This is a genomic window from Ferruginibacter paludis, from assembly GCF_030409685.1.
Classification (GTDB): Bacteria; Bacteroidota; Bacteroidia; order Chitinophagales; family Chitinophagaceae; genus Ferruginibacter; species Ferruginibacter paludis.
Genome location: NZ_JAUFQJ010000007.1, coordinates 1 through 57,057, shown reverse-complemented (window position 1 = coordinate 57,057; position 57,057 = coordinate 1). Strand labels below are relative to the sequence as shown.

Genomic DNA, 57,057 nt, shown 5'->3' with positions numbered 1-57,057 from the left:
CTACCGGCAGTTTTTTGAGCCCTTTTTGCGGGTTAAGATATCATTATCATTTAGACATTTATCTATTGAACTTGTTTTACAAAGCTACCTGCAGATTCTTAATCATAATTTAATACCGATTATTTGGCATCGTGTAATTTTTTTGCTCAATTACTTAATTCAACAACAAAGAAAAATGAGGTGTTTATTTTGGTTAAATCTGCTGATGCTGGTATCCTGCTCAGCAGACAATACTACCATCAAAATAAAGGGATCAGACACAGAAGTGAATCTGGCTGTTCAGCTGGCGGAATCTTTTCATTCTACAAACCCCGGACTATTTGTTTCCATATCAGGCGGCGGCTCGGGGCTTGGCATTGCATCTTTAATGAATGGAACGGCGGATCTCGCCAATTCTTCCAGGAGTATTAATGACCTTGAGCTAAAGTTATTTCATCAAAGAGGCATCAATCTTGACTCTTTCATTTTTGCGCAGGACGCTATTGCATTTGTTGTTTCTTCATCCCTGACAATAGATTCCATAACCCCGGCAGAACTGGCCGCCATTCTAAAAGGCAGTTTAAAAAACTGGTCGTCCCTTACAGGAAAAGACTTACCGGTAAATATTTATGGCAGGCAAAGCAATTCCGGCACACATGATTTTGTAAAAAAGAAACTGGGCATTGATTTCAGCCCGCATGCCAAAGAAATGAACGGCAATGCTCAAATCCTGGAAGCGCTTAAATCGGATAATTCAGGCATTGGGTATGTGGGTGCCGGTTATGTAATTCATGGTGGCAGCAAAGGAATAAAAGTGCTTACCGTGTACGAAACCAAAAACAGCAAAGCCGTTTCGCCTTTGGATGCGGCAATGATTGCAGCCGGCAAATATTATTTTCAGCGTCCCTTGTTTCAGTATTATAAAACGGGGTCTTTTGAAAAAGTAAAGCCGATACTGGATTTTGAAAAAAGCACAAGCGGACAAAAGATCATACGGGATGCAGGATATTACCCGGTAAATTAAATTGCATGGATATTAAGAAAAGGGAAAGCCTGGACTGGTTTTTTAAGCAGGCTTTTAAGGCTACCGGTTTGCTGACCATCTGCATGCTGGGCGGCATTTTCCTGATGTTATTATACAACAGCATCGCCTTTGCCATGGATATAAAGCCGGTTGATTTTTTTACCGGCTATCAATGGAACCCGGGCAATGCCAACGGCAAATACAGCATCCTGCCCTTGCTGGTAAGTACAGGTTTGGTAGCGGCAGGTTCTATGATCATTGCCGTTCCGCTGGGCATTTTTACGGCAGCATTTCTTTCTGAATTTGCACCCCCGAAATTGCAGGCTGTATTAAAACCTGTTATTGAAATGCTTGCTGCTATACCATCCGTTGCCATCGGATTCTTAGGTATTGTACTGGTTGGCCCGGGCATTGCAAAACTGTTTGGTATTCAAAACGGATTAAATGCACTGAATGGTTCTATTTTGCTGGCGGTAATGGCGTTGCCTACTATTATCACCATTAGCGAAGATGCTATCAACGCAGTTCCAAAAAGCTACCGGGAAGCATCGCTGGCACTAGGTGCTGACAAATGGACCACGCTCTTTAAGGTAACTATTCCTGCTGCCTACCCTGGTTTGATTGCAGCCGTTATGCTTGGCCTTGGCCGGGCACTGGGAGAAACAATGACAGTGCTGATGGCAACCGGCAATGCGGCTGCAATGCCCCGCGGATTTTTGGATTCTATCCGCACCATCACCGCTACGGTAGCCATTGAAATGGGAGAAGTTCCTTACCGGACCACGCATTATTTTGCCTTGTTTGCCATCGCAGCTGTATTATTTTTAATTACCTTATCCATCAATTTGCTGGGTGAATATTTTGCCAACCGCTTAAGAAAATTTCAGGCATGAAAAGAAGATAGGTGGATTTTTTTACTGGATATTTTTGGCGGGCAGCACCATTATTGTGTGCCTTTTTTTAGGCATTATTTTATTTGATATTTTCTCAAAAGGGATGCCCTCTGTTTCATGGAATTTTATCAGCAAATTGCCAACAGAGGGTATGACAAAGGGAGGCATTCTGCCTGCTATTACGGGTACCGTTCTGCTGACATTCATCACCACTATTTTTGCCGTACCGTTTGGAATTGCCTGTGCCATTTACCTGAATGAATACGCCCGGCCATCTGTACTTACCAATATTATCCGGGCCTCCATCCGGAACCTTTCCGGTATCCCCTCAATTATTTACGGTCTCTTCGGGCTGGCCTTGTTTGTACAAGCACTAAGGCTGGGCACGTCGGTGTTGTCTGCCGGTTTAACGCTTGGACTACTATCACTACCATATATTATCACCACTACGGAGGAAGCTTTGAAGCGCATCCCCACTGTTATGCGGGAAGCAACGCTTGCCCTTGGCGCTACCCAGTTTGAAACAATCAGGGATGTAGTTCTTCCAAAGGCTTTACCCGGGATCCTTACGGGTGTAATATTAACACTTTCGAGAGCAGCCGGCGAAACAGCACCTATCCTGTTTACCGGCGTGGCATTTTACATCAATGGCTTAGCAACTTCTTTTAACCAGGAATTTATGGCCCTGCCCTATCACCTTTACATGCTCTCAACACAACACCAGTCCATCGGGCAGGTAAGGCCATTGGCTTATGGCACGGCAGTGGTATTGATCATACTGGTTTTTATCATGAATTGTATTGCTTTTTATATCCGGTTTAAACAAAGAACACAAGATTAACATGGCAGACATCAAACTTTCGGCTCATAATTTAAATCTTTATTTCGGCACCAAGCACATTTTGAAAAACATCGATATCGATTTTTCAAAAAATAAAGTCACTTCATTAATTGGCCCTTCAGGTTGCGGCAAATCTACCCTGCTGCGTTGTTTTAACCGTATGCATGATTTAACACCCGATGCCAAAATTGAGGGAATTCTAAAACTGGATGACCTGGATATTTACAAAAAAAAGTATAGTGTAACGGAGCTCCGCAAACGGATCGGAATGGTGTTTCAAAAACCAAATCCTTTGCCCAAAAGCATTTATGAGAACATGTCTTATGCATTAAAGCTACACGACTTTCCAAAAAATGAATTACCGCACTTGATTGAGTCTGCATTAAAGGAAAGCTATTTGTGGGAAGAAGTAAAAGAAGAATTAAAAAAGCCAGCGGTAAAATTATCCGGTGGACAACAACAACGCTTATGTATTGCAAGAACTGTTGTGCTGCGGCCCGAAGTGATTTTAATGGATGAACCCTGCTCTGCCCTGGACCCTATCAGTACGAGAAAAATAGAAGATTTAATACTCAGCCTTAAAAGGAATTATACCATTGTAATCGTAACGCACAATATGCAGCAGGCACAACGCATATCTGATGATGTCGCGTTTATGTACCTGGGCGAACTGATTGAATTTGATACCTACGAAAATATTTTTAAAAACGCAAAAAAAGAACTTACAAAAAATTATGTCAGTGGGCATTTCGGTTAACTGAACAATACCCGCTAAAAATACAGCCCCCTGTTGATGAATATATTGAATTGGTTCTGCCATAAATGATTGTTCGCGGACTACTTTCCCATTGAAAATTAATTTGTTAATAGTTGCATAACCTATATGTAACAATACGGTAAAGTATGTGAGGTAGCTTGCAGCATCATTCATTCAAATAATCTCAGATGAAGCGCCGCCCGGACGTATGCAGTTGCAGTTGGTATTTTTGCAGCGTATTATTAATGACATTCATCAGTGGTTTAATGCTGATGGCCCATGGAAAATCTGCCTGCTTTATTTCGCTGAACAATTATCATCCTTTTTGGCTGAATGTGTTTTTTATCAACTATACATTTGTTGGCGATGGCATTTTTGCATTCTGCCTGATTGCAATTGCCTGGCTGTTTTTTAAAAGAAAAGAAGAAGGCAAGGCGTTGCTTATATCCTTTATACTTTCTGGCCTGGCAACGCAGATCATAAAAAACCTGGTGAATGCGCCCCGTCCTAAATTATATTTTGAAGCAGGTCAGTACCTGCATTTTATTGATGGCGTAAGTCTTGCCAACAATTCCAGTTTTCCCTCTGGTCATACTGCCACCGCCTTTGCATTAGCAACTGTGCTGGTGTTAATGGCAAGGAATAAAAACGCCCAGCTTGTCGTATTGCTGGCTGCCGCAACGGTAGGTTATTCCAGGATCTACCTTGCCCAACACTTTTTACTGGACGTTATGATTGGTGCTGTCATAGGCACCGCTTCCGGAATACTGGCTGTTTATTTTGCCCTTAACCTCAATGCTTTAAAATTGCCAGCTATTAAATGGCATCCTGCAAAAAATAATAACAGGCAGTCAGGTTCACCTTCTTCTATACAAACAGCATGAGCTCTCTGATTGGAACCCGTCTGCTGCAATATGGCCTGGTGGGCGTTGCCGGAATGGCCGTTGATTTTTCCGCAACCTGGATAGGCAAAGAAAAAATAAGGCTGAATAAATACCTGGCTAACTCCATCGGCTTTTCCCTGGCTGTTATCAATAATTTTTTACTTAACCGCTACTGGACTTTCCATGACACGGCGCACCCCTTTGCTCCGCAATTGATCCGCTTTTTGCTGGTTTCCCTTTCTGCCCTGGGCATTAATCATTTACTTTTGTACCTGCTGGTGAATAAAGCGCACAAGAATTTTTATTTACTAAAGCTGGTTGTAATAGGCCTTGTTTTCTTCTATAACTATTTGCTCAATTTTCTATTTACTTTTAATTAATGCCGGTTGAATTATCAAAAGAAAACAATTCAGCTAATTGCCATTGCTACATTGCTACGATGCCTGGTCGCTGGAGCAACGGAGCTGGGTAATGATGAAGTCTATTACCGTATGTATGCGCAATACATGCAATGGAATTATTTTGATCATCCGCCTATGGTCGGCTGGCTTATCCGCCTGACAACAGCCAATCTTTTACTGGATAGTGAATTCTTCATCCGGCTGGGTGCCATTGCATCTGCGGCCGCAACCACCTGGTTGTTTTTCCTCTGCGGTAAAAAACTGCTGGATGCACGTACCGGCTTTACAGCTGCACTCATTTATACCGCAACTCTTTATGGCAGTATCATCGCAGGCACATTTATCCTCCCTGATTCACCGCAAATGGTTTGCTGGTCGTCCGCTTTATACCTGCTGATAATCATTGCCGATGCAAAAGCCATTAACAAAAGAAAAAAAGGTCAACTGATGTGCTTTGGCATTCTCTCCGGCATTGGTATGCTGTGTAAAATTCACACTTCTTTTCTTTGGCTGGGCTTTCTATTATACATTATTTTATACAACCCTCAATGGCTGCGACAACCCGCATTGTATCTTTCGGGATTCATTACCCTTGCCTTTTTTTACCCGGTAATTCAATGGAATATCGACAATCATTTTGTTACCTGGCTCTATCACAGCAAACGCGTCAATATAAGCTCCGGCGGGCTGGACCCAGCCTCATTTCTGACTTTCGCCGGCGGGCAGTTGCTGTACACCAACCCGGTGCTCTTTCCGTTCTTCGTACTGGCCGTAATTGCGGCAATTAAAAATAAAGTACCAGTTGTGTTAAGTCAACGAAGAATACTGCTTTTTTGCAGCCTTCCCCTGATACTTGTTGCCGCGGTCGTATCATTATTAAAAACTGTGCTGCCGCACTGGACCGGCCCGGCTTACAGCGGGCTGATCCTTTTAACCGCATGTTACTTTAGTGGTTTATCGACTGCAAAAAATGCAGACAAACTTTTGGTGCCAAAATCTTTAAAACTATCCTTATCCTTACTGGCTTTTATTTGCCTGGCAGGCATACTGGTCATACATTTTTATCCGGGGACACTGGGATCACAAAAAAAAAGAAAATCTGGGTGAAGGTGATATTACATTGGATATGTATGGCTGGAAAAAGCTGACAACACCGTTTCAACATGTTGTTGAACTAAAAGAAAAAGCTGGTCTGGTGCAGCCTGGTGCTGTTCTAATTAGTAATAGATGGTTTACCGCAGCACACCTTGACTTATATGTAGCCATGCCATTAAAAAAAAATCTTGTTGCATTGGGCGACACCAGTGATATTCACCAATACGCCTGGATTAACAATCAGCGAAAGAAATTAAAGCCTGGCGATGATGCCTGGTGCATTGTACCCTCCGAAAATTATTTTGACGCCATTAAAACTTATGCTCCGCTTTTCAACAAATCATTTTTGATAGATACCATTATTCAGGAAAGAAACGGCGGGCCTTGCCGTCTGTATTACATCTACGGATTCAGAAATTATACTCCTTAGTAAGCCCTCTTTTAAGACTACGCCTTCTGCCGGCTGTAATTAAAAGCATACATGTTTGTGATAATTAAAATAAGGCCAAAATCATACTCATATAAAAACTTAATATTGAAAGCAATGTTCTTATATTAATTTTGCGTTATCATTTTACAAAAAAATTAATAATGCCAACAAAAGAAAACATCAAAAAAATTACTATGAACAGAAATGCTGCTTTGCAAGCCATTACAGGTCAGTTGCAAACAGCCCTAACCGGATTGAAGGAACAGATTGGAGAAAAGAAATTTGAAAAAAGAATTAAAAAAGCAGCCAAACTGCTGGTTGCAGGATTTAAAGACACGCCTGAAAAAAAGACAATGCCCGCAGTGAAAAAAGTTCATTTGTCCGTAAAGAAGCCGACAAAGGCTGTTGAGAAGGCAGCACCAAAGGCAAAAAAAGGAACCGGGAAGGCGGCAAAGAATAAGTCTTAGCATTCACTGATACTATGCAAATAGTGTTGCCCGAAGAAAGATGGAAGCTGTGGTTTTGGGTCAGTTTTTCTGCCGGTGTCCCGCATCTGCAGCCCTACTCATCTGCCTTCATAATAATACCAGAAAAGGCAGTATTATATTCCCCTGACACTAATCAGCGATGTTAATGGGTAGCGAAGGTTTTTATATCCGAACATATCAACTTTAATTGTGCCGACCGTTATCGGACTTTCAACTCTCAGTAACAGGTGATTTGGATCGTCACTTACCCAGGCAGTCATTTTTTCTCCGCCTTCAAACAATGTTCCCTTTATCAGCAAAGGTTTTAGCTTAATAGCCCGGAATTTTCCGTACTGGGTTTTGATTGTTTCCTTTCCCATGAAACGCAGGAACAAATGGTAGACTTCATCATCCAGGAACATGTCAAAGGGTATTTTATCGCCTGCCTTGTACTTGTCATAATTGATATTGCGTGCATAATACATGGAGCTAACAACATCCTGCATACAACTGGTAGTTGTAAATACACCATTGGTGCTGATCACGGTATTGCTGCTTTGGTTAAATGTTACATTGTTATAAATTTTATGCCCCCCTTCATCTACATTGCGTACAAATTTTACCGGCAACATGGTTGCCGTATCTATATATGATTCATATTTATCCCTTACCTTAAAAAAATTATCAAAGAGAGAATAATTACTTCCTTCCCCCACGCAATGGTATACGGGCTTGCCATTAAACCTTTCAAGCGCTGCGGAAAACGAAGCTTCGCCGGCACCGACATACATACCCAGGGCGTTGTAAAACACCTTCATGGTAACCACTTCCCCGTGCTGAAAAGAGGTGTTTTTTATTCCGCAGAATTCTCCCGCTGGGGTCGTATCGATACTGCCTGACTGGCTTGGCTGCGAAAGCGGCTTCGTATAGAAAGTAAAGCCAATGATGAGTGCAAACAATTTTATAAACGGTTCCATTTTATTCATTTTTAACTTCGGTTAAAAAAATACAGTTAACAAATAATATTGTTAAACGATAACATTGTACAAGCCCCTATTTGCAAAAGCTTCAAACTGACTTCAGGATTTAAAGCTACCATTACAATTTTTGACGGCAATTATTCAGCCATTATTTTATTGTTAAACCGGTACTATCAGCAAGGTGTTTATATGTTGAGCGATACTATAAAGTCAATGACAGGCTTATATTAATTCATTGATTTTGTTATGGCTTTTGTATATGTATAGTAGAAGAAGGCTATTTTTCGTCAATAGAAATTGATGTGCGGATAAAGTTTTCTGCAATGCTCAGCGGCCGAAATGTAAACCGTTTCTTTATGTGGTGACCTCCGGTACGGCGCAGGATATTGCTAAGTGTTTCTATTACTTCGATGGTATGATCTCCCTTATTGATCATCACACACTCGGCCATTGCGGCATGCCCGGCATCGGTGATTTCCGATCTGGTAGCAATGCCGGTTTTATTAAGCGTTTCCAGTACTTGGGTTGCCCATATTACAGGTGCATGTGCCGCTTCGCAAATCCACAATATTTCTTCCTGTATTTCCCCTGTGCGTTCAAAACCAATTTCCACAGCCAGGTCACCGCGGGCTATCATTACTCCAAAGGCTTTTTCCCGCATGCCCCTTAACAACAATTCAGGCAAATTTTTAACTGCTTCCGGTGTTTCAATCTTTATTATCACATAAGGCGGATGGCCGGAAAAAGTTTTTAAATCCAGATGCAATCCCTGCACATCTGACGCTGAGCGTACAAAAGAATAACCAACCATATCTGCATGTTCGCAGATAAATGGCAGGCAATCCCTGTCGAAATCCGTCAGTGGCGGGATGACAAGGGCAGAGTCAGGAAAGTTGATTCCCTTGCCGGATTTAATCTGCTGTTTGCCGGATGAGATACGGATAATACGCATGGCCGCCACCTTCCTTTTGACAGATTCAATGACACCTTTTATCATGCCGTCATCAATGTAGACCCGCTCTCCTTTTTTTAGCCTGGCAACGATCCCTGTCTCATTCGGGCTGATCACTACCTGGCTTTCGGTGAACCCTTTTACGCTATCTGCCAGCCAGATTATTTCCCCCTCCTTTACTTTTACTTTTCCTTTTTCTTTTCCCTTGCCTATTAACTTTGTCCTTATTTTGGGCCCTGCCAGGTCCATATAAAGCTTGCATGCAAGGCCGGTATACCGGCAGGCTCGTTTTAAATGCTGGATCATCTTAGACCAGACGGCTTCGTCATCATGCGCACAATTAATGCGTGCCACATTCATCCCATTCTGCAGCAGGTTTTTAATGAGGGCGTAGTTATCAGCAAAAGATGCATCAAATGTAACCATGATAAACGGTGACAGGGTATCTGCCTTTTCGCCAAACAGGATACGACTTTTTCGGGCCATTTCCCGCTGATTAAATTCAAACGTGCAGGCATCCATTTCATTTTTATCATATTGCTTATTCAATCTTTGTAAAATTGACTGCAATTGCCGGTGAATATGACTTTCTGAACTGGCCAAAGAAGACAGGCCGTTTGTATGCAGGGCGTCCTGGAGATCCCTGATATCTTCACTTCGAAGCGATAAATATTTAACGAGATTTTTTGCAGCAGCTAATTGCATGGGATGAATATCGCTGAACAACATTTGTCGCTTTTCTGTTTCCGCCAGCATTTTGTTTTCCAGTGCTGTCAATTGCTGTCCTATTGATTTCAGGGAATAATGCGCCATTATACAAGATGGAATTAAAAAAATAAAAATAAAGGTTCAGCAGATTTGTAAAAATGAGCAAAATCATTGCCGTATATGATTCTTGGGGCAACACTTCTGCATTGCGTTTTTTGAACGGTATCTTGTTAGGAAAACAACGCTGCGGAGTTGATAAAAGAGGTAAAAAAATTGCATTCAAATTTCCAACGGCTTGTCAACCACGTGCACTGCTCATTCCAATGTTAAGTTTTTCCAACTACAAGAAAGCGACAGGGATTTGATGTATTTTGCCCGCTCAAATATTTAATCATGTCAAACAAGCAACCAAGTGTTTTTATCTCCGATATCAATACCCACAATAGAATCCGCGAACACTTTTCCAATGCGACAGATATCATATCTGAAGAAGACATTAAAAATGCAGTTACAAATTTTAACGCTGTCACCAGCGAGGCTGAGAAAACGGATGTGCAATTGCAGGAAGCCTAAATAATTATCCCATACCTTTAAAGGATCTGCCAATTACTGCATTCCAAAAATAGAAAGGGCCAGGATAAATATCCAGCCCCGATTTCAAGTCTAATGTCCTATGAAAAACCGCAGCAATGTTAGCACTTGCTTTTCTATGGAACATTAAATCGCGGTTATTAAATTGTTGTCTCTTTGGTTTTAAGTCTATAGCTAAAAGGACAGTACCCAGGCTACTTTTTTTAGCGGCAATTTTTGCTGTCTTCACAACTCATTCATAGATACCCCATACTTGCGAACCGACACTTTTAAGCCTTCAACCGGCTTGCCTAAAAGATATACCTTAATACAAGCTGCATTTGCCATCCTGGATGGCAGGTCAGGACTGGCAATGAATGTTTCCATTAAAGAAGGATCAAACTGGTATTTGCCATTTGCTGTAGGAAATCGGTTGGAAGTAGCCCGAAGCGCTTGCATATTTTCGTACGCCCCACTTGCTGCATAGCATATTACCAATATTGATAAAGTCCAGGTTTAGTTGCAACGTATCCACCTTGCTGTTTATTTTAAAATTAAAATCCTGCAGAAGCCGCAATTCAACCTGGCTGAACCAGGGAGACTCTGCTCCATATTTTTCTGTGTAATAACCGCGGCGGCTCTTGAGATATTTATCCTGTTCAATAAAACTTTTAAAAGCGGTACGTTGGGCAGTTTCACTTTGAACTGTTCCATTCACGTCGGTTAAGGTGTCAAACGGCATTACATCTATTTCGCTTTTTTTCGGAACGTAGAGCAAGTCATTCGTGAATGTATTATCATTGTTTATGTCACCACCATATACATAGGCAAAACGGTTGCCACTGTTCCAGCTACCGAAAACAGAAACGGTGGTAGTATATTTACCCTTACCATATTCGTATTTTTTTGGAAAAGCAGCACAGTGTGTTTTCTTTAAGCACCTCGATAGTTAAAATCAACCAACGTGTCTTTAAAAACAACAGAACACCTACAATTCAATCGTCATTATACTTCCCAATTACAAAAAAAGAAGTTCACCTTCAAGGTATTTCAAGGTATCTATTTATAAAGACTCGCTATACGCGAGATTTTTTGTAATTATCCGACGCGTAAAACAACCATTATACACTTTTTCAAAAGATGAAACGGTTCTGATGATATCATGATCTAAACTGAATTCGAGACTTCTTGCGACCATCCCCTGATGCAACTGTTTGTTTGTAAATATTTTTTGAATGGATTGAACAATTACCTCCTGTTCACCTGTTTCAAATAAAAAACCATTTACATTATCACGCACCAATTCCGGCAAGGCGCCAGCATTTACTGCAATCACGGGCAGGCCCGAGGCCATGGCCTGCAGGGTTACAAGACTAAGCAGTTCTGCCCTGCTGGCAATAATAAAACAGCGGCTGATGCGGTAGAAAAGCGGCAAATCTTCATTGGGTACAAAACCGGTGAAGATCACCCTGTCCTGCAGATTTAACGCTACTGACCTTACTTCCAGGGAATCTTTACAAACTCCATTTCCAACCACAACAAAGCTAAAATCAACTGTCTTTACAGCAACGGCAACGGCTTCCAGTATTTCTTCAATGCGTTTTTCGGGATCTATGCGGCCGACGTATAAAAGGATGGGTTTATCCGTCAAGCCATATTTTTTCCTGATGGTTTCCCCTTGTCCGGATGCGTTGAACTCTTCGAGGCTTATCCCACTGGAAATGGGAATCACTTTGGTCTTTAAATGCGGCCGTATCAGTCTGGCGCCGGTTTCTGTAGGCGTAGTTACGAGCAAGACCTGGTTGAAAACCTGGGAAAACCTGGACCATAAAAAACGCTCTACTACATTTTTTAATCTTTTATTTTTAAATAACGTGGTAATATTTTCCGGCATAAAATGGTTGGTGCCAATCACAGGAATATTTAGTTTCTTATTGATCTCTACTACCGCTTTGGATAAAATGAAATGATCCTGCAAGTGTATTACATCTGGCTTAAAATCATGGATGATTTTTTCTATTTTGGACTGCAGCATGAAGGGAATGGGAAAACGCAATTTGGGATAAAACAATAAAGGCAGTGACGGCATCACATATACATCAATCCCATCTATTTTCTTTTTTGCGAAATGGATATCTTCCGACGGTGCAATTACCGCAACCTCATGTCCTTTTTCTTGCAGCAAAGGCGCAATGCGGCATACAAAATAATACACGCCATTTAAATGCGGGTAATAGGTTTCTGAAACAAAAAGGATTCTCATATTTTTTTAAGTTTTGTTTTTACAATAAAGAAGAGCGCAATTGCAACAGCGCCGAGAATAGTGAGGGTTGCAAAGTAATCCAGGTAATGGCTGATTTGTTTGTAGGCCTCTCCAAACAAAAAGCCGGTGCCAATATAGACGATGTACTGAAGTGCAGAGGTGATCAGGCAAATACCAATGAATTTATTATAAGCAATTTTTGCATGTCCTGCCATATAGATACCTGCTACTCCTACCCCCAGAATTATTTTAGATAAGGAAATCGTCTTATTGGGATTACTTTCAAAAAAAATCCTGGCCCTGTCCATTTTATTATCTGTCAGACCAAGCCATCGGCTGATTTTCCGCAGCCGCGGTGATTTGCCCCGTCTGCCTAACATGTAAACAATGGAATCACCGGTTATATCTCCAAACACAATCATCGCGTAAGAATAGAAAGGATTCAGGATATGCTGTGAGCATAGCAAACCAGCTATAACGGCCAGTACAGGTCCCTCCACAATTGCCAATGGCAGCAGGATGAAATATTTGTATTGCACCAGCAGATGAATGATGTTTTCCAAATAGAAGGTTGAACTGCCAAAAAATGATAATATCCCTTACTCACCAGCATGCTAGTCTGCAGGCTGGCTCATTTATTTTTTAAAACTATTCAAGTAGTGTTGCCTAATTGTTAAGTCACGCCTACAAGAAATCCCTCTTTTAAGGAGGCCGGATAAATTATTGCTTCAATCCAGCCTTATACGAGATGCAACCTAAAAGAAATGGTTGGCCTGTGTTGAATTAAGCAATTGTTAACGCAGACAGCTGCGTATGTTATTTTTGTGTGAAGCCAGCCTTTAAGGCCGTTTAAGGAATATCATTGCACAAATTTGAGCTCAAACTACTCAAACAAAAAAACGTTGGTGCATAAAATATCATACCGGACAACATTAACTAACCCAACCATTTGCCCTAGAAAACATCTTATAACCGGAAAACAAGCAAGGCAGACTTTCCGTTATCTCATCTGCTGATATTTTGCATGCGTCATTATACCTATCATTTTTTTACCGGCTGCCTGCTTCTGCTGTTATGTGTTAGTTCAACACAAGCCCAAACGCCTTTTATCATTTCAGGTAGAGTAACGGATTCTGCCAACAAGGCTTTACCCAATGTAACGGTGCCCCTTGCCGGTGTTACCGGCGGCACAATTACCAATGCCAATGGCAGCTTTTCCATATCCGCTACCAGGTGGGCCAACGCACTTGAGCTGACGCATGCAGGTTTTGAAAAATTAACGGTTCCTTTAAACAAAACACAATTGACCGGACTTAGCTTCCAGCTGAAGCAGCATGTATCGCTGCTGGATGATGTCATTATCAGGGTAGATGCAATGGATCAAGAACCCGGTAAACGGTTTATGAAAAAAGTCATTGCCGCTAAACCCGGCAATGACCCCAACAGGTTCAGCAACTATAGCTACCGCTAGTACAAAAGGCACGAACTCCTGGTAAACAACATAGATTCAGCGCAGCGGAATAATAAAGGATTAAAAAACCTAGCCATCAATATTTACCGCAGCACGGATGCAGCCAACGCAAAAAGTACACAGCTGCCAGTATATTTTTCAGAAACCATCTCAAATAAATACCACAGTATTTTACCCGCGATTGAAAATGAAAACATACTGGCGAAAAAAACGCTTGGCCTGCATACGGATGACTTATTGCGCAAGATGGACAAATTTAATTTTAACTTCAACGTATACGACAACTGGCTGATCATATTCAGCCAGACTTATGCAAGCCCTTTAAGCAATACCGCTTTTGATTACTATAATTTTTATTTCAGCGACAGCAGTATGCTGAATGGTAAAAAGCAATACCGTATTCATTTTGCACCCAGGCAACAATTTGAAAGGGCTTTTACAGGTTCGTTGTGGATCAACGACAGCAGTTACTCCATCAGTAAAATTGATATGCACCTAAGTAAAAGCGCTAACCTCAATTTTATACATGATATTCATTACACGCAGGAATATGCAGCAAGTTTTGACTCAGCCACGAAGCAATCAGTTTACATGCCTTCTAACTACAGTGCGGTAGTTGATTTTGAAACAGGGGCTGCCTTGATCGGTATCCCGGTAAAGACGAACAAAAAAGCCGTGCGCTTAATAGCCAATAATACGGTGGTAATTGATCATATTCAGATGGGGATAAACAACGATAGTGTTATCAGTAAAATGAACCGGGAAGCAACGTTAGGGCTTGAAAAAGATGACACCTACTGGCTGCAAAATCGTTCCGATTCCTTGTCCGGGCATGAAAAAAATATTTACCGTATGGCCGACTCTTTACAAAAGAATTCAACATACAGAAATGAAACCAGGCTGATAGCCGCTTTGGGACTTGGCTACTGGGATGTGAAAAATAAATTTAGGTTTGGCCCGCTTACTTCCATTATAAGTTCAAGTGTAGCAGAAGGTATGCGTTCAAGAGTCGGTTTCTGGACTTTACCCGGCATCAGCAAAAACATCAATGTGAATGGTTACCTTGCCTACGGCACCAAGGACAAGCAACTAAAGAGTCACTTGGCAGTACAATTTCTCTGGAATCCGGTGCGTTGGAGTAAAACTTCCATAACCGGCACGATCGACTACAACTACCCGATTGAAAAGGATGATGAATCCGATGATGATAACATCTTAACTTCCCTCGTAAGAAAAAAAGTTCCCTCCACAAATATTTTTATGCGATCTGTTTCTTTAAAACATGAGCAATACATCAGCAAAAATATAACAGCTAAATTATCCCTCGAATACAAAGAATTGCTACCCGTTTTTCATTTTACCTATCATCCAATTGACAAGGTTACAGACCGGCCGATAGACAGTATCAACAGTAGCAGGTTGCCAGTGGCAGAAGGTGCCATCGGCTTTAGGTTTGCAAAAAATCAGCGGACAAAATTGTTCAATTATAACCGCGTAATGCTGGATAATTACAACCCGGTAGTTACTTTAAATTTTATTTATGGTATAGAAGCCGGCAATGCGCAGTTTGCTTATGAAAAAATAAATGCAGGGCTTGAACAGCGGTTACGCCTGCCGCCCAAAGCCATCTTTTACTATAAATTAAATGTGGGCAAAACCTTTGGCACTGCCCCGTATTTATTACTGGATGTGCCGGGTGGCAACGAATCGCATATGGACAGCCGTTACCTGTTTAACACCATGCTGCCTTACGAATATGCTTCGGATCAGTTCGCTGGCCTGCACACACGTTTGTATACAGGCGGAATGTTGTTTGATAAAATTCCTTTTTTAAATAAAATGGGTTTAAGGGAACGTTTCTCTTTCAATGCATTCTTGGGCAGTATGACCAATGCCAACAAGACTTACAACAACAATGCGCAGTTTTCCATAACGGGTAATAAGCCATTCATGGAAACCGGCGTAGGAATCGAAAATATATTTCACCTTATATCATTGGACTATTTTTGGCGGCTTACCCCCGGTCAGCTCAACGCCGGGAAAGGCGGTTTATTTGTGGGTTTAAAAGTTGCTTTCTAGAAGAATGCAATACAGATATGTAAACAAAAAATGGACTGAACAAATTCAGTTCAGAATGCATAGCACGACTTATTTTTTAATTCCCCTGAAAACATGGTCCAGCGGTGCTTCCAGCATACCATTATCGAAGGAACGGTAACTGATACAAATACTGTCACCTTTAATTGAAATGAGGCCTGAGGGAGAGTTGCATACAAATTCGCCGGTAGCTGAAAACAAAATTTGTTTGTATCCGATGTTATAACTATCAGGCAGCTCATCAAAGTAGCGCCCGCAACCCAGCTGAAAATTCTCAAGATAAAAGCCGGAGACCTGGTGTAATGGATCACTTGCACAGGTGCCAATTTTAAAACTGTCCTTGTGGCTGCCATTATCTGTTGTGCCATTAAAAATACCGTTGCACTGGCTTGCACAGGGATTAAAAAAAGTTAACTGTTTAGAAAAGTTTTTTACGGTATCAGTATTGGAAGTTGTCTTGTAACGGATAGACAGCTTTACAGCTATTTGTTTGTTACCAAGTAAATACTCCCGGGGAAAACTCAGCCTGATTTCCTTTGTTTGATAAGTGACAGATTCAATGGTCCAGGTGTAGGAAAGTGCCGAAGAATCGAGTGCAAGAAATTTGACCACATTCGATGCAACAGTATCGGTGTTATAATACAACCAGTCCGCAGGAATAGGTTCAAAATCTTCCTGGAAGGCAATGCCTTTGTTAAAACTGTTTCTGGGATTGGCTGATGGATGGGTTTCCTTATTACAAGCATACATGACCAGCATGCACGCAAAAATAATCCATAATGTTACAAAGCACCGGTGGAAAGACAACGCCATTTTCATATACTAAGTTTATACATGCCGCTTACGTTCAAAGCGCACCCACTTGGTGTTTGTTTAAAAGTGTTTCGGTTCGAAATAAATATCGTCTCAGAAAAGCCACTGAGAGCTGTTGAGAACCTTCAGCGTATGATGGCATTTTTGCCATGAAGTACGATTGAATTTAAAAACATAACAAACCAGCCAATGCATAATAGGCCGGTTTGTTATGCCAGCGGATTGAAACCCGCTTGTGAATGTTAGCGTTCTTTAAAAATTATATTTTATGCCGAACTGTCCCTGCCAGCGGCTGTTTAAAGGATCCACCGTATAATAATGATTGTTTACGCCAGTTGGTCTTACAAAATTAAATGATGGCACATAGCCTGTTGCAGGTGCACCCACTTTGTGCGTACCATCACTTACAAACTGCAGGAAGTTAACTGTATAGTTATTTAGATTGGTTACAAAAGTAACATGCCCCCAATCGCTGTTGATTAAATTCAATACATTGAAAATGTCCAGGCTCAACTGCAGTGATTTGAATTTATTTGTCTTGCTCAACCTGAATTCATGCATCAGTTTCATATCCAGGTCGTGATTCCAGGGTGTACGCAATCCATTACGCTCCGCATACTTACCACGGCGGCTGTTCAGATATTTATCACTGCTGATAAAGGCATCCAGGTCACTCCATTGCTGTGCGGCCGTATAACTTCCCTTATCCACTAAAACGATGTCCGATTGATTTCTGGGAATATAGGGTAAAGGTGCATTTGATCCGGAGCCAAAGGGCGCTGACTGATAAATTAAACTGTAGGGACTTCCCGATGTTCCAGCATAAAAGAAAGACAGGGAAGTGATGTTCGTTTTGTTCCAGGCGAGGTTACCTGACCAGGTAGCAACGATTCTGTTACGCAAATCAAAATTGGAATAAGCCATGGGAGAATTACTCGGCGTATTGGTAGGATTTACATTGTAGCTGCTCTCCCATGAGTTACGGATACCATTGGTAATATCCTTGCTCATGCCATAAGTATATGCGGCACTCCAGTTCATGTTAAACAAACGTGAGCCTATTTTAATATTATTGGTAAACTTGGAAATTTGTGCAGTCAGGTTATATCTGTACCCAAGTTTTGTGTTGGTAAGATAATAAACATTGGAAAACGCACTGTTGTATTTTCCTCCTACATAAACCGGTATCTGAGTCGGGCCAGTGGAAAAATAAGCCACGGAATCCTTCAGATTTATTTGCTCATACTTTACATCATAAATGGTTTTGGTGTACAATGCATCGACTGTAAATTTGTAACCATTGCCAAATTTAAAATCGGCTGCAATACTGCTACGCCAAACTGTTGGCAATTTAAAATTATTATCAAAAACATCAATCTCACGCGTGCTGCTTCTTGAAGCGCCTCCATATTTAGTTACTGTATCTTTTAAGCCCTGAGGATTAATTGCAAGAGGAACTACCTGGCCAGGCGTACTGCCTACCGGACCTGAAGGGCCATTCCAGTCAATGTTTCCGTATGTTCCTCCATTCAGCGTATAGGCATAACCGTACCATGCAAATGGAACCCTTCCGGTGAATATACCTGTTCCACCACGAATAATAATTGACTGGTCACCCTTTACATCATAGTTAAATCCCAAACGTGGCGACACAGCCAATCTCGACGGCAGTTTACCAGTTAAATCTTTAAAGGGAGTGTTTGTATAAGTCGGAGCAGGCGATGTGTAACCAGCGGAATTGGTAGTTTTTAACGCTGGATCCAGGTAAGGCTGTGAACCAACAAAGGAATAATCAAGTCTTACACCCGGTGACAATTTAAATTTCTTGTTTACGCTGATTTCATCCTGGGCATATACGCTGGTAAGCGCAACAGAAAACGGATTGGGCGGATTGTTATAAATGCTGTTCCTGTCATTGGAAAGCTTCGGGTCTGTAATGAAGGCGCCACGTATTCTGCTCGGGTTATCTGCCAAAAAGCTGTTCACTCCCCTGCTATATTCCCACCTGCCATTATATGAATTGATAAATCCATAGCTGAGATTATAAATCTCATTGTGTGTACCGAAAGTAAATTTATTAATGCCCTTGTTGACAGTGACGTTGTCACTGATTTCAACCGTGTGTTGCTTTAGATTGTAAATAGACGCTTCTCTCCATGTACCGAGGGTAATGCGGCCGTTGTCAATGTCTATATATGGTGCAATAGTGCCCGGAAAATCCCTGAACTCGTGTACATTGATATAGCTAACATTTAACTGGTTGCTGACATCTGCGCTCAGTCTCGTTTTCAATTCCGCTACCAGGTTTAAATTCTTGGTGTGCTGCGTAAAATCTGTTGAACCAAACTGAAAATTATTTGATGAACGTTCCAGATTGTTTCCAACACCATCAGTATAAATGGCACGCAACATCAAAGAATTTTTGGTGTTCAGATTAAAATCAAGACGTGCAAAAACCTTGTCGCTTTTTGTAAAAATTTTATAGGCTCCCAGGTAACTTCCCGGGTCATAATCATACTTGGTTTTTAACTGGTTGGCTATTGCCTGCACTTCGGCCAATGTTGCTGCTGCCCCGGGATCACCTATATTATTTGTACTGGGTTCCTGCTTGTCGGTATGCTCATAGTTAACAATAAAGAAAGCCTTATTTTTAACAAGAGGACCACTTACGGTAGCACCATATTGGTAGTCATGAAAATCGGAACCTATTTTTGATTTTAGTCCATCCACACTTTTACCAACCAGCGCCTGGTTTCTGCCATAACCATAAACAGAGCCGTGGAAATCATTGCTGCCACTCTTGGTAACAGCATTCACGCTGCCTCCTGTAAAATTACCGATTTTAACATCATAGGGCGCCAGCTGCACTTGTACTTCCTGGATCACATCGATACTGTAAGGCGTTGTACGGGTGCCGGCTCCGGCAGTGCCGCTTTGGCCACCTCCGCTTGTACCACCCGCCGAATTACTGAATCCGAAAGCGTCATTATTGATTGCTCCGTCCAGCGTGAGGTTGTTGTACCGGAAGTTTGTTCCGGCATAAGAGTTATTATTTGATTGGGGTGTTAAACGTGTAAAATCACTTAAACTTCTACCAATAGTCGGCAGCGTATTTAACTGAGCCTTGCCGATGGTAACTCCGCTGATTCTTCTGTTACCTGTTACTACAACGGCTTCCAGGCTGGAAGTATTTACCTTCATCACTACATTCAGATCAGGGTTGGTTCCCAGGCTAAGGTTTACATCCTGGGCGCGTTCATCTTTAAATCCTACAAAACTGATTGCTATTGTGTAGGGACCCCCAGGTCTTAAATTGGTCAGCCTGAATATACCGTTTTTATTTGTTTGTGTCTTACTTACCTCTCCTGTAGGCACATGGGTTATTTGCACGGATGCTCCGGAAACAATCCCTCCCTTTTCATCGGTTATCCGGCCGCTCAAAGTTGATACCGTCTCCTGGGCCCAACAATTGCTAGCGAGAAAAATTAACAAAACTGCCACTAACTTTCGCATAATTTTTTGCATTTTTTTATTTATGCAAAGCAACCAGCTGAATGTTAATTTTGTGTTACCAACATGTTACGTCTATGTTAAGTAAAACGTTGGCCTATGCGCTGTGCTTGTAACATTTTTTTCCCACCTTTCTTAAAATTGGTTATTATGCTTAAAGACACATAAAATTACTTTGTGAGCAGACTGTTTCAATGTACTGAATTTGATCAATATAAATAGGGTGGCTATAGCCAGATCATTAATACCAACCTGTACAATGTTAACGGCTTTAATGCAGAAACCAATTCTTACAAATACAGTGTAAACACCAATGCAAGTACTAAAATAAAAACGGCTACCTATTACTCAGTTCAATTGGGTGCCCGTTATTCTTTCTGATAAAAATATATAAATGAGAAATGGCTTGTTGATTGTTTTCATTTTATTGACGGCATTGACCTGCCCGGCACAACCATTTGTGCCGGGCAGGTCATTACCACCCTGGCAGGAAGGATATCTTGACCTGCGCCATATCAATACCGTCAGAGGCAAAGCTGCCTTTTATATTTTCCCTGATGGCACTACGATGCTTTTTGATACCGGAGAATTAGACCCGAGCAGGTTTTTCAGGAACCAAATCAGCTTTGATTATCAATAATTTAATTTTTTCAGTGTATTTTTTTGTCTATCACGTAATTTCTTATTCCAAAATATTACGCGGCATTACCTCATTTTACGCTATTTGACAAAGATGAAAATAATTATTGCGTAAATCGGTTGAAAAATTTGAATTGATTACTTCACCAGTGTTCTGCCATGCCTGCTATCAGTTTAACATTTCAATGTTTCTAAGAAAAAAACTCTTATAAACCCGAATAATAATCGTACCCCTGTTCCGCCCAATAATCCGGCGGTCGTTCATCACTGAACGAAATGGTGCCTATCCGTTTCAGGTTTTTGATACCATATTTTACAGGGATGATGAGTCGCAATGGCTGGCCATGCCTCATGGGTAACGGCTTGCCATTTACTTCATATGCCAGCAAGGTTTGGGGATGCATTGCACTGGGCATATCCAGGCCTACATAATAGGCTTTGTCTGGCGTAGCCATACCAACATATTGTAATGCTGCCTCTTCCTGCAAATTGTAGTGTGATATAAAATCGCTGAACTTAACACCGCCCCAATGCGAAATCTGGTCCCACCCTTCCACGCATTTAAAGTCGTACACAATTTCTGTTTTAGGCAAGGCCAGTATATCATGCAAGCTTACCTGTAATTTGCTGCCATCTTTTTTATGGATGGTCAGCGACCAGGTTTTGGCATCAAAACCCGGATCCTCCATACCTATTTCGCTATTCACCCTTACATTGGGATCGGCCATTGATACCGGGTAGGTTTTTACCAGGTGATCGTTGCTGAAAGTCTTCCTCAAAAGCAATTCATTTTGATTAAGTGCCCGTCTCAATGGCTTTCGGGCACCTGCGGTGACTCCGCTTGTTTCTTCCGGAGATTTATACAACCAACGCCAGCCGCCATATGCCAGTGCATTTAACCCGATAAAACCTGTGAAGGCAATAAAATTGCGGCGGTTGATTTGTTTTTGTGACAGTATTTTTTCTGCAGGTTGCTTGTTAAACCGGTTTTTCATCTTCACTGATTTTAATGTTGTTGATTGGCTGTTCCTTTACGATTTCAAATCCCGATATCACTGACCTGAAATTATTCCACCCGGCTATAATTACCTGGATGATGTGAATGAGAAAAAACAATACATAGCCGATGGTTAAAATAAAATGTTCAATTCTTGCAAGGTGGTAACCGCCGCAAAGCCAGGTGATCCAGTAAAACTGTACCGGCTTATAGATGGCAAGGCCGGTGAATAAAGAACCGAAGCCCATCAAGATGATACTGGTATAAGCGATGCGCTGGGCGGCATTGTATTTATTTTGTGGCGGCAGCATCTTCCTGATATGGAGGTCGTGCAGCACTACCAGCCAGGCTTCTTTAAAAGAATGCCGGTTAGGTAACAATTGTCGCCATTCGCCTGAGATGGCTGTATACAAAACATATAACACTCCATTTATGGCGAAGAACCACATAAAAAGAAAATGAAAGGCCATGCCTTCTGCCAGGCGAAAGGGTATGTCTAAAAATTTATTGAACGATTCAGGAAAAAATTTAAAATAAGTATGTCCAAACAAAGTGATGGAGTATACATCATTGGCCCAGTAAATCAGCATGCCTGACCAGATCATAATCATCAGCACAGGAAAGTTTACCCAGTGTGCCCACCTGATAGCCAGCGGATGTTTTTCTTTAATTTTCTTCATTTATAGTAATGGTTTGGTATACTGTTACGATTCAACTTCATTGCCTTTTATTGGGTGCTACTATTCATTTATATTGCTTCGGCTTACATGCAATACGCTGCCCACGCAAAGTATTAACGTTGTCTAAGTTAAGAAATTGGCCTTGCTCTTGTCACTTTATTTCGGCCATTGCTGCACCAATTATTTTAAGGCTATTGCTCTGCTGCAGGTAAGCAATCACCCGCATGTTATTGTCCGCAGGTACAGGCGCCCGTTTAAAATTAATTGTCCCTGCTGCTGTTGCAGGAGCAGTAATCAACTGCCGTACAACATTTTCATTGGTGAGCGATAGACCGCTGTTTTCGCCCCTTTTTACTGAAGTGGTTTCGCTGTCTGATACCAATGCGAAATTTATTGTACAGTCTTCATAATTTCCTTCCAGCGAAAATTTTACCTGTGGTGGCGCATCATTTTGCAAATTGACAGTAAGTGTTTTAAATGCAGCCATAGGCACAGTCTTTAAAGATTTGCCCAGCGCATCTTTTAAATCGTTTTCATCTGAGCCAACAAACTGTCTGCTGCCGTTCACCACCATCTGCGGGGTATAGACAGATTTGTCATTTAGCTTCGCTGCGTAAGTCCTTTGCCGTTGCGAAAATTCTTTTGTGCTAAAAGGGTCTGCCCATCCCAGCCGGTTCCAGTAATCGACATGAAAAGAAAGTGCAAAGATCTTACGGCCATCCTTTTTTGATGCATTGATTGTCTGCGCCAGCAATTGATCTGCCGCAGGACAACTGGAGCAACCCTGGGATGTAAATAATTCAATAACAGCAACAGGTTGAAGGGACGTTTTCGGTTGCAACTGTGGCCGGAAAGCGACAGCTGCAAGCAATATACTACCAATGGCTGATAGCAAGAATAGCTTTTTCATTTTATACAATTGTACTATTTATAATTTGCTTTAAATTTTTTCTTAAAAGACAAAAACTCAGGAATAGAAACATTTGCTACATATGGGTTGCCCGGATTGTTATGAATGTATTCCTGGTGATAGTCTTCTGCTGGATAAAACTTCTTAAATGGCACCACTTCGGTAACAATGTTGTTTTTGTAGACTTTAAGACTGGTAAGACGTTTTATCTCGCTCTCAATAACCTGCTTTTCTGTTTCATTTCTGTAAAAAGCCATCGAACGGTATTCTGTGCCGGCATCATTGCCCTGCCTGTTCAAAGTAGTAGGATCCTGGCTGGCGAAAAAGGCTTTGACCAGTGTTTCATAACTTATTCTGGAAGGATCGTAATACACCTGCACAGTTTCTGCATGACCGGTGTTTCCACCGGCAACTTTTTCGTAAGTGGGATTTATATCGGTGCCACCGGCATATCCTGAAACGGCATCCCTTACGCCATCCAGGCTTTGAAAGACAATTTCGGCATGCCAGAAGCAACCTTCGGCAAAAGTAGCCACCGCTTCGTTGGGTAAGGGTTTTGTTGAACCGGGTACGAAATTTAATTTACTGCTTTGCGCTGAAGAAATCAGGCCTATAGACAGCAGGAAAAGAATGGCGAATATGAGTTTCATTTTATTTATTTTTATTTTGAATTTACAGGTGGTTGTGCACCTTCAGGTACAAAAATGAGTGCGGCAGAATTCATACAATAACGTTTGCCGGTGGGTGCCGGCCCATCGTCAAATACATGGCCTAGATGGGAGCCGCTTTTGCTATCAACAACGGCTATGCGGGTGCTTCCAAAACTATTGTCCACTACCAACCTCACGGCATCGGGATTGATGGGTGCAAAAAAACTTGGCCATCCGGTGCCGGAGTTAAATTTCGTCTCCGAACTGAAAACTGGTTGCAGTGATGCCGCTGAATAATAGGTACCTTTTTTATAAAAATGGTCATACTTTCCGGTGCCTGGCTTTTCAGTTCCTTCCTGGCGCAGAATATAGTATTGTTCTTGTGTTAACCGGGCCTTCCATGCTGCATCTGATAATTTCAACGGATAGACAGTTTTATCAGTTGCCATGGGTGGGTCAGGATATTTTTTAGATTGTGCTTCGGTGTAACCGGCTGTAAACAGCAACAGCGCCGCCAATAATACTGATTGAATTTTTTTCATGATCTGTGTTTGATAATTTAATAGTGTAAAATTATTTTTTAAGTATCACGAAATAATCACGAAAGCATGTCATTTTCACAAAAGCTGATCTTTAACAAAAATGTTAAATTGCCCGGTATGCATAACTGCTAACTGCTATGGTAAACCGGCAGCCGGAAAATAAAAGCACTGCCGGCATTTACTTCGGTTACCAGTTCAAGAGATGAGAGGGGAAGATCTAAGAATGTTAATTCCTGTGTCTTCGGCCGGCTGGCCAGCCAGCAAAAGTTAAGGCATTTTAATTTAAAGAAACAGTTATGCTAATCTCTGAATAAACAGTATACATTTTACCGAGGTCAATAGTATCTATCTGAGCCCCAGCTAAACACTCTAAACCGGTATTTTCATTTTGTCTAAAAAAGAAGGTGTCGCCATAAAAGATTTCTATAACACCAGGTATTAAATTTAAAAACGCATAGCCCATATACAGAAGAACCAGCTTGTTGCCAACATGCAGGCAAGGCCAAACGTTGTGCAGTTGCATTGCTTCCTGTTTAACCTTTATTTCGATTGCCTTTAAAACCATTTATAGTCCTTATTCCATCCTGATCGTAGCAACCCGGCCTTGAAACAGCGTTTGGCAAAAGCAAGGTTTTTGTAAAAAGAATACTATCCGCCGCGGCGGATGGAGATTGTTTTTACAAAACCCTGGCAAGGCCCGACCTTAGTCGGGGCGCAGACCTTGCTTTTGCCAAACCTGTCAAGAAATTTGCGGCTGATAGGGATGAATGAGTTTTAGAAATTTATTGTAAAGAAATCTGCTTTTGTACAGTCTCCGGAGTTTTGTTGGTACGCCTGAAGCAATTTGAAATATCCTGAATTGTGGTTGGCGACGCAGGAGCCAATCTCAATGACCAATATTTTTTTACTGTGCAGTTCGCATGACTCATTTGCAGAAGGCGCAATTAATTAATACAGGCGTACTGCGTAGGTTATGTACACTTGCCTTATTATAGATTGTTTTGGACAGATCTTGTAATACCGGACGCAATTTTAAAATACAGCCTTGCGGATGCAATATACAATAAGTAAAGATGATATTTATATGACCATAGTCGGCGGAACAATTGGCAAATGTGGCTTGATCCCTGAAAAATTCCACGATATGAATTTCACAGAAAATGCTGCGAAAATTACACCGATATTGGTTGATAAATTTTTTTTATGGAAATGTTTAGATAGTCCTTTTTGTCAAATGCAATTCATTGATAAAACAAAACAAGTTGGAGTTCAAAAAATGGCATTGAATAGATTTTCAAGCTCACTAATTCCAATTCCTCCTTTGATGGAGCAAAATCGAATTGTAAAAAAAATCGACGAGTTAATGCAAAATTGCGATGAGTTAGAAGAAAGCATCAAACAAAGCGCAGCACAAAATGAAAAATTATTGCAGCAGGTTTTAAGAGAAGCGTTGCGTAAATAAAGCTAAGTGCATGCAAACCGCAGATTTCAGCAGTGCTTGCTGAAGCAGTTCGTGATGGTTCGTTATCCATAACCAATGAAGGCCCCGAATCAAACACAGGTTTTAATTACACAATCAACAAGGATGAATAAGCCAACAAGACAAATAAGTGCTGCCATACAGCAGTTGCAAAAAAGCCGCTCTGCCACCGCATTTGAAAAAACAAAAAAGCAGCTGATGCTGGCGGCAAAAATTCAGGATGCGATAAAAGAAAAGGGACTTAATAATTCCCGCTTTGCCCAACAAATGGATCAGCATCCATCTGTAATAAGCAAATGGCTGAGTGGTACACATAATTTTACCACCGATACCTTGTTTGATATTGAAGCAGTATTGGGCATTAAGCTGGTGATGATTACTGAACCAAAGCCCGAAGTAATTGTAAAAGAATACCTGGCAGTTGTAATGGGCGGCAGTACCGTTCGCTATGATCATCTGCACTACTCGGGCAAAACAACAATCGGCATGTCAAAAAACATCCGTATTACTGCCACACCTTTAGCGCCACATCATAAATTAACCCTGCCTATTTTTAATTGAAAAATCTTTTAGTGCCTTAGTATTGCCCGAAAAGGGCATCGCCTGAAACACAATTTAACCTGGCGATTGATGTGAGCATTGACAAGGCAAGTAAAAAATTGTAAACCGTTCCAGGTAAAAATGATGATTGCAACATTGGAAGGTACACCTGCGAGCATAACAATTGCCTGCACTTTTGACATCATCAACTTTGAAGAAGTAATTATCAGCAATGGCGATGCTGCAACCATACCCGATACAATCCTGGAAACGCTTAATATTATTACTATCGGCACCATGCGGGGCATTATGTTTACTGGATTCAGAGGCACGTGGCTGCACAATTCAATTCTTCCTGTAATTGATCCAAAATTTTTTAAACAAGGTGCTACGCCAGCGCTTTAAAAGCAGTGAACACAGGCATTCGACTGGTATTACGGTTTGGCGGTTGCAGAAAGACAGGCGCATTTGAACGGAAAAAGCTGTAAACGAACATGGATAAAGATATGCGCCGGCAGTCAGGAAAACAGCACACCATTCATTTTCCGAGGCAGGTAAAGATCAGTTGCCCGTTCAGCTTACCGGCGGACCTCATATGACCTGCGGTCAGGCACGATAGTTATCCAGGCATCATGTAATCTATAAATCTGAACCATAGCAACCCGGCATGGAGATTCAGGTTTACATCTTTACATCATCACCGGCACAGCCAATTGATTAATTTTTTTATGGAAAATCCCTGCACCAACACAGAGAAAAGTACCACCACAAATGTGATGGATACAATGGTATCTTTATAAGGATTTGCCGGCATTGATAAAGCCAGCGCAATGGAGATGCCGCCACGCAATCCTCCCCAGGTCATGATAGCAAGTGTTTTAGTACCCAATTCTTTTTTAAATCCAAAAGACCATGCAGGTATCCACAATGAAATATACCTGGCGAGTACTACCAGTATTGCAGTAATGATGCCGATAAAAATATAGCTGAACTGAAAATTAACTACTACAATCTCCAGCCCGATCAGCATAAAAAGTACTGCATTCAGTATCTCGTCCGTTACCTCCCAGAATTTCCCCAGGTAATCTCTTGTTGTATCACTCATAGCCCGCTCCTTGCCCCTGTTTCCCGTCATGATACCGGCAACAACCATTGCCAGGGGGCCCGAAACATGCAGGTAATGACAAAGGCTGTAACCACCCATTACCATTGCCAGCGATATCAAAATTTCAGTTTGAAAATTGTCAATGGACTTCATCATGTGGTAACCCAAAAATCCTATGATTAAACCGGTAACAATACCTCCGGCGGCTTCACGAAGAAAAAGCAATCCGATATCGCTTGCGCTGGTATTCTCTAATCCAACTGCTACAATGTTTGCAATGGTGGCAAATATTACCACTCCTATACCATCATTAAAAAGGGATTCCCCAACAATATTTGTTTCAATTGATTTTGACAGATTGGCCTTTGTTAAAATACTCATTACCGCAATCGGATCTGTGGGAGATATTAAAGCCCCGAACAGCAGGCAATAAATTACGGGAACAGGATGCTGAAAGATCTGCATTAAAAAATAAAAAATAACACCAATAATAAAAGTTGAAAGAACGGTACCCAGGGTTGCAAAGCTGCCGATGCTTTTAGCTGCTTTTCTCAGGTCATGCAAATGAACATGCAATGAACCTGCAAAAAGTAAAAAGCTAAGCAGTATGCCGAGCAGGAATTCAGAAAAATTTATAAGGGATAATTGTGCCTTTATTTCTGCGGCAATGGCTGAAGAAAAATAACCTGCCGCAACAACGGCCACGGCAACAAGGGTGCCCATCATCATGAGGCTGATACCGGAAGGAAGTTTAAACAGCCTTACGTTGATATAAGAAAAAAAAGCTGCCAGTGTTATTAATATCGAAAAAAGACCAAAAACTTCCATAAGTACCAGGTGCGTTTTTAATAATATTTTGTTGAAGCAATACCTCTTTAAATTTAATTATTAAGCTAGGCAGGTGCTTCAGAGTATCGCTGTACCGGCACAAAGATATTGCAGCAGGCGCTAACACCGGGTACAACACGGTTTTAGACCAAACCACGGGACTTCCTGTTATATTCTGTAAGAAGCAACGCAATAAGTGTAAAGCCCCGTTTAGTGAGGATTTGCGCTCCGAACAGGTAAAATAAATCCCCTTTCAACAACTAAACAGGTAGCACCCTCCACCAGGATTTTAATCAGATTTTAATCCTGCTTTAATCCCTTCAGTAACCAAAAACGGCACCTTTACATCTTCGGCATGGTTGAGCACCTATTTTAACGGCACCGGCTTTGCTGCATATGTTTTAAATAAAGTAACATCACTAAACAAATGATTTATGAAACCGTTTTATGACCTGACAGAAGAGGAAAATAATCAATTGCTTTTACTACCTGTTTATATATCGTTGCAGGCGCTCAATAATGGAAATAGCCATGGTGACAATGCGCTGGAAGAAGCTGTAAGATTTGCGCACATCAAAACCTTTTCCTGCGATCCGCTGCTCATCCCCTATTACCGGGAGGTCGATCACCATTTTGCAGACGCTATTGAACGGCTGAACAGGGAGTTGCCTGAAAATACTGCAGCCCGAAGCGCCGCCATCGATAAAGAACTGGAAGTAATTGACCGCATCGTGTGTAAATTAAATCAACAATACGTAGGAGTAATACACCGGAGCATGCAATCGTTTGGTGACCATGTGGCTAAAGCGCAGCATAGTGTATTGAGCAATTTTGTTTTACCGATGCCGATGCCAGGGCTGGATATTTAGCTTTACAGTGGCGACTGAATTCCTCCACCCATGGGTATAGGTATCGTCAAAATGGTTACCTTTAAAAACTGCAAATGATGGATATTGAGTAATTTCTTAAACAAGTTTAAACTTCACGCAGAAAAAGAGCACTTACCCACTGTTATTGAAAATATCAGTACAGGTTCCGTGTTTCGCGGCACCAATCTGTGGATCCTCATCTTTGCCATATTTGTGGCATCCCTTGGCTTAAATGTAAATTCAACTGCTGTTATCATTGGTGCTATGCTTATATCACCTTTGATGGGCCCCATCATGGCGCTTGGGCTGGGTATTGGCATTAACGATACGGCTTTGCTGCGCAAAGCAATTTATAATTTTCTTGTAGCTACAGGTGTTGCCTTAACAACCTCTACAATATTTTTTTTGATGTCGCCTTTAAACGAGGCACACTCTGAAATTCTCGCAAGAACCGCTCCCAACATATATGATGTACTGATTGCTTTATTTGGTGGCTTCGCCGGTATCATTGCAACATCCAGCAAGCAAAAGGGAAACGTAATTCCAGGTGTAGCCATTGCTACGGCTTTAATGCCACCACTTTGCACAGCAGGTTACGGACTGGCTACGTTGCAGTTTGCTTTTTTTTTCGGGGCGTTTTACTTATTCATCATCAATACCGTTTTTATAGCGCTGGCTACTTTTATAATGGTACGCTTCCTGCATTTTCCATATAAAGCCGGTCCGGATGAAAAAGCTGAAAAACGTGCCCACCGTGTTGTATGGATTGTAGTATTGATCACCCTGATACCGAGCCTTTATTTTGGTTACGACCTGGTGCAGCAAAACAGGTTCACCAAAAAGGCAAACAATTTTATCAACAATGAAGGGCATTTTACCAATGATTACCTGTTGAACAAGAAAATTGATGCAAAGGAGAAAAAAATAACCCTCGTATATGGTGGCAAAGAAATAACAGCTGCCGAGATAGCAGCCCTTAACAGCCAGCTGAAAAAGTATGATCTGGAATCTGCTGAGCTTGATATAAAACAGGGCTTTGCCTATTTGGCGGAGAAGCAAAACGAACCAGAAAATGAACAATCCAGCCAGTTAACGCTGGCATTGCAAATAAAAGAGAATGAGACAAAAATACTACAGGCAAAACTGGATAGTATCGGCAATATGCGAAAGTTATCCAGCCAGGTGTATGCTGAACTGAAAGCGCAGTATCCGGACCTGAAAAGTGCGGTGATACAACCATCTGAAATGCTTACAGATAGCTCAGGCTCCAGGCCCACTTTTATCGTGCTATTACCTGGTAATTCAAAAAAAATGCTACAGGAAAAGTCAAAAATAGAAAACTGGCTTAAAGTGAGGTTACACAGAAATGATATCCAGTTGATTTTTAAAAACTGATTTTTTTACTTCTTATGATCGCTGGATTTTCCACCTATTTTTAGATGTTGTTACATGAATTTAACCCGACAGCAGGTAATGCATGTAAATAGAGATTGTAATTAAATTATCTAATGAAGTTATACCACCATACCATTCAGTTCCTCCGCTCCAGGCTTAGCCGGATGCAGTTTATTATGGTTATTGCAACCATCACCGGGCTGGCATCAGGTCTTGTAGCAGTGCTGCTTAAAACGCTGGTGCATCACCTGCAGCTTTGGATAAAAGAGATGCCCGTTTCTGATTTTGCGTTTCTGCTTTTCCCCGTCGTTGGTCTGCTTATTACTGTTGCTATCATTAATATTTTTTTTGGTGGCCAAATCGAAAAAGGAATTGCAATGGTGCTGAAAGCCATTGCAAGACGATCGTCTTTTATACCGCTGAATCACACTTATCTGCATGTTATAACAAGTTCACTAACAGTCGGCCTGGGAGGATCTGTCGGACTGGAAGCTCCCATCGTTGCAACAGGATCGGCCATTGGTTCAAATGTGTCGAGAATCAGCGATTTAAATTACCAGGAGCGCACATTATTAATAGCATGTGGCGCAGCAGCCGGTATTGCTGCAGTATTCAATGCCCCTATTGCCGGAGTTATATTTGCTGTTGAGGTATTGTTGGCTGAAACGGTGGTAAGTTATTTTATACCACTTATTATTTCTTCGGTGGTAGGTGCCCTGTGCTCAAAAATAATACTGGCAGAAGCTTCACTTTTTAATTTTGTACTCAAGCAAAGCTTTGATTATAAAAATGTACCTTTTTACATATTGCTGGGCATCTTTGCCGGATTCACTTCCCTCTATTATGCCCGCATTTTTAAAGGCACAGAAAAAAAAGTACACGGCTGGAACATGAAGAGTTATAGTAAAGCTGCCGTTGGCGGTATGCTGTTGCTTGCTATTTATTTTGTGTTTCCGCCATTGTTTGGGGAAGGATATGGAAGTGTAAAACTGGTAGCTAATGGAACATTTAAATCTTTTTCAGATAATACCCGTTTCTTTTCGTTGCTTGGAGAAAACTGGGGCATAATTGCATTCACTGCTTTCATAGTTTTAATTAAGCCAGTAGCCGCAGGCATTACTATTGGTGCTGGTGGCAACGGCGGAAACTTTGCGCCCTCGCTTTTTGCAGGATCTTATTTAGGGTTCTTTTTTTCAAAGATTCTGAACAGTATATCCTGGATTCAAATACCGGCAGGCAACTTCAGTCTGGTGGGCATGGCAGGTGTTTTAAGCGGGGTAATGTATTGCCCGCTAACAGCCATTTTTTTAATTGCCGAAATAACCAACGGTTATGAGCTGTTTATACCGCTGATGATTGTTTCTTCTATTTCATTTTTTATTGTAAAATCGTACGAACCCTATTCAATGGAGACAAAAAAGCTGGCGATGGAAGGACAAATATTTACGCAAAAAAAAGAAAAAAATATTCTCACTTCCATCCGGCTGGATGATATGCTGCAGGATAATTATGAGAGTATTGGCTTAGATAAAAAATTAAAGCAACTGGTGGAAGTTATAAAACGAAGTGAGAAAAATATTTATGCTGTGGCAGACAACAAGGGGAAATTTGCCGGCATCATAGAATTAAATGATATTAAGCAAAAGCTATTTCACCCCGACGAATTTGATAAAATTTCTGTGAAAGCATTAATGAAAAGACCAGCTGCTATTTTACTGCAGCAACATGATATGCACACCGTGATGGAAAAATTTGATGTTACACAAAGTTGGTATTTGCCGGTACTTGACAATGAAGGTAAATTCAAAGGCTTTATATCTAAAACAAAGCTCTTTAATAAATACCGGGAGATTCTGGCGGAGCAGGGTGATTTGTATGACGAAGGTTAGCAACTTATTGCAACATCCAATTATCATTACTTGTTGAACAGATAATCTGCTGCTGCCCACAATTTAAATTTTAGAATTTACTCAAACACCTCACCGGGCATGCTTAAATAAAGAAAGTTATACAACTTTCCGGTTGCAATCAGCGTTTATTAATCCTATATACTTCCGCACTTCCTGAACCGAATTTCCGATATGGTCTATTGCTGACAAAAGCTTTTCCGGACCAACTCCTAAATGAGCAGACCACCAGATCAATTCACAAAGGTCATTGGAATTAATCGTGTCGAACTTAACCGGAACCTTGATTTTTATTTCGCCGCTCATTTATTAAGATTTATATTTCATTCAATCATTTCTTAGCATAAACAGATTAACCTGCCGGAAAAAATACAATCCCGGCAGGTTTACCTCAATGTCAATTATTCCCCTTACCATCTTTAATCCATTTCTCCAGAATTTTAGCATTTTTGTCGGCTTCCGCATCTTCAGGATTCAGTGCAAGAATTCTGCTGTAATACTCCAGCGATGCGGCATAATCTTTTGTAATGATTGCTTCATAAGCGCCAAGGTATTGATAAGCCCGCAGTAATAAGGGTCTATTTTTTACAGAGTCTTTAATGGCAACTTCCACTAAGCCTTTATAATGCGGCACTGCAAGCCCCTTTTCCATTGTTGTATCTATTGATGCATTGCTTCGTGCCCGCCACAGGTAGCCATGAACCTGGTCAGGATATTTCAACTCATAAATTGCAAACACGCTATCCGCTTTTTCAAAATTTTCGGCAGCATATAAAGCCATGCCCCATTTATAAATATCCAGGTTTGTAGGGCTCTTTTTATTTTCATAAACCCTCTCCCTCCACACGGATTCTCTTTCCCTGTTACCCAATTGCTGTTGCAAATCAGCAAGTGATATCATGTAATTCAATTTTTCATTTTTGTTACTGTCGGCGGCAAGCGCTTTTCTGTACCATACAATGGCTTCTGCTTTATCCGGGCTCAGTTTTTCCAGCAGGTTGGCCTTTAACTCATAATCCTTCGCCACAATCTGTGCCGTATCCTGTTTATCAAAATAAGTATTCATGTATTGCAATGCAGCCGTAGAATCGCCCAGCGCAGCCTTGCTATAGGCTATCAGTTTATACAACCGCGGTTGTGCTTCGTTGCCCTGCTCACTTAAAATGCTGTCGGCACCTGCAATTGCTTCCCTGTATTTTTTAGATACATATTGAAGGTCTGTTACCATATATTGATGCACGGGATCAGGATCGGAGTTGCGTATGTAGGCAGTAAGAAACTGGTTTGCTTTTACCACATCTGTAAAATAATAATAGTAGTATAACTCGTACAGTGCCGGTGTGTAAACACTATCCATTTCATAAGCCTTTGTAAACTTCTCCAGGTATATTTCCTTATTCTTTTGCGTTTTATAAATTACCCCCGTTTTATACATAGGTTCCGCATAAGTTGGATTTAACGCAATGGCCTGATCGTAGTTGATGATTGCTCTTCCACCATCGGTCATTTTGAAATAAGCATCTCCCATTGCAGCATATATTTCCGCATTCTTTTTGTCTTTTTTTATTGCCTGGGCAAGCAGTTCCAGCGCCCATGGCATATCGCCATTTTTACTATCAATATTTGCCCGTGCTGCGGCTAACAACGCATCGGGATTTTTATACTTACCTGCTTTTAAAACCTCTTCCATCTGGCTTTTGGCTGCAGTGGTAAGTCCTGAGTCCAGTAGTATATGGGCCCTGCCAATAAATACCAGGGGATGATCTTTCATTGCACCTTGTTCCAGCAACTGTGCAGGAATTTTTGATGCCATCTTATTGGCCGAGTCAATATTTTTCTCTTTCAGATAAACTTCCATCAGCCAATACCAGGCATCCGGCGAAGCATCACCTTTTGCAAGCACTGACTGCAATATAGTTTTCGCAGACTGGTATTTTTCGTAGTATATATCTTTCCTGGCATCTTCAATTGTCTGCGACTTGGTGGTAATTGAATTTAGCAGGATCAGTATTGATAGAATTGGTAACTTTTTCATACAATTAAAATAATAGTGTTATAAAAAATGATGAGTGAATATTCAACCTGGGTTTACCGCAAGTATGGGCGGAGCAGAATATTTTTGCAGAATATTTCCTAACAGGGACGAAAAAAATCCGGGCATTTTTGTTTGTGTACCGGGATTTACAATCACAAGGTCTGCTGACTGAAGCATTGCAAACTCATGCACTGCTTCGGCTACGTTCTCGCTTACAATAATTTCAGTTTCAACCCGTACATCGCAATTGTCTGTTATTAACTGCAGGGATTTTGCGAGGTAATATTGAACTTGTTTTTTCACCCGCTCATTTTCAACACCCAATAATTTAATGGTAGTATTATAAAATGAACCGATATACACGCCGTACATTAATTTTCTTACAGGCAAAAAATTGGTGACCGGAATAACAATTGAATACAGCTTGGTGAGCCTCCTGTTAGAAGGGATAGTAATAACCGGGATATTTGTTTTTTCAGCAATGAAGTCGGGATTTACAAACATTTTTCTTTTGGTCAATGCGCTCCGGTTTTGCCCGATCAGCACCAGATCGATATGGTTATCATAAACATACTCAACGACAGATTCATTCCACGAACCTTCCCGGATACCACAGAAAACCTGCACTGTATCTGTCGCAAGCAGTTCAATGTACTTAATCAGCCGTTTCATCTGGGCTTCCAGTTCTACCTTATTCTCAACCATTATTGCAGGCACCATTGTATGCCCTTCTGCCAAGGCAATAGTCGTAAAAGGTGAGTGGTTGGCAACATGTAATAAATGTATCTGACAGTTATATTGCTGTGCGATTTCAACCGCTTTTTCAACAGCCGCTTTGGACCGGGGAGAAAAATCGACTGGAACTAAAATTTTATTAAACAGCTTTTGCATAGTAAGTAAATTATAATACAACGTTACCTGCCAGTTTTAAAAACGGGATTAAGCTCTCATTAAAATCGGGTTAAAATTTGCATCCACTAAACCTTATTGCTTTTAACAGAAAGGTAATCAGCCTTTAATTTCATTTTAATCGTGCATTAATTTCTGCTTACTAGTATTGCAGCAATCAAATCATTTACAACACAATTTCCCATGGAAGACATCACCAGGAAAATAGTATGGGGGCAATACTGTCTTAAATTATATGATGGTGGCAGCTGCCATTGCTTTCATCTGGCTGTTGCTAAGGTTAACTAAAAGGCGATTGCTGTTACTGCTAAAAAATATTACAACCCGCACAACTACCAAACTGGATGATGTAGTGGTTGAGCTTACTGAAAAATTTATTTTGTCATACGGCTATCTTTTCATCAATTATAACATCATAAAACAACTTTACCTTTCACCCAAGGCAGAGAAGATAGCAGGCGCAGCGATGATGGTGATTACAACTTACTTTACAATCAGGCTGGCCAATTTTTTAGTCAGCGTGCTGGTAGTAGGATATATGAAAAGAAAGCAGGAGCCGCAACACAGGATAAGGCAGGTAGATGGCATGTTACTGGTATTGAGGGCACTGGTGTGGGCTATGGGCATTATTATGCTGATAGACAACCTAGGCTACAACGTTACTACCATAATAGCCGGCCTTGGCGTTGGTGGCATTGCCATCGCACTTGCTGCGCAATCTATCCTGGGTGATCTTTTTAGTTACATCGTCATCTTTTTTGATAAGCCATTTGAGATTGGCGACTTTATTGTAATGGGCGAGAACAGTGGTGTAGTTGAAACCATTGGTATTAAGACGTCGCATATAAGAAGCCTTGACGGGCAGCAATTAATTATGCCCAATGCAGAAATGGTGAAGTCTATTATACAAAACTTTAAACGGCTGGAACGCAGGCGAATCGTTTTCAGCATCGGCGTTGTGTATAATACCAGTGCTGATAAACTCCGGCGCATCCCCGCTATCGCTAAAGACATCATCGCCCTTCAACCAGAAGTTCATTTTGACCGGGTACACCTGAAGGCTTTTGGCGATTTCAGCATCAACTACGAAATAGTCTATTATCTCAATTCAGCAGATTACGTAAAGTATATGGATGTACAACAGGCGATATGCCTGGCCATTTTTGAAGCATTTGAAGAAGTTGAAATTGAATTTGCTTTTCCTACGCAAACTTTATTTATTAACAACCGGAATGATGTACAAGCGCCGGTAAAAAAGCGATACACCGAAGCTGCACATTCCTGACCACACCTGTAAATATTTACATTACCATGCAGTACTGGCACCTGCTTCATTAATAAAATATTTTATTTAGAAAAACCAGTTTTTTATCAGCAGCGTTGTAAAAAAAATGTACTCATCAGAACGGTAAAAAATATACAGTTAATTAAAAACTTTTTAAGGTAATCATTACTCATCATATACTTTTTAAAGTGATCCCGATTTTACCGTTGCCCACTGAAGACAGTTTAAAGCAGTTAAATTTTAGCAAGTATATTGGGAAGTTCAATAGTGAAAATGGTGCCCTTTTCAAGGTTAGACTCAACAGCTATGCTTCCTTTATGCAGGAAGAGAATGCGCTTTGTTAACGTAAGTCCCAGACCAAACCCCGGCTTTTGCTGAACATTTTCCGCCCTGAAAAAAGGTTGAAATATATTCTGTATATCAGCCTCTGCAATAATATCCCCGCTGTTGGTAACATTGATGACAATGGCCTTTTTGTCGAACAGGACAGAAATGGCAGATTCTTTGTTATCGGAATATTTGCATCCATTCTCGATGATGTTTTTGAACGCAATGTAAAGCAGGTTTGAGTTTCCAAACACTGTAAATAATTGCTCATCATCAGGTAAAGTTTCAAAATTCAATGCCACTTTATATCCCTCGGTCTGCTTTTGAACATCGGAGATCACTTTCATTAAAACTTCGTCCAGCCGAACTTCATTTAAATCTATGCTGCCCTGCGAACCGGTTTTCGCAATGTCCAGTAAACTTCGGGTAAGCAAATGCAGCGCTTTGATGTCCTCATAAACACTTTCCAATACGGCCTGGTATTCTCCCTGGGTTCTTGGCTTTTGTAGAGCAACTTCCAGCTGTGCGGAAACAGACGTGAGGGGAGTGGACAGTTCGTGAGAGGCGTTGGAAATAAACCGCCGTTGGATAGCAAAGGAGTCCTGCAAACGGTCGAGCAAACTATTAAAAGTGAGTGCCAGTTTGGTTAATTCGTCTTTTGCCTTATTGATTTTTATACGCTGCGAAAAATTGTTTGAAGTGATGAGGTTTACCTCGCCGGTAATACGTTTAATGGGATTGATAAGATTTTTGGCGAATACAACGCCCGCGTAAAACGAAAGCATCACTGCCATTACTGCGGCTATCAGTAGTATTTTTTTTAGCTGCTGTAAATACTCCTGCCCGTCTATATCAGAAGCAGCTACGGCGATAATAAATTTTTTATCGCCACCGGTGTAATGCAGAGCCACGGCTTTTTTTTTCTGATAAGTAAAAAAATATTCGTCCGCACTTGTTGCCTGTTCTATAATATCCGGTGACAGATATAACGAATCACCCGCCGTATCAGAAAACATGTATTCCTTTCCATCGCCGAAACCCGCAATTGTTACACTTTTATTGTAAAGAGATGCGACAGCAGCGGCATCTAACCTTCTTAACACACCGTAATTGTTATCATTGATATCCGAATACACTTTTGCCGTGCTCAATGCCCGGTTTTTTAGTCTTTTTTTGAACGCATTATCCCGTTCCCTTGCGCTAAAAAAAAAGACCGCCAGGCTTACGATCGCCAGTATAATGGTTACCAGCCCGGAGAACAAAAAGGCAATTTTATATTTGATACTCATTCTGGTTATTTGTCTTTCATTATATACCCTGTACCTACTTGTGTCTGAATTAATTTTTGCTCAAATTCCCTGTCGATTTTCTTACGCAGAAAATTCACATACACGTCAATCACATTTGTCTTTGTATCAAAGTCCAGGTCCCATACCCTTTCGGCGATATCTGCCCTTGTTACTACGCGATTCCTGTTACGCATAAAATATTCTAGCAATTGAAATTCTTTTGCGGTAAGAGTGATTGCTTTGCCATCCCTTGTTACTTCCATACTGTCTACATTTAATTCCAAACCGGCTACCCTTAAAATATTACCTGTCGGCAACTGCTGGTTCATGGTGCGTTTTAATAATGCCCTGATACGGGCCAGCAGTTCCTTGAATTCGAACGGCTTTACAAGGTAATCGTCCGCACCTGCATCAAAACCTTCAATCTTGTCATTGGTAGCGCCTAATGCAGTCAGCATGATTACCGGTACATGCTGGTTACGGCTCCGGATAATTTTACATAAATCGTAGCCATTTATGCCGGGTAGATTGATATCCGTTATTACAAGGTTAAAATTGCCAGCATCAAAAAGGCGTAAGCCAATCTTGCCGTCATAAGCAGTTGCCACATGATAATTCAATTCCCTAAGACCTTTGGAAAGGGTGTCCGCAATTTTTTTTTCGTCTTCAACCAAAAGTATTTTTATTTCTTCCATGATATATTTGAGTTAATTCATACAGCAAGTACATTTTTAATTTTCAGCCAATTATACTTTAAATAAATCATTTGCTTTGTAAACAAAAGTCCGCATTGACTTAAGTTCCGGAAATTAACCAATGTTAACTTGTGCAATGAGGCAAATGTAGATTAACGCAGCACATATTATTATCTCTGTGTTTTACTCAACTTTTGTTACAGCCATTACTGTCATAGAATGCATGTAATAATTTATAACCGGCAACCATGTTAATCCTATTTAAAAAACTAAAAATATTAATTTCATTTTAATACTATTTTAATCTTACAGCCTGACATTTGTTTAGTAAGAATAAAGAATTATTAATGATTGCTTGCTATTTTGCAATGGGCTTTTTTAATAGGCCTGTCTTTTTTATTTTTTTTAGTTTAGGGTTTTACGGGGTTTTAAAATGTAATGGGCAGCCTTTGGGTTGCTCTTTACATTTATAACCAGGTTATTTTTACCAGCAATACATTTCAATATTATCTGACAAAAATTTGCCGATCGGATCTAGCTTGCTGGCATTTTCCAAGGGCCTACCTGCTTATTCTATATTCGTACCATATTATTTGCCCGCCAAAAGCTTTTATCTTTTTGTTTTGCCATCTATGTGCATGCCGCTCTGAAAACATAATACCGGAACTGTGGCAGAACTCACTATTTGCTGAACATAATTACCGGCATCAATAGACGAACAGTTGCAATCCGGTAAGGTATTTATTACAATCAAGTCAGTGGGTGTTGATTTGCTTAATTCCAGCACTTTTACTGCAAAATCAGGGCAAGTACATACGGAGTGGAAACACAAAATATCTTCACTTTTTAAAAATGCAGCAATTTCCTGCAGTTGATATTTAGCAGAGAAGAAAGTTTGATCATTATCCTGGTCTACCTGTACCATATGAACTGAACTGAACGGCTTATTCAATAACGGTTTAATTATTTCATACTTTTCGTTGATGCCAGGCCGCACAGGAAATAGTATTTTCTTAAATTCCGATGGTTCAAAATTTGCAGGAACGGTTATTACAGGTTTAGTAGCCTCCCTAAGTATACAACTGGCAGTCGAGCCCATGAAAGATTCGTGTTCTCCGGATGTACCGTGCCGGCCAACCACTATTAAATCTATTGGCATTTCAGTGGCCGCTTTGCAAATTTCGTAGCAAGGTATGCCTGGCGGCATATGGATTTGTACGCGGATATCATGGGTGCGTAACACGGTTTCGTAAATATTATAGAGCTGTGTCCGGGCTTCATAATCAGTTTCCACCTCTACTTCAGCGGAAACAATATCCGTTTTTTCGCCGTCAACCATATTCGTCTCTTCAACTACATGCAGTAAATGTAACACTGCTTTATATTGTTTGCACAATTCAATAGCAGTGTCAACCGCATTATTTCCGATTGCCGAAAAATCAGTGGCGGCCAAAATATTTTTAAACAAACTATCCATTCATTTTTAATGTCAAAGATCTATATACCATATCTTTCTAAGATTAAAAACAAATTAAAAATTGATTAAAAATATCTTTCAATACCGGAGCAGGCACCAACGGTTCCGCAGTAAGACTGCATTACTAAACCAATCCATGATAACAGCCCCCAAATCAAATTAAAAATGTATTGCTGGTATACTATGCACTAAAGAAGTATTTAATATCGTTGAACCGGATGACCCGTCGCGTCTGGCACAATTTAAACGTCTGCCGCATTTAGCATGTTTGCAAAATATAAGTGTACAGCAAGATCAACAATAATGTCAGGAAAAATGGTTGTAACATTGATTTAGAAATTTTACGCTTGCAAAGCATGATGTACGATTTCCTGACCTTCGTCAATTATCTTTTTCAACTGATCTTCACTCACAAAACTTTCTGCGTAAATTTTATAAATATCTTCTGTACCTGAAGGCCGGACAGCCATCCATCCATTTGCAGTTATTACTTTTACGCCGCCAAGCGAAGCACTGTTGCCGGGGGCCTTAGTAAGAATATCAGTTATTTTTTCCCTGGCAAGTTCATCGTGTTTGATTTGCGACGCCGAAAGATTTTTCAATTTTTCTTTCTGCTCAGGTGTGGCTTTTGCTTCAATGCGATCGTAAAATGGTTCGCCGTACTTTTTAGTAAGATCGCTGTATATTTTGCCTGGGTCACGGCCTGTTTTAGCAGTGACCTCGGCAGACAGTAATGCAGGTATAAATCCATCTTTATCCGTTGTCCAAACAGTTCCATCCATTCTTGAAAAAGAAGCGCCCGCACTTTCTTCTCCGCCAAAACATAGGGAACCGTTCAACAAGCCGTCCACGAACCATTTGAAGCCGACAGGAACATCAACTATTTTTCTGTTCAGTTTAGCCGCTATGCGATCAATCAGCTGCGTTGTGACAACTGTTTTACCAATGGCAGTAGTTGTTGCCCATTGCGGGCGGTTTTGCAGCAGGTAGAAAACGGCAACCGATAAATAATGATTGGGGGTTAGCAAGCCAGCGCCCTTTGTTACAATGCCGTGCCGGTCGTGATCTGTGTCGCAGGCAAAGGAAATATCAAAATTGTCTTTCATTGGTATCAACCGCTGCATGGCCCAGGCAGAAGAAAGATCCATCCTGATCTGTCCATCCCAGTCAACCGTCATAAAACTAAAAGTAGGGTCAACAATTTTATTCACTACCGTTAAATCAAGCTGATATTTTTCGGCGATGGGTTCCCAATAATGTACACCTGCGCCACCCAGTGGATCCACCCCTATCTTTATTTTTGATTGGCGTATGATGTCCATGTCAATAATACTACCAAGGTCAGCGACGTAGTTATTCAGGTAATCATACCGGTGTGTAGAACCCGCTTTTACCGCTTTATCAAAAGAAGTTCATTTTACATTTTTAAGATTGGTCTCAAGTAATTCATTGGATTTTCTTTCGATCCAGTTGGTAATATCACTTGCAGCAGGGCCGCCGTTGGGTGGATTGTATTTAAAGCCCCCATCACCAGGCGGATTGTGCGAAGGAGTAATAACAATACCATCTGCGAGGACGGTTTTTCGATTTCTATTGTATTGAAGAATGGCATGTGAAATCGCCGGTGTCGGGGTATATTCATCACCTGCAGCAATCATTACCTCCACATTATTTGCAGCCAGTACTTCCATTGTGCTGGCATAAGCAGGCGCTGATAAGGCATGTGTATCAAAACCAAGAAACAACGGACCATCTATCTTTTTTTCCATGCGATAAAAACAAATGGCCTGTGTAATGGCAAGAATATGATTTTCATTAAAGGAGTTATTGAATGATGATCCACGGTGGCCGGATGTACCAAAGGATATTACCCGGATCCCATTGCATGATTTGTTTTTCGAAATAACTTTCCATGCACTAAAAGCAGTTTATAATTCCTCTGAAGCCACGGCAACATCACTTCATCTTTTCTTTCTCCCCCTGAATAATCTTTTGCAATTCCTTTTCACCCGGCAGGCTCATTGTCGCGTATTTCACCAATGTCTCATTTTTACCGGAGCATAAAATAATACCGATTGGATTGTTGTCGCCTTTGGTAAATTCATTTTCCTTAAAGTAGTTCAGTTACACATTCATTTGCCAGGAAAACACCGGGGTTAAAAAAATAATAAAATGTATTGGGTGATTTCTTCAACATCTTGGTACTAATATTTAAAATGTAAAAAAATGAAGAAAGCATTACTATTAACCAGCCTTTATGTGTTCACCATTTTTGTTCACACAAAAGCACAGGATACCTGCCCGGCAATTACCGGTTTAACGGTGTCGGACATTTCCAGCACCAGCGCTACGTTCGACTGGAATGCCCGGCCTGTTGACGCATACAATATCGAATACAGAAACACGGCTGCCACCACCTGGGTTTGGTTTGGTGGCGGCACTGCACCACACCAGGATATGAGTGTGTTCTCTCCTAGAATAACTTATGAAATCAGGGTAAGAGGATCGTACTACTTTGGCGATTGCGCTCCTTCTGCATTCGTTACTTTTACAACAACCGGAACACCACCCTCCCCTGCCGCCTACTGCGCCGTCAAAGGCACAAGCAACACTTACGGTTGGATTAAATCGGTGCAATTGGGGACCATAAAAAATGTAAGTGAAAACAATAAAGGCTATGCCAATTTCACCAGCCTGAGTACAAATGTTGATGGTAATACCCCGATACCAATAACGGTTCAGGCAGGGGCTTCTAAAACGCCAAAATCGCAATTGTGGTCCATTTTTGTTGATGTAAACAATGATGGCGATTTTGCCGATGCGGGAGAAACTGTTGCCTTTTTTGCTTCGGTGGCCGGCGAAGCGATCACGAAAAATATCATCATCCCCGCAACGCTTGCCGGAAAACGGCGTATGCGCATCAAGATGCGGTATGTGTATGATGGCAACGATGCGGCCTGTGGTTCGTTTCCTTATGGCGAGGTGGAAGATTACTCCATTAATGTAACTCCCTCAACGGCAACCGCCCGCACAATGGTATCTGCTGCCGCCGTAGTGCCTGCGCAAAGGGCTGCCGTTAGTCAATTTACAATGTATCCAAATCCGGCAAAAGACCTGCTGACCATATCATACGCTGCCGGGGAAGCCGGTTTAATACGAATAACGGATATTTCAGGAAGAGTACTGCTGGAACAAGCTGCCATTAATGGAAATCCAAGACTCAATATTGCGCAACTTAAAAAAGGTATGTATTTCTTAACGGTCCAATCCAAAGCCGGCAGTAAAACAAGGCAATTCGTAAAAGAATAATTAGAAAGTTTTGCCTCAGCAACACATACTATTTCAGTTCAACAAAAGTACAATCCAGATTGGGTTGTACTTTTGCAATTAATACCGGGGAGCATTCTGACCTGCAAACTAAAACCAGTTCGTCAGTTGGTTTATTCCACTAAACTTATAACAGTAAATAATTTAGCAGCCAGATGCAAACCAATACTGAAATCATCATTGATTTAAAAGGCGAAAACAACCAGGCCTTTGGAACGCTTTACAAAAACTATTTCGGTGTTGTAAACCGCTTTATAACCAACAACAGCGGCACCAACCACGATGCAGAAGACATCTTCCAGGATGCCATGATTGTGCTGGTGGCCAAACTGCGGCAGGATGATTTTGTGCTGGAAGCATCTGTAAAAACCTACATCATGGCGATTGCCAAAAATTTATGGTTTAAAAAACTCAGAACTGCCAACAGGGAAACCGAATTTACAGCAATACACAATGAAAAATTCTATGCAGAAATAAGCCTGGCCATTGAACAAGAGAAAACCTACATGGACAAGCTTCAATATTATATCCACCAGATTTCAGATCACTGCAGGCGGTTAATCCACGACATGTTTTTTAAGAATCAGCCGATTAAACAAATTCAGCAAGACTATGGCTATACTTCCATTCACAATGCGCAAAATCAAAAGCACAAATGCGTTGAACAGATCCGTAAAATAAAAGAAAAGGAAAGCAAAAAAAAGTGTAAAAATATTTTGATTGTTGGGTGATTTTTTCAGATAAATGGTACTTAAATACAGTATTCACCATTTAAATACCATACAAAATGTACTCAACAATTAAGAAAATCAGCTTCGTCCTTTTATTCAGTGCAATCAGTTCGCTGGCCGTAACCGCACAAAACGCCACCTTGTGGAAGATAGACAAGGCGCATACTTCTGTTAATTTTTCCATCAAGCACTTCTTCTCCGCAGTCACCGGTAAATTCACTGGCTTTGAAGGCAACGTTAACTTTGACCCGGCCAACTTAACGGCCAGCAGCGTAAACTTTTCCATTCCCGTAAAAAGCGTAAACACCGATGACAGCAAGCGGGATAATCATTTACAATCGACAGACTTCTTTGATGCAGCAGATTATCCGAACATGACTTTTACTTCCTCCGGATTTGAAAAAAAATCTGATAAAGATTATGTGGTGTACGGCAAGTTAACAATACGCAACGTATCAAAAGACATCGCCCTGCCATTTAAAATTACCGGCGAAATGGAACACCCGATGATGAAAGGTACCATCATCCTGGGTCTTGCGTCAAGCTTTACAATAAACCGGAACGACTATAGCGTGGGCAGCGGAAACTGGGCCAGCACCATGGTGGTGGGTGATAATGTAGACATCAATATCAACATGGAATTAAACCGCATGAAATAATGAAAACAACGCTCATCTCAACCGTTGCAGTGATTGCCCTGCTGGCAGTATACGCCTTTAATAATCCCAGGCCAGATTTTACAACCGACAAACCGGAAGGTATTCAATTTCTAAGAGGCAGTTGGGACGAAGCACTGCAACTGGCTAAAAAAGAAAACAAGCTTATTTTCCTTGACATCTACGCCACCTGGTGCGGCCCATGCAAAAGATTAAAAGAGTACACTTTTTCAAACAAAGAAGTGGCTAATTTTTACAATGCCAACTTTATCAACATCACATTGGATGGAGAACAAGATGAAGGTGCCGCACTCGCCAGCCGGTATGGTTTAACCGGATACCCTTCTTTGCTGTTCATTTATGCCAAGGGCAATTTAATCCAACTCACAAGCGGCTATATGGATCCCGCTCAGTTGCTGCAAACAGGCAAATCAGTTTCCAAATAAATATTACTCACAATTAAATTTAAAAAAATGAAACAGTTTCTCTTAGCCATCGCGATGTTGGGAATCACTTACGGTGCAGCGGCACAAACATCCATGAAAATGAAAGATGGCGTAATGATGAAGAACAACAAAGCTATGTTGTGCAATGGAAAAAAATGCACACCACTAACGGCAACCTTTACCTGCTCTGACGGTTGCAAAGTTTCACCAGACGGGACTGTTACCAAACCGGATGGCACCAGCATGAAACTAATGAACGGATATGAAATTGACAAGGATGGCAAAACCATGATGATTGCCCACGGGCAGGCAGGCCACGTTTGTACAAAGGATTGCCCGATGGCAAAGAAAATGTAATGTGTAAGGGGTTAGTGATTGGGGCTAACCCCTTATTTTTTGCAGCAATAAAATTAGCCGCTTTGCGCCTGCAATACAACCGAAGCTTATATTGCAACAGCAACACTTGCCTTAGCGATTGTTTGCAGGTTGGATGTTTTTGACTGCGAGGGTAACAATATTGAGGCGATATTTGTTGGTACTGTTGTTGGCCTGATTATTAGAGTTACAATTGCCTGCGGATAAATTAAATTACCATAAAAAGAACAAGCATGGAAACATACTACAATCCGGATGATTTAAAAAAGTTTGGAAACATTGCTGACTTTCAAAAAAAACTCGGCGAAAAATTCTTCGACTATTATGGCGAAGTTTTTAAAGACAGTGAATTAACCGCCCGTGAAAAGTCATTGATCGCTTTGGCCGTGGCCCACGCTGTGCAATGCCCTTACTGCATTGATGCCTACAGCAGCGATGCTTTTGAGAAAGGCTGGAGCGAAGGACAAATGATGGAAGCTGTGCATGTAGCGGCGGCTATCCGTGGCGGTGCTTCGCTGGTACATGGCGTACAGATGATGAATAAAGTAAAAGAAATTGCGATGTAGAGCCCCCTCTGACTCCCCCAAGGGGGAGGAAATGGAGAAGATTATGTTGTATGATCTGACTGCATATTTTATATTAAATGGTTTTTCCTGAAGAGAAAGTTGATTATGAAATCATTATTAGCAGAACATAGTAAGCTCGCCATTGCAGGTGAGCAAATAGCCATTCTGGAGCATGGACAGTCAGGCCATTTCAATCTCATTCCGTTTCAGCAAAAGCTGGAAGCAGCGGGCTTGTACCCTTTACAACCTACCTCGCTTGAAGTGTTCCAGGTAAATGTGGGTAAGATGTGTAACCAGGTTTGCAGGCATTGCCATGTGGATGCTGGCCCCGACCGCAAGGAAATAATGAGTAAAGAAACAATGCAGTTATGCCTGGATGCATTAAAAAATAATCCGTCTTTAACAACGGTAGACATTACGGGCGGTGCCCCGGAAATGAATCCGCATTTCAGGTGGTTTGTTGAAGCAATCAAAAAACTGGAAAGGCATATCATAGTACGTTGCAATCTCACCATTATTTTGGCCAATAAAAAATACAATGACCTGCCGGAGTTTTATAAAGAACACCAGGTGGAAGTTGTATCTTCTCTCCCATTTTATACACAAGACAGAACAGACAGGCAACGTGGTAATGGTGTATTTGATGATAGTATTAAAGCGTTGCAAATGCTGAATGCAATTGGTTATGGGCTGGAAGAAACGGGACTTATTTTAAATTTAGTGTACAACCCCGCTGGTGCATTTTTACCACCATCACAATTGGCATTGGAAAAAGAATACAAGACAGCATTAAGCAAACAGTATGGTATCGCGTTTAATAATTTGTTTGCCATTACCAATCTCCCCATCAGTCGCTTTTTGGATTACCTGTTGCAAAGCGGCAATTATGAAAAGTACATGGAGAAACTGCTCATAGCTTATAACCCTTTTGCGGCTGCCAATGTAATGTGCAGGAACACTATTTCAGTTGGCTGGGATGGTTATTTGTACGACTGTGATTTTAACCAGATGCTGGATTTGAAAATGGCAGGCAGTCACAATCACATTGCACATTTTAACACCGAAAAATTATACAACAGGAATATCATTGTTGGTCAGCATTGTTATGGATGCACAGCAGGCGCAGGCAGCAGTTGCGGCGGTGCAGTGGCATAAAAAGATCATCTTAAAAAATAACAGCATAAATACAAAGACTATGATGGATCAATTGAACGAAGCAAAAGACTATTTAAAATTAAAAGGAATCAGCAATGCGGATGTTGGCATTGTGTTAGGAACAGGGTTACACCATCTAGTAAGTCTTATTGAAGTCATTCAAACAATCCCTTATTCAGACATACCCAATTTTCCCGTATCGACTGTTGAATTTCATAAAGGCAATTTTATTTACGGGCGTATCGGCGATAAAAAAGTGCTGGTGATGCAGGGCCGCTTTCATGCGTATGAAGGATATTCCATGCAGCAGGTTGTTTTTCCTATAAGAGTAATGAAACTTTTGGGTATCCAATTTTTATTGCTGTCCAACGCAGCCGGTGGTATTAATCTTAGCTTTAGAAAAGGAGATTTGGTTTTGATTAATGACCATATCAACTTACAAAATGGCAACCCTCTGACCGGAAAAAATGCGGGCGAATTGGGCAGCCGCTTCCCGGATATGAGCGACCCCTATAGCCCGGTTTTATCAAAGGCATTAATGGAAAAAGCAGCCGCATTAAAGATCCCTCTACACAAAGGCGTGTATGCCGCGGTCAACGGACCAAACCTGGAAACAAAAGCAGAATACCGTTACCTGAAGATAATTGGTGCAGACCTGGTGGGGATGTCAACCGTACCGGAAGTGATTGCCGCCAACCACATGCAACTGTCTTGTGCTGCCATTTCAGTTGTCACAGATGAGTGCGACCCCGATCATTTAAAGCCGGTAAATATCGCGGAAATCATTGCGGTAGCAGGTAAAGCAGATGAAAAACTATCCCTGCTTATTTTTGAAACAATCAAAGCGATGCAATGAAACAGGCCCTTTTAATTTTTGCAAAAAATTTGATTCATGGCAAGGTAAAAACCAGGCTGGCAAACACTATTGGCAACGATGCCGCCATGAATGTGTACAAGCATCTGCTGCAACATACAGCATCTGTCACAGATCAGCTGCCTGTTCATAAAATCCTATTTTATTCAGACAGTATTGAAACCAATGATGCCTGGAGTGACAAAAAATATGTTAAACAAATACAGTCAGGCAATGATTTGGGAGAACGGATGCGGCATGCATTTGAAAATGCATTTGCGAAGGGAAATAAAGAAGTTGTAATTATTGGCACAGACTGTTTAGAAATTTCTACTGATATAATAACGAAAGCGTTCACCCATTTAAAAAACTCCAATGTGGTGATAGGCCCAGCAAAAGATGGTGGTTATTATCTCGCAGGGATGAAGCAATTGCACGCTCCCTTTTTCATAAACATCAACTGGAGTACCAGTGAAGTGTTGCAACAAACACTGGACATTTGTAAGCATGAAAACCTGTCTGTTCATTTGCTGCCCGTGTTATCAGATATAGATACGGAGCAGGATTTAAGCGAAGCGCAGAAACAACTCTTTCAAACAAATCAGCGGGAAAGATGATGACGGTAATTATTCCAACCTTCAATGAAGCTGCGCATATTCAATCAACCATTCAGCAACTGAGGGAACATGATGTTGACAATTTGATTACGGAAATTATAATAGCGGATGGTGGAAGCACAGATGATACGGTGGCCATTGCCAAAGCCGCCAATGCAACAGTCGTGGTGAGCCCTGCGAAAGGTCGTTCGGCTCAAATGAATTATGGTGCCTCTTTTGCAACGGAAGATATTTTATACTTTTTGCACGCCGATACCATCCCACCCAAAAACTTCAGCACCGATATTGCAATGTCGGCTGACAAGGGCTGTGGTGCAGGTTGCTTCATGTTGTCATTTGATTATGATCATTGGTTTTTAAAAGCCAATTGCTGGTTTACCAGGTTTGATGTAGATGCCATCCGTTTTGGTGACCAGAGTTTATTTGTAAGAAAATCAGTTTTTGAAAAGACCGGTGGCTTTTGTGAAAAGCACATCGTATTGGAAGACCAGCACCTGATAAAACGCTTAAAAAAAATCACCCGTTTTACGATCATTAAAAAGCCGGTAGTGACATCTGCAAGAAAATACCTGGAGAACGGCATTTATAAAACGCAGAGAATATTTTTTATTATTTATGGCATGTACCGCCTTGGCTATTCGCAGCAAAAACTGGTGGCTGCCTATAAAAAAATGATCACTCAAAATAAGATTTAACAAAGCTGTTATTAAATGAGGCAAAAGCAATACGACATCATTGTTATCGGTTCAGGCTCGGCAGGGCTAAGCGTTGGCTTATTTATGAACACGGCCGGTTTTAAAGTATTAATGCTGGCAAAAACAGATGCAGCCATCGGCGGAGATTGTTTGAATGATGGTTGTGTTCCGAGTAAGGCCTTAATTCATGTTGCAAAGATTGTCAACAGCGCCAAAACAGCCGCTGCATTTGGCTTGCGGGTTAGCGGACAAGTAGATTTAAAAAGAGCGATTGAGTATGTTTATTCCAAACAGGCATTGATCCGCAAACATGAAAATGCGCAATGGCTAAGAGAACAGGGTATTGATGTTATGTTGGGCAATGCCAACTTTGCAGGCAGACACGAAGTGGCTGTAAACGGAGAGAAATTTAACGGGAAAAAGATTGTCATCGCCACAGGGTCCAGTCCCAAAAAATTACACGTGCCCGGCGCTGAAAAAATAACTTATTACGACAACAAAAGTATTTTCCATCTGCAGGATTTACCTGAACGACTTTTGGTTGTTGGTGGTGGCCCGATAGGCATTGAAATGGCACAGGCTTTACACCGGCTTGGCAGCAAGGTAACCGTTGTTCATAAAGGAGCTATGATTTTAGAACACGATAAACCATCGGTAGCGGCAATCCTGCTGCAACAATTGCAGGCAGAAGGAATTGAATTTATTTTCAATGCTTCTGTTGAGCAATTCTCTTCAGCCAGTGAAGGCATCATAAAAATGGCAGATGGCAACACACAAGCCGTGCAATTCGATGCAGTCTTTGTCGCCATAGGCAGAGAACTTATATTGGAACCATTGCAGTTACAAACTGCAGGTATAACCGTTAAGGATGATAAAATAATAATTGATCCATACCTGCGTACTACAAATAAAGACGTATTTGTTTGCGGTGATATTGCCGGCGACCTTCAGTTTTCACATGCCGCGGAGTTTCATGCAAGGATATTGATTAACAACTTTTTTTCCCCTTTTAAAAAGAAGTTAGATAACCGTTATATGTCCTGGGTAACCTTTACGGATCCTGAATTGGCAACGTTTGGATTAGATGAAAAACAGTTAAGTGAAAGAGGCATTCCATATGAAAAATTAGAACAGGATTTTAGTATGGACGACCGGGCGGTGGTTGATAATTACCAGTATGGCAAACAGATTTTATTTATCAGCAAAAGTGCCTGGTTTAAAAAGCAGGTATTGTTAGGAGGCACGATGATTTCACCCAATGCAGGCGAACTGGTGCAGGAACTTATTTTGACTAACGCAAGCAAAACGTCCATCAATGCTATTTTCAATAAGGTGTATCCCTACCCTGTGGCAGCAAGAGTAAATCAGTTATTGATTGTAAAACATAAAGAAAAAACCCTGACGGCTGCGGTGAAAAAACTATTGCAACAAGCCTATAAAATATTCAGCTGATGGCATTGTGGAATTTATTTAAAGAATGGTTTTTAAGCCTGGGTACAAAGTACCATGTAAACCCTTACATTTTTGGCGGCATTTATATTGGAGCCATTCCTTTATTTTTTATATCGCTTGGCCATACTATCAAACGAATGAAAAATAAACAACCCTATGCATTGCCGTTATTGCTTACCGGATGTTGCTTTATTTCGGCGTATGTATACCTCATCATCGTGGGTAAAAACATTCCTGTGTGGGTTTATTTTTTTATCGGATTGCTGATTGTTTACGGGACATATTCAACGATATTAAAAACCAGGAAAAAGATATAACGCAACAACATGATACATGCCATATTTGATAAAATCGGCGCACCTGCTTTGACTGTTATTTTCGTATTGTTGTTTTTGTTGGAAACAAAATTTCGGCTGCGTAAAAGAATACAAAACCGTTGGAGAAGAATAATTGTAAATCTGTTGGCCTCCATTCCCTCTTTTGGCTTGTTGCGGTTTATATTTTTACCAGCCATGGTTTGGTTGGCTTATAAAAACGAAACCATTCATGTTGGATTAAACTACCTCTATGCCCTGCCTTCCTTCATAGAAGCTGCTATCGCTTTTGTACTGCTGGACTATGGAAACTATTTATGGCATGTACTCAATCACAAAATACCCCTGCTATGGCGTTTTCACCTGGTTCATCATACCGATCCGGACCTTGACATCACCACCGCTTTTCGCTTTCATTTTGGTGAAATGATTGGCTCAGTTTTTTTCCGGGGAGCCGTTGTATTTTTAACCGGAGCCACACCATTGACAGTACTGATTTATGAAATAGTTTTTGAAGCTGCCACACAGTTTCATCACAGTAACTGGAAACTTCTTATTCAACTTGAAAAAGCGTTGAACAAAATCTTCGTCACGCCGCGTATGCATGGCATTCATCATTCTGTTGTTCAACAGGAAACTGATAGCAATTATTCTGTTATTTTTTCCTGCTGGGATCGACTGCATAAAACGATGCGCCTGAATGTAAAGCAAGACGACATTACCATCGGCGTGGCGCCCTATAATAATCCTGCAGAATTGACAATGGGTTATTTATTGAAGTTGCCTTTTACCAAAATCCGGAAGGGAAAACCGACTGCACGACCATAGCATGTTTGATTTAGTTTTCAAACAACTGAAAATTTGTCTGACAAATCACCAAAAAACCGCTGCTTGTGAAAGCGATGGCCACGCTGTTTTATCCTTTAATTATTTGATCACCCCAAAAGTTCCTTGTAAGTCCACCATTACCTTTCAAAAAGAAATCGTAAGTTTTACCCCTGTCTGTGCCCTGTCCCCATCCAATCATAGAGGAAATTATTTTTGTTTTTTCATGACCAATTGAAACAAACTGAATTATTCCTTGAAGCTCATCATCTTCTTCTTGTAACTTTTTTAGAAAAGTTGTTATTTAACTCCACTTTCAAAATCAAAAGCTCATTCTCCAGATAATTTATCAATCCAAGTTTGATGGAGCTGTTTTCTGCAAGTGTTTTTTCTTGTCGAAGTCTGTGACTATAGAACCGCCGCTTTTTAATTCAAAATATGCAATGGGCGCTATCCATTTGGAAAGCATTGAATCTGTTGCAAAATACTTCCAGGTCTCTTTTACATCTGACGGAACAATGATAGAAAGTTGAGGCACCCGCTCCACTGATTGATTGCTCTAAGAGGTATTTTCAACCTGAGCAATTGAAGTCAAGCTAAAAGCAATAACAAAAGTTGACAATAAGACCATCTGTTTCATAGTAAGCAAATTAAATGAATTTTTTATCCAGATCTAGCGCTTTACTGAGGCTCGCAAGGACATGTCATTTAATATCCCCTACCATCCTGTTCAACAGGTAAAAAAACTTCACCATTTACTGGCCTCACATTTCCTCATCACAATAAGCCCGCTTCATTGATGTAACCTTCCCTGTATTTAGCCGTGCCCTGCCTATCTTTGCCACCACAGGTACCATGCTGTTCGGCAGACTTATTTTTCGCCGAAGCCGCTATAGTAGAGCAACTAGCTCAATGCAATGCACAGTTTAAAATATCGCATAATGATAGTTTAAATTAAAGATGATTAAACAAACTCTCCATTTCTATTATCCGGAAATTGCCCAGCAATCGGGTTTAACTGAATTTTTAAAAAAAAGTCTTCGGAGGTTGTTTTAGTATAACGATTTTTACCTGTCATTCTCTTTCCTCAACTTTTCTTTCGATTTTAATTCCTCCAATTCCCCTTTCACTTCATTGGTTGCTGCTGATTGCTCCCGCAATTTCTTATTCAATTCAAATGCTTTTCGTTCTTCCGCCTCCCAGCTTTCTACACTATCCCGCATAGGGTAGCTTGATACTTGCAGGCTGTCCAGCCTGTACAGGAATTGTAAATTAGTGAAAGTACTTTTTTGTTTCAGGTAGCGGTATTTAATGTCATTGGCTTTGTATTGATCCAGTTTGCCAGAGGTGCTGTACCAGCCTCCGCTGGCCAGTAAAAGCAAAACAAACAATCCTGCAGTAACCCAAAGAATATTGGCTGCGTGATGCTGATGAACTACTTTTTGAGGTGGTGGTTGCTGGCGCAGTTCATTGTTCGTTTGTATCGCGGCCACAAGATGATCCAGCCTTGCTTCCGGCAACAGCTGCCGTTTTAAATTGTCCTTCAGCTTTTCAAATTGTTGCTCTATTATGTCAACCGTCAGGCTGTTGCTTTCTTCACCGTGGTCTTCCCGCAAGGTTTCAACCTGTTTGGTAAGCGCAACTATATGCTGTGAGTTTTGCTCCACAGCTTCTATCAGACCAGATACTGCCTTCAGGTTGTTTTGCAATTGTTCTGTAAAATGATTGATCACGATGGTCAGTTCCCCATTTTTTTCTGTTGCTGTGTTGTTGATGCCTGTTTCCATAATTGCTGTTTTTTGTTGTCATTGATTAATTTACTTTTTGATTGTTTTACCAGTTGATTTGATTCATTGGTGAATGCTGCCGGTCACATGTGCAGGTGTCTTTGTTTCTTTTTCAACCGCTCACTTTCTTTTAATAATTCAGGGTTGATACTTTCCTGCACAGGTTCAGGTTTAGTTAAATCATAAAGCAGGTGGTTCAGTGTTTTTTGCAGCTGACCAATGCTGCGATTGATTTCCTTTTCGGCAGCATTTTCCCAATCTTTTATATTGGCTGATGAATGGGTTGACTGCTCGATTTTTTGCCTGGTTGCAGAAAGATCCATCGCTTGCCTTTGCTGCTTTGGCTGCAGAGCCGCTGCAATTTTTTGCAGTTGCTTTTCCTGGAGCTGCTGTTTTAGCGCAAGGATCTTTTCAATGGTTGCCAGCGAAAAACCCACTTCGCTGCCTTTTATCTTTACCTTTTTATCATCCAGAAAACAAATGCCCCTGCCTCTTATAATTTTATAGCCCAGTTGCTGCATTTGTTTCTGAAGGGCTTCATAATCGCTTACCTTTTGCAGGGTTTCCTGCAGGTCATGGCGAAGTTGTTCTTTGCGGATATCATGTCGCGGGATCTGCCGCTGTTCCTGCGACAAAAACCGCCGGGCACTCAGTACTTCTCTGAGGTGATACTCCTTCTCCAGTCTTCGGCAGAGCTGATCCATCTCAAAATAATTATTGCTCGTGCTGACAGCTTTTCCATCGTAGCCCACACGGTTAGCCACCAGGTGGATATGTTGTTCCCGGGTATCTTTGTGCAGGATGGTCAGGTACTGGTGATCGCCCACACCAAAAGTGTCTGCCAGTGTTTTACCCATTGCTACCAGTTGTTCCCTATCCAGTTTTTCTCCCGGCGCCAGCCGCAGGGATAAATGCAGTACGGGTTGCTGCACTCTTTTGCTCAGCCTGGCTACTTCATGAAACTGGTCCGCCAGTTCCTGTTTATTGCCAAAGCAATAATTATAGGCCAGCACTTCTGCCCGGTTCTTGTGCTGCAGGTCTTCCGTGAGTTCATTTTCTATTTTTTCATCAGCCGTCAGTTTCTGTTTGTCCTCCAGGCAATAACTGATGCAGTGGTAAAAAGAACTGCCGGTGGTTACGGTGCCAATCATCGCAGATAATTTTTTATGAGTTGTACCATTAATTTTAATTCTCCTGACAATACCTGCAGTTCAAAACGCTCGGCTGCGCTTAATTCATCGGTTACACTGTTGCGTTTTTTTGCCAGCTGGTTCAGGTTGGCCGCCATGTGGTGCACTGCTCCCAGCTGTTTTAATACTTCACCCGGCAGCTGCTTTTCTGTGATTATAATAGTTCCGTTACGGGAAATTTCCAGCAGGTATTCCGAGGCAGAGAGGTTGGCTTTTTTTGCTTTGGCTTTGATGATTGCCTTATCAAAGGCCGAACACTTTAAAGAGATTACCTGGCTTTTCCGCAGGGCTTTCAGGGGCCGGCCACCTTTATTTTTGTTGTATGCTTTTACACTTTCCATTTTCTTCTCCCCCTTATTTGTGAATCCGCCAAAGCGGATGAACAACGGCCCGGCACTGCGCCTGAGTGCTGCCGGGGTTTTGGTATTACCAAAACATAGCTGGCTATGTTCTAAACCGAAGCTGTTGCCTTTATCCGGTATTCCGAATGGGCCGTCCTTGCTTGTTCAAGTCACTTTTTCTAAAGAATGCTACTGCTGTTTGCAATCGCTGCTAACATTGGTGACATTGTTTTTAAACCGCAGTAAAATTTTAGGTTTCCCGGTTAAATATTTTTGGATTGGTCGTTCCAAACTTCCGGATATTGTCTTTCAGATCCAGCCATAACCGGATGGAATAGTCAGCGATCTCCATCAATTCTTCTGCACTTAAGCGGTAAGGATTGGCTATCGAAAGGGAAGACTTTTTTGCTTCGGCTTCCGGTGTATTGTTTCCTCCGGCCGGTGATTTAAAAGGCAGGTTGCCTGCCTTTTCTTCAAAGCTTTGTTCCAGGCAGGAAAAAATATTGGGGGCATAGCCTTCTCCGATTTCAAGGCTTCTACCGATGGCGATGCTGTTGCCAAATAATTTAATTTGTTTGCCATTGCTCAGGCAAAGTGTTCTTCTTTTAAAGTCTGCCATGATGTTTGTTTTTAAAAATGATTCAATCTTATTTTTAGAAAACCTCAGAGGTCTATAATCAATTGTTTCTTTCTTCTTTTTTATTCCTTTTAAATCTTAAAATGATGCTGGTGAAAAAGAAAAGAAAATTAATCTGCAGGCAGGTGTAAGAGATCCTGAATATCCTGCCAGAGAAAATAAACCCGGGAGCGAATCTTAAAAGGTTTTAGTTTACCATGTTTGATCCAGTCGTATACCGTGGGTTTTGTAACATGAAACATCGTGCACACTTCCGCCATTTTATACAGCGGTTTGTAGGTCAGGCCGGGCGTTTCGTAAACCGGCATCACAGGCTTTTGCTTTTCATTGTTGGAAAATTCCTCGCGGATAATCTGCCGGATCAACTGCCAGAACTGTTCCGGGGCATAGGGGAAC

Annotated in this window: 63 protein-coding genes; 34 read left to right on the top strand and 29 right to left on the bottom strand. The window is 41.2% G+C overall.

Annotation, left to right across the window (positions count from 1 at the left end; translation table 11 throughout):
• Positions 1–175 precede the first annotated feature (175 nt).
• From QWZ08_RS13840 to QWZ08_RS13800, 9 genes are all read left to right on the top strand, one after another.
• Positions 176–1,003, top strand: coding sequence for a PstS family phosphate ABC transporter substrate-binding protein (locus QWZ08_RS13840; RefSeq protein WP_290338035.1), 828 nt, complete (start codon positions 176–178; stop codon positions 1,001–1,003).
• Positions 1,004–1,008: 5 nt separating this feature from the next.
• The gene (pstC, locus tag QWZ08_RS13835; RefSeq protein ID WP_290338034.1) at positions 1,009–1,896 is read left to right on the top strand and encodes a phosphate ABC transporter permease subunit PstC; all 888 of its coding nucleotides are present in this window, start codon (positions 1,009–1,011) and stop codon (positions 1,894–1,896) included.
• Positions 1,897–1,903: 7 nt separating this feature from the next.
• Positions 1,904–2,737 (top strand): phosphate ABC transporter permease PstA, encoded by an 834-nt coding sequence (gene pstA / locus QWZ08_RS13830; protein WP_353960493.1) that lies wholly within the window; start codon positions 1,904–1,906, stop codon positions 2,735–2,737.
• A 1-nt stretch (position 2,738) separates the two neighbouring features.
• A complete protein-coding gene (gene pstB / locus QWZ08_RS13825; RefSeq protein WP_290338033.1) occupies positions 2,739–3,494 on the top strand; it encodes a phosphate ABC transporter ATP-binding protein PstB in 756 nt (251 codons plus the stop codon).
• Positions 3,495–3,682: 188 nt separating this feature from the next.
• Positions 3,683–4,378 carry a phosphatase PAP2 family protein gene (locus QWZ08_RS13820; protein WP_290338032.1) on the top strand — a complete coding sequence of 232 codons (696 nt, stop codon included), beginning with the start codon at positions 3,683–3,685 and terminating at the stop codon, positions 4,376–4,378.
• On the top strand, positions 4,375–4,758 hold the full coding sequence (locus QWZ08_RS13815) for a GtrA family protein (RefSeq protein ID WP_290338031.1): 384 nt from the start codon (positions 4,375–4,377) through the stop codon (positions 4,756–4,758). Before QWZ08_RS13820 ends, QWZ08_RS13815 begins: the two co-directional genes overlap by 4 nt.
• Positions 4,759–4,764: 6 nt before the next feature.
• Entirely contained in the window at positions 4,765–5,886 is a 1,122-nt protein-coding gene (locus QWZ08_RS13810; RefSeq protein WP_290338030.1) for an ArnT family glycosyltransferase, read from the top strand.
• 19 nt (positions 5,887–5,905) lie between these two features.
• Positions 5,906–6,304, top strand: a complete 399-nt coding sequence (locus QWZ08_RS13805) for a hypothetical protein (RefSeq protein ID WP_290338029.1) — start codon at positions 5,906–5,908, stop codon at positions 6,302–6,304.
• A 161-nt stretch (positions 6,305–6,465) separates the two neighbouring features.
• Complete coding sequence (locus QWZ08_RS13800; RefSeq protein WP_290338028.1) at positions 6,466–6,771, top strand: hypothetical protein; 306 nt, start codon at positions 6,466–6,468, stop codon at positions 6,769–6,771.
• 134 nt (positions 6,772–6,905) lie between these two features.
• On the opposite strand, the gene QWZ08_RS13795 is transcribed toward QWZ08_RS13800, so the two are convergent.
• Both QWZ08_RS13795 and QWZ08_RS13790 read right to left on the bottom strand, forming a co-directional pair.
• Positions 6,906–7,748 carry a DUF3108 domain-containing protein gene (locus tag QWZ08_RS13795; protein WP_290338027.1) on the bottom strand — a complete coding sequence of 281 codons (843 nt, stop codon included), beginning with the start codon at positions 7,746–7,748 and terminating at the stop codon, positions 6,906–6,908.
• A gap of 280 nt (positions 7,749–8,028) precedes the next feature.
• Complete coding sequence (locus QWZ08_RS13790) at positions 8,029–9,516, bottom strand: pyruvate kinase (protein WP_290338026.1); 1,488 nt, start codon at positions 9,514–9,516, stop codon at positions 8,029–8,031.
• A 53-nt stretch (positions 9,517–9,569) separates the two neighbouring features.
• Between QWZ08_RS13790 and QWZ08_RS13785 the strand changes: the two genes are divergently transcribed.
• Positions 9,570–9,776, top strand: coding sequence for a hypothetical protein (locus QWZ08_RS13785; protein WP_290338025.1), 207 nt, complete (start codon positions 9,570–9,572; stop codon positions 9,774–9,776).
• Positions 9,777–9,804: 28 nt separating this feature from the next.
• Positions 9,805–9,984 (top strand): hypothetical protein, encoded by a 180-nt coding sequence (locus QWZ08_RS13780; RefSeq protein ID WP_290338024.1) that lies wholly within the window; start codon positions 9,805–9,807, stop codon positions 9,982–9,984.
• A gap of 4 nt (positions 9,985–9,988) precedes the next feature.
• Here the strand turns inward: QWZ08_RS13780 and QWZ08_RS13775 are convergent, their stop codons facing one another.
• From QWZ08_RS13775 to QWZ08_RS13755, 5 genes are all read right to left on the bottom strand, one after another.
• Positions 9,989–10,231: a hypothetical protein gene (locus QWZ08_RS13775; RefSeq protein WP_290338023.1), complete on the bottom strand. Its 243-nt coding sequence runs from the start codon at positions 10,229–10,231 to the stop codon at positions 9,989–9,991.
• Complete coding sequence (locus QWZ08_RS13770) at positions 10,228–10,368, bottom strand: hypothetical protein (protein ID WP_290338022.1); 141 nt, start codon at positions 10,366–10,368, stop codon at positions 10,228–10,230. The genes QWZ08_RS13775 and QWZ08_RS13770 overlap by 4 nt, the downstream gene beginning before the upstream one ends.
• Before the next feature lie 10 nt (positions 10,369–10,378).
• Positions 10,379–10,723, bottom strand: a complete 345-nt coding sequence (locus QWZ08_RS13765) for a hypothetical protein (RefSeq protein ID WP_290338021.1) — start codon at positions 10,721–10,723, stop codon at positions 10,379–10,381.
• A 321-nt stretch (positions 10,724–11,044) separates the two neighbouring features.
• Positions 11,045–12,244, bottom strand: coding sequence for a glycosyltransferase (locus QWZ08_RS13760; protein ID WP_290338020.1), 1,200 nt, complete (start codon positions 12,242–12,244; stop codon positions 11,045–11,047).
• Positions 12,241–12,807 (bottom strand): DedA family protein, encoded by a 567-nt coding sequence (locus QWZ08_RS13755; RefSeq protein ID WP_290338019.1) that lies wholly within the window; start codon positions 12,805–12,807, stop codon positions 12,241–12,243. The genes QWZ08_RS13760 and QWZ08_RS13755 overlap by 4 nt, the downstream gene beginning before the upstream one ends.
• Before the next feature lie 461 nt (positions 12,808–13,268).
• On the opposite strand from QWZ08_RS13755, the gene QWZ08_RS13750 reads away from it, so the two are divergent.
• Together QWZ08_RS13750 and QWZ08_RS13745 are read left to right on the top strand one after the other, a co-directional pair.
• Positions 13,269–13,715, top strand: coding sequence for a carboxypeptidase-like regulatory domain-containing protein (locus tag QWZ08_RS13750; protein ID WP_290338018.1), 447 nt, complete (start codon positions 13,269–13,271; stop codon positions 13,713–13,715).
• A gap of 18 nt (positions 13,716–13,733) precedes the next feature.
• On the top strand, positions 13,734–15,794 hold the full coding sequence (locus QWZ08_RS13745; RefSeq protein WP_353960492.1) for a DUF5686 family protein: 2,061 nt from the start codon (positions 13,734–13,736) through the stop codon (positions 15,792–15,794).
• A 69-nt stretch (positions 15,795–15,863) separates the two neighbouring features.
• Here QWZ08_RS13745 and QWZ08_RS13740 read toward each other — a convergent pair whose 3' ends face one another.
• Complete coding sequence (locus QWZ08_RS13740) at positions 15,864–16,631, bottom strand: hypothetical protein (protein WP_290338017.1); 768 nt, start codon at positions 16,629–16,631, stop codon at positions 15,864–15,866.
• 246 nt (positions 16,632–16,877) lie between these two features.
• Positions 16,878–20,066, bottom strand: coding sequence for a TonB-dependent receptor (locus QWZ08_RS13735; protein ID WP_290338016.1), 3,189 nt, complete (start codon positions 20,064–20,066; stop codon positions 16,878–16,880).
• A 463-nt stretch (positions 20,067–20,529) separates the two neighbouring features.
• Here QWZ08_RS13735 and QWZ08_RS13730 point away from each other — a divergent pair, with 463 nt between their 5' ends.
• Positions 20,530–20,775 (top strand): hypothetical protein, encoded by a 246-nt coding sequence (locus tag QWZ08_RS13730; protein ID WP_290338015.1) that lies wholly within the window; start codon positions 20,530–20,532, stop codon positions 20,773–20,775.
• Positions 20,776–20,980: 205 nt separating this feature from the next.
• On the opposite strand, the gene QWZ08_RS13725 is transcribed toward QWZ08_RS13730, so the two are convergent.
• The 6 genes from QWZ08_RS13725 to QWZ08_RS13700 all read right to left on the bottom strand — a co-directional run bounded on the left by QWZ08_RS13725 (position 20,981) and on the right by QWZ08_RS13700 (position 25,076).
• Complete coding sequence (locus QWZ08_RS13725) at positions 20,981–21,769, bottom strand: molybdopterin-dependent oxidoreductase (RefSeq protein WP_290338014.1); 789 nt, start codon at positions 21,767–21,769, stop codon at positions 20,981–20,983.
• On the bottom strand, positions 21,753–22,451 hold the full coding sequence (locus tag QWZ08_RS13720; RefSeq protein WP_290338013.1) for a cytochrome b/b6 domain-containing protein: 699 nt from the start codon (positions 22,449–22,451) through the stop codon (positions 21,753–21,755). The genes QWZ08_RS13725 and QWZ08_RS13720 overlap by 17 nt, the downstream gene beginning before the upstream one ends.
• 151 nt (positions 22,452–22,602) lie before the next feature.
• Positions 22,603–23,361: a DUF1223 domain-containing protein gene (locus QWZ08_RS13715; protein WP_290338012.1), complete on the bottom strand. Its 759-nt coding sequence runs from the start codon at positions 23,359–23,361 to the stop codon at positions 22,603–22,605.
• Between the two features lie 14 nt (positions 23,362–23,375).
• Positions 23,376–24,011, bottom strand: a complete 636-nt coding sequence (msrA, locus tag QWZ08_RS13710; protein ID WP_290338011.1) for a peptide-methionine (S)-S-oxide reductase MsrA — start codon at positions 24,009–24,011, stop codon at positions 23,376–23,378.
• Positions 24,012–24,022: 11 nt separating this feature from the next.
• Positions 24,023–24,553, bottom strand: coding sequence for a peptide-methionine (R)-S-oxide reductase MsrB (gene msrB, locus QWZ08_RS13705; protein ID WP_290338010.1), 531 nt, complete (start codon positions 24,551–24,553; stop codon positions 24,023–24,025).
• 277 nt (positions 24,554–24,830) lie between these two features.
• On the bottom strand, positions 24,831–25,076 hold the full coding sequence (locus QWZ08_RS13700; protein WP_290338008.1) for a hypothetical protein: 246 nt from the start codon (positions 25,074–25,076) through the stop codon (positions 24,831–24,833).
• A 528-nt stretch (positions 25,077–25,604) separates the two neighbouring features.
• Between QWZ08_RS13700 and QWZ08_RS13695 the strand changes: the two genes are divergently transcribed.
• The 3 genes from QWZ08_RS13695 (at position 25,605) to QWZ08_RS13685 (ending at position 26,978) form a co-directional block, all read left to right on the top strand.
• Positions 25,605–26,015, top strand: coding sequence for a restriction endonuclease subunit S (locus QWZ08_RS13695; RefSeq protein WP_290338007.1), 411 nt, complete (start codon positions 25,605–25,607; stop codon positions 26,013–26,015).
• A 123-nt stretch (positions 26,016–26,138) separates the two neighbouring features.
• Positions 26,139–26,594, top strand: coding sequence for a helix-turn-helix domain-containing protein (locus tag QWZ08_RS13690; RefSeq protein WP_290338006.1), 456 nt, complete (start codon positions 26,139–26,141; stop codon positions 26,592–26,594).
• Between the two features lie 120 nt (positions 26,595–26,714).
• Complete coding sequence (locus tag QWZ08_RS13685) at positions 26,715–26,978, top strand: hypothetical protein (RefSeq protein ID WP_290338005.1); 264 nt, start codon at positions 26,715–26,717, stop codon at positions 26,976–26,978.
• Between the two features lie 292 nt (positions 26,979–27,270).
• Here the strand turns inward: QWZ08_RS13685 and QWZ08_RS13680 are convergent, their stop codons facing one another.
• The gene (locus tag QWZ08_RS13680) at positions 27,271–28,506 is read right to left on the bottom strand and encodes a cation:proton antiporter (RefSeq protein ID WP_290338004.1); all 1,236 of its coding nucleotides are present in this window, start codon (positions 28,504–28,506) and stop codon (positions 27,271–27,273) included.
• A 434-nt stretch (positions 28,507–28,940) separates the two neighbouring features.
• On the opposite strand from QWZ08_RS13680, the gene QWZ08_RS13675 reads away from it, so the two are divergent.
• From QWZ08_RS13675 to QWZ08_RS13665, 3 genes are all read left to right on the top strand, one after another.
• Positions 28,941–29,375: a hypothetical protein gene (locus QWZ08_RS13675; protein WP_290338003.1), complete on the top strand. Its 435-nt coding sequence runs from the start codon at positions 28,941–28,943 to the stop codon at positions 29,373–29,375.
• A gap of 84 nt (positions 29,376–29,459) precedes the next feature.
• The gene (locus QWZ08_RS13670) at positions 29,460–30,770 is read left to right on the top strand and encodes a TIGR00341 family protein (protein WP_290338002.1); all 1,311 of its coding nucleotides are present in this window, start codon (positions 29,460–29,462) and stop codon (positions 30,768–30,770) included.
• 113 nt (positions 30,771–30,883) lie between these two features.
• The gene (locus QWZ08_RS13665; RefSeq protein ID WP_290338001.1) at positions 30,884–32,659 is read left to right on the top strand and encodes a chloride channel protein; all 1,776 of its coding nucleotides are present in this window, start codon (positions 30,884–30,886) and stop codon (positions 32,657–32,659) included.
• Between the two features lie 117 nt (positions 32,660–32,776).
• Here QWZ08_RS13665 and QWZ08_RS28215 read toward each other — a convergent pair whose 3' ends face one another.
• From QWZ08_RS28215 to QWZ08_RS13655, 3 genes are all read right to left on the bottom strand, one after another.
• Positions 32,777–32,983, bottom strand: a complete 207-nt coding sequence (locus QWZ08_RS28215; RefSeq protein ID WP_353960489.1) for a DUF3606 domain-containing protein — start codon at positions 32,981–32,983, stop codon at positions 32,777–32,779.
• A 91-nt stretch (positions 32,984–33,074) separates the two neighbouring features.
• The gene (locus QWZ08_RS13660) at positions 33,075–34,712 is read right to left on the bottom strand and encodes a tetratricopeptide repeat protein (RefSeq protein ID WP_290338000.1); all 1,638 of its coding nucleotides are present in this window, start codon (positions 34,710–34,712) and stop codon (positions 33,075–33,077) included.
• Between the two features lie 42 nt (positions 34,713–34,754).
• Complete coding sequence (locus tag QWZ08_RS13655) at positions 34,755–35,603, bottom strand: universal stress protein (protein WP_290337999.1); 849 nt, start codon at positions 35,601–35,603, stop codon at positions 34,755–34,757.
• 253 nt (positions 35,604–35,856) lie between these two features.
• On the opposite strand from QWZ08_RS13655, the gene QWZ08_RS13650 reads away from it, so the two are divergent.
• Entirely contained in the window at positions 35,857–36,906 is a 1,050-nt protein-coding gene (locus tag QWZ08_RS13650) for a mechanosensitive ion channel family protein (RefSeq protein ID WP_290337998.1), read from the top strand.
• A 233-nt stretch (positions 36,907–37,139) separates the two neighbouring features.
• On the opposite strand, the gene QWZ08_RS13645 is transcribed toward QWZ08_RS13650, so the two are convergent.
• From QWZ08_RS13645 to QWZ08_RS13625, 5 genes are all read right to left on the bottom strand, one after another.
• Complete coding sequence (locus QWZ08_RS13645; RefSeq protein WP_290337997.1) at positions 37,140–38,522, bottom strand: HAMP domain-containing sensor histidine kinase; 1,383 nt, start codon at positions 38,520–38,522, stop codon at positions 37,140–37,142.
• 5 nt (positions 38,523–38,527) lie between these two features.
• Positions 38,528–39,217, bottom strand: coding sequence for a response regulator transcription factor (locus QWZ08_RS13640; protein WP_290337996.1), 690 nt, complete (start codon positions 39,215–39,217; stop codon positions 38,528–38,530).
• A gap of 610 nt (positions 39,218–39,827) precedes the next feature.
• On the bottom strand, positions 39,828–40,694 hold the full coding sequence (locus QWZ08_RS13635) for a universal stress protein (RefSeq protein ID WP_290337995.1): 867 nt from the start codon (positions 40,692–40,694) through the stop codon (positions 39,828–39,830).
• Positions 40,695–41,035: 341 nt separating this feature from the next.
• Positions 41,036–42,055, bottom strand: a complete 1,020-nt coding sequence (locus QWZ08_RS13630) for a phosphohexomutase domain-containing protein (protein WP_290338395.1) — start codon at positions 42,053–42,055, stop codon at positions 41,036–41,038.
• Positions 42,056–42,106: 51 nt separating this feature from the next.
• Complete coding sequence (locus QWZ08_RS13625) at positions 42,107–42,562, bottom strand: phosphohexomutase domain-containing protein (protein ID WP_290338394.1); 456 nt, start codon at positions 42,560–42,562, stop codon at positions 42,107–42,109.
• A 358-nt stretch (positions 42,563–42,920) separates the two neighbouring features.
• Between QWZ08_RS13625 and QWZ08_RS13620 the strand changes: the two genes are divergently transcribed.
• The 13 genes from QWZ08_RS13620 to QWZ08_RS13560 all read left to right on the top strand — a co-directional run bounded on the left by QWZ08_RS13620 (position 42,921) and on the right by QWZ08_RS13560 (position 52,709).
• The gene (locus QWZ08_RS13620) at positions 42,921–44,003 is read left to right on the top strand and encodes a T9SS type A sorting domain-containing protein (RefSeq protein WP_290337994.1); all 1,083 of its coding nucleotides are present in this window, start codon (positions 42,921–42,923) and stop codon (positions 44,001–44,003) included.
• A 173-nt stretch (positions 44,004–44,176) separates the two neighbouring features.
• On the top strand, positions 44,177–44,752 hold the full coding sequence (locus tag QWZ08_RS13615) for an RNA polymerase sigma factor (protein ID WP_290337993.1): 576 nt from the start codon (positions 44,177–44,179) through the stop codon (positions 44,750–44,752).
• Positions 44,753–44,808: 56 nt separating this feature from the next.
• Positions 44,809–45,411: a YceI family protein gene (locus QWZ08_RS13610; protein WP_290337992.1), complete on the top strand. Its 603-nt coding sequence runs from the start codon at positions 44,809–44,811 to the stop codon at positions 45,409–45,411.
• A complete protein-coding gene (locus tag QWZ08_RS13605) occupies positions 45,411–45,854 on the top strand; it encodes a thioredoxin family protein (protein WP_290337990.1) in 444 nt (147 codons plus the stop codon). Before QWZ08_RS13610 ends, QWZ08_RS13605 begins: the two co-directional genes overlap by 1 nt.
• A 27-nt stretch (positions 45,855–45,881) precedes the next feature.
• Positions 45,882–46,211 carry a DUF6799 domain-containing protein gene (locus QWZ08_RS13600; RefSeq protein WP_290337989.1) on the top strand — a complete coding sequence of 110 codons (330 nt, stop codon included), beginning with the start codon at positions 45,882–45,884 and terminating at the stop codon, positions 46,209–46,211.
• 251 nt (positions 46,212–46,462) lie between these two features.
• Entirely contained in the window at positions 46,463–46,795 is a 333-nt protein-coding gene (locus QWZ08_RS13595; protein WP_290337986.1) for an arsenosugar biosynthesis-associated peroxidase-like protein, read from the top strand.
• 105 nt (positions 46,796–46,900) lie between these two features.
• Positions 46,901–47,950: an arsenosugar biosynthesis radical SAM (seleno)protein ArsS gene (gene arsS, locus QWZ08_RS13590; RefSeq protein ID WP_290337985.1), complete on the top strand. Its 1,050-nt coding sequence runs from the start codon at positions 46,901–46,903 to the stop codon at positions 47,948–47,950.
• Positions 47,951–47,990: 40 nt separating this feature from the next.
• Positions 47,991–48,806, top strand: coding sequence for a purine-nucleoside phosphorylase (locus tag QWZ08_RS13585; RefSeq protein ID WP_290337984.1), 816 nt, complete (start codon positions 47,991–47,993; stop codon positions 48,804–48,806).
• Positions 48,803–49,420: a TIGR04282 family arsenosugar biosynthesis glycosyltransferase gene (locus QWZ08_RS13580; protein ID WP_290337983.1), complete on the top strand. Its 618-nt coding sequence runs from the start codon at positions 48,803–48,805 to the stop codon at positions 49,418–49,420. The genes QWZ08_RS13585 and QWZ08_RS13580 overlap by 4 nt, the downstream gene beginning before the upstream one ends.
• Positions 49,417–50,115 (top strand): TIGR04283 family arsenosugar biosynthesis glycosyltransferase, encoded by a 699-nt coding sequence (locus tag QWZ08_RS13575; RefSeq protein WP_290337982.1) that lies wholly within the window; start codon positions 49,417–49,419, stop codon positions 50,113–50,115. The genes QWZ08_RS13580 and QWZ08_RS13575 overlap by 4 nt, the downstream gene beginning before the upstream one ends.
• 15 nt (positions 50,116–50,130) lie before the next feature.
• Positions 50,131–51,567 carry a dihydrolipoyl dehydrogenase family protein gene (locus tag QWZ08_RS13570; RefSeq protein WP_290337981.1) on the top strand — a complete coding sequence of 479 codons (1,437 nt, stop codon included), beginning with the start codon at positions 50,131–50,133 and terminating at the stop codon, positions 51,565–51,567.
• The gene (locus QWZ08_RS13565; RefSeq protein WP_290337980.1) at positions 51,567–51,884 is read left to right on the top strand and encodes a hypothetical protein; all 318 of its coding nucleotides are present in this window, start codon (positions 51,567–51,569) and stop codon (positions 51,882–51,884) included. Before QWZ08_RS13570 ends, QWZ08_RS13565 begins: the two co-directional genes overlap by 1 nt.
• 9 nt (positions 51,885–51,893) lie before the next feature.
• Positions 51,894–52,709 carry a sterol desaturase family protein gene (locus QWZ08_RS13560; protein ID WP_290337979.1) on the top strand — a complete coding sequence of 272 codons (816 nt, stop codon included), beginning with the start codon at positions 51,894–51,896 and terminating at the stop codon, positions 52,707–52,709.
• Between the two features lie 1,064 nt (positions 52,710–53,773).
• On the opposite strand, the gene QWZ08_RS13555 is transcribed toward QWZ08_RS13560, so the two are convergent.
• From QWZ08_RS13555 to QWZ08_RS13535, 5 genes are all read right to left on the bottom strand, one after another.
• Entirely contained in the window at positions 53,774–54,493 is a 720-nt protein-coding gene (locus tag QWZ08_RS13555; RefSeq protein WP_290337978.1) for a hypothetical protein, read from the bottom strand.
• An 83-nt stretch (positions 54,494–54,576) separates the two neighbouring features.
• Positions 54,577–55,644, bottom strand: coding sequence for a relaxase/mobilization nuclease domain-containing protein (locus QWZ08_RS13550; RefSeq protein ID WP_290337977.1), 1,068 nt, complete (start codon positions 55,642–55,644; stop codon positions 54,577–54,579).
• On the bottom strand, positions 55,641–56,024 hold the full coding sequence (locus QWZ08_RS13545) for a plasmid mobilization protein (protein ID WP_290337976.1): 384 nt from the start codon (positions 56,022–56,024) through the stop codon (positions 55,641–55,643). Before QWZ08_RS13545 ends, QWZ08_RS13550 begins: the two co-directional genes overlap by 4 nt.
• Positions 56,025–56,274: 250 nt before the next feature.
• Positions 56,275–56,643 carry a hypothetical protein gene (locus QWZ08_RS13540; protein ID WP_290337975.1) on the bottom strand — a complete coding sequence of 123 codons (369 nt, stop codon included), beginning with the start codon at positions 56,641–56,643 and terminating at the stop codon, positions 56,275–56,277.
• 128 nt (positions 56,644–56,771) lie between these two features.
• A partial coding sequence (locus QWZ08_RS13535; protein ID WP_290337974.1) for a helix-turn-helix domain-containing protein occupies positions 56,772–57,057 on the bottom strand: 286 nt, incomplete at its 5' end.

Coding starts and splice junctions, on each gene's coding strand:
- QWZ08_RS13840 (WP_290338035.1), top strand. CDS start 176: ATGAGGTGTTTATTTTGGTTAAATCTGCTGATGCTGGTATCCTGCTCA.
- pstC (WP_290338034.1), top strand. CDS start 1,009: ATGGATATTAAGAAAAGGGAAAGCCTGGACTGGTTTTTTAAGCAGGCT.
- pstB (WP_290338033.1), top strand. CDS start 2,739: ATGGCAGACATCAAACTTTCGGCTCATAATTTAAATCTTTATTTCGGC.
- QWZ08_RS13820 (WP_290338032.1), top strand. CDS start 3,683: ATGAAGCGCCGCCCGGACGTATGCAGTTGCAGTTGGTATTTTTGCAGC.
- QWZ08_RS13815 (WP_290338031.1), top strand. CDS start 4,375: ATGAGCTCTCTGATTGGAACCCGTCTGCTGCAATATGGCCTGGTGGGC.
- QWZ08_RS13805 (WP_290338029.1), top strand. CDS start 5,906: ATGTATGGCTGGAAAAAGCTGACAACACCGTTTCAACATGTTGTTGAA.
- QWZ08_RS13800 (WP_290338028.1), top strand. CDS start 6,466: ATGCCAACAAAAGAAAACATCAAAAAAATTACTATGAACAGAAATGCT.
- QWZ08_RS13795 (WP_290338027.1), bottom strand. CDS start 7,748: ATGGAACCGTTTATAAAATTGTTTGCACTCATCATTGGCTTTACTTTC.
- QWZ08_RS13790 (WP_290338026.1), bottom strand. CDS start 9,516: ATGGCGCATTATTCCCTGAAATCAATAGGACAGCAATTGACAGCACTG.
- QWZ08_RS13785 (WP_290338025.1), top strand. CDS start 9,570: ATGAGCAAAATCATTGCCGTATATGATTCTTGGGGCAACACTTCTGCA.
- QWZ08_RS13780 (WP_290338024.1), top strand. CDS start 9,805: ATGTCAAACAAGCAACCAAGTGTTTTTATCTCCGATATCAATACCCAC.
- QWZ08_RS13770 (WP_290338022.1), bottom strand. CDS start 10,368: ATGGAAACATTCATTGCCAGTCCTGACCTGCCATCCAGGATGGCAAAT.
- QWZ08_RS13765 (WP_290338021.1), bottom strand. CDS start 10,723: ATGCCGTTTGACACCTTAACCGACGTGAATGGAACAGTTCAAAGTGAA.
- QWZ08_RS13760 (WP_290338020.1), bottom strand. CDS start 12,244: ATGAGAATCCTTTTTGTTTCAGAAACCTATTACCCGCATTTAAATGGC.
- QWZ08_RS13750 (WP_290338018.1), top strand. CDS start 13,269: ATGCGTCATTATACCTATCATTTTTTTACCGGCTGCCTGCTTCTGCTG.
- QWZ08_RS13740 (WP_290338017.1), bottom strand. CDS start 16,631: ATGAAAATGGCGTTGTCTTTCCACCGGTGCTTTGTAACATTATGGATT.
- QWZ08_RS13730 (WP_290338015.1), top strand. CDS start 20,530: ATGAGAAATGGCTTGTTGATTGTTTTCATTTTATTGACGGCATTGACC.
- QWZ08_RS13725 (WP_290338014.1), bottom strand. CDS start 21,769: ATGAAAAACCGGTTTAACAAGCAACCTGCAGAAAAAATACTGTCACAA.
- QWZ08_RS13720 (WP_290338013.1), bottom strand. CDS start 22,451: ATGAAGAAAATTAAAGAAAAACATCCGCTGGCTATCAGGTGGGCACAC.
- QWZ08_RS13715 (WP_290338012.1), bottom strand. CDS start 23,361: ATGAAAAAGCTATTCTTGCTATCAGCCATTGGTAGTATATTGCTTGCA.
- msrA (WP_290338011.1), bottom strand. CDS start 24,011: ATGAAACTCATATTCGCCATTCTTTTCCTGCTGTCTATAGGCCTGATT.
- msrB (WP_290338010.1), bottom strand. CDS start 24,553: ATGAAAAAAATTCAATCAGTATTATTGGCGGCGCTGTTGCTGTTTACA.
- QWZ08_RS13700 (WP_290338008.1), bottom strand. CDS start 25,076: ATGCAACTGCACAACGTTTGGCCTTGCCTGCATGTTGGCAACAAGCTG.
- QWZ08_RS13695 (WP_290338007.1), top strand. CDS start 25,605: ATGCAATATACAATAAGTAAAGATGATATTTATATGACCATAGTCGGC.
- QWZ08_RS13690 (WP_290338006.1), top strand. CDS start 26,139: ATGAATAAGCCAACAAGACAAATAAGTGCTGCCATACAGCAGTTGCAA.
- QWZ08_RS13685 (WP_290338005.1), top strand. CDS start 26,715: ATGATGATTGCAACATTGGAAGGTACACCTGCGAGCATAACAATTGCC.
- QWZ08_RS13680 (WP_290338004.1), bottom strand. CDS start 28,506: ATGGAAGTTTTTGGTCTTTTTTCGATATTAATAACACTGGCAGCTTTT.
- QWZ08_RS13675 (WP_290338003.1), top strand. CDS start 28,941: ATGAAACCGTTTTATGACCTGACAGAAGAGGAAAATAATCAATTGCTT.
- QWZ08_RS13665 (WP_290338001.1), top strand. CDS start 30,884: ATGAAGTTATACCACCATACCATTCAGTTCCTCCGCTCCAGGCTTAGC.
- QWZ08_RS28215 (WP_353960489.1), bottom strand. CDS start 32,983: ATGAGCGGCGAAATAAAAATCAAGGTTCCGGTTAAGTTCGACACGATT.
- QWZ08_RS13660 (WP_290338000.1), bottom strand. CDS start 34,712: ATGAAAAAGTTACCAATTCTATCAATACTGATCCTGCTAAATTCAATT.
- QWZ08_RS13655 (WP_290337999.1), bottom strand. CDS start 35,603: ATGCAAAAGCTGTTTAATAAAATTTTAGTTCCAGTCGATTTTTCTCCC.
- QWZ08_RS13650 (WP_290337998.1), top strand. CDS start 35,857: ATGATGGTGGCAGCTGCCATTGCTTTCATCTGGCTGTTGCTAAGGTTA.
- QWZ08_RS13645 (WP_290337997.1), bottom strand. CDS start 38,522: ATGAGTATCAAATATAAAATTGCCTTTTTGTTCTCCGGGCTGGTAACC.
- QWZ08_RS13640 (WP_290337996.1), bottom strand. CDS start 39,217: ATGGAAGAAATAAAAATACTTTTGGTTGAAGACGAAAAAAAAATTGCG.
- QWZ08_RS13635 (WP_290337995.1), bottom strand. CDS start 40,694: ATGGATAGTTTGTTTAAAAATATTTTGGCCGCCACTGATTTTTCGGCA.
- QWZ08_RS13620 (WP_290337994.1), top strand. CDS start 42,921: ATGAAGAAAGCATTACTATTAACCAGCCTTTATGTGTTCACCATTTTT.
- QWZ08_RS13615 (WP_290337993.1), top strand. CDS start 44,177: ATGCAAACCAATACTGAAATCATCATTGATTTAAAAGGCGAAAACAAC.
- QWZ08_RS13610 (WP_290337992.1), top strand. CDS start 44,809: ATGTACTCAACAATTAAGAAAATCAGCTTCGTCCTTTTATTCAGTGCA.
- QWZ08_RS13605 (WP_290337990.1), top strand. CDS start 45,411: ATGAAAACAACGCTCATCTCAACCGTTGCAGTGATTGCCCTGCTGGCA.
- QWZ08_RS13600 (WP_290337989.1), top strand. CDS start 45,882: ATGAAACAGTTTCTCTTAGCCATCGCGATGTTGGGAATCACTTACGGT.
- QWZ08_RS13595 (WP_290337986.1), top strand. CDS start 46,463: ATGGAAACATACTACAATCCGGATGATTTAAAAAAGTTTGGAAACATT.
- arsS (WP_290337985.1), top strand. CDS start 46,901: ATGAAATCATTATTAGCAGAACATAGTAAGCTCGCCATTGCAGGTGAG.
- QWZ08_RS13585 (WP_290337984.1), top strand. CDS start 47,991: ATGATGGATCAATTGAACGAAGCAAAAGACTATTTAAAATTAAAAGGA.
- QWZ08_RS13580 (WP_290337983.1), top strand. CDS start 48,803: ATGAAACAGGCCCTTTTAATTTTTGCAAAAAATTTGATTCATGGCAAG.
- QWZ08_RS13575 (WP_290337982.1), top strand. CDS start 49,417: ATGATGACGGTAATTATTCCAACCTTCAATGAAGCTGCGCATATTCAA.
- QWZ08_RS13570 (WP_290337981.1), top strand. CDS start 50,131: ATGAGGCAAAAGCAATACGACATCATTGTTATCGGTTCAGGCTCGGCA.
- QWZ08_RS13565 (WP_290337980.1), top strand. CDS start 51,567: ATGGCATTGTGGAATTTATTTAAAGAATGGTTTTTAAGCCTGGGTACA.
- QWZ08_RS13560 (WP_290337979.1), top strand. CDS start 51,894: ATGATACATGCCATATTTGATAAAATCGGCGCACCTGCTTTGACTGTT.
- QWZ08_RS13555 (WP_290337978.1), bottom strand. CDS start 54,493: ATGGAAACAGGCATCAACAACACAGCAACAGAAAAAAATGGGGAACTG.
- QWZ08_RS13550 (WP_290337977.1), bottom strand. CDS start 55,644: ATGATTGGCACCGTAACCACCGGCAGTTCTTTTTACCACTGCATCAGT.
- QWZ08_RS13545 (WP_290337976.1), bottom strand. CDS start 56,024: ATGGAAAGTGTAAAAGCATACAACAAAAATAAAGGTGGCCGGCCCCTG.
- QWZ08_RS13540 (WP_290337975.1), bottom strand. CDS start 56,643: ATGGCAGACTTTAAAAGAAGAACACTTTGCCTGAGCAATGGCAAACAA.